The sequence below is a fragment of the Treponema berlinense genome, from assembly GCF_052273165.1.
GTDB lineage: Bacteria > Spirochaetota > Spirochaetia > Treponematales > Treponemataceae > Treponema_D > Treponema_D berlinense_A.
This window is the reverse complement of the sequence record NZ_DAVZIU010000002.1, coordinates 57,672-115,342: the sequence shown is the minus strand read 5'-3', so window position 1 is coordinate 115,342 and position 57,671 is coordinate 57,672. Positions and strand designations below refer to the sequence as shown.

Annotated in this window: 41 protein-coding genes (2 of these 41 cut by a window edge); 28 read left to right on the top strand and 13 right to left on the bottom strand. The window is 38.5% G+C overall.

The window, feature by feature from the left end:
* Positions 1-1,554, bottom strand: the 5' portion of a protein-coding gene (lnt, locus tag ACT6XC_RS01680) for an apolipoprotein N-acyltransferase (RefSeq protein WP_443740587.1). Its footprint begins 135 nt before the window's first position; the window shows 1,554 of its 1,689 coding nt (coding positions 1-1,554); its start codon is at positions 1,552-1,554; its stop codon lies beyond the left edge, outside the window.
* A 113-nt stretch (positions 1,555-1,667) separates the two neighbouring features.
* On the opposite strand from lnt, the gene ACT6XC_RS01675 reads away from it, so the two are divergent.
* The 4 genes from ACT6XC_RS01675 to ACT6XC_RS01660 are packed head-to-tail and all read left to right on the top strand — an operon-like array spanning position 1,668 to position 6,467.
* Positions 1,668-2,855 carry a galactokinase gene (locus tag ACT6XC_RS01675; RefSeq protein WP_443740586.1) on the top strand — a complete coding sequence of 396 codons (1,188 nt, stop codon included), beginning with the start codon at positions 1,668-1,670 and terminating at the stop codon, positions 2,853-2,855.
* Complete coding sequence (gene surE / locus ACT6XC_RS01670; protein ID WP_443740585.1) at positions 2,848-3,627, top strand: 5'/3'-nucleotidase SurE; 780 nt, start codon at positions 2,848-2,850, stop codon at positions 3,625-3,627. Before ACT6XC_RS01675 ends, surE begins: the two co-directional genes overlap by 8 nt.
* Before the next feature lie 46 nt (positions 3,628-3,673).
* Complete coding sequence (locus ACT6XC_RS01665; RefSeq protein ID WP_443740584.1) at positions 3,674-4,360, top strand: tetratricopeptide repeat protein; 687 nt, start codon at positions 3,674-3,676, stop codon at positions 4,358-4,360.
* Position 4,361: 1 nt separating this feature from the next.
* A complete protein-coding gene (locus ACT6XC_RS01660) occupies positions 4,362-6,467 on the top strand; it encodes a hypothetical protein (protein ID WP_443740583.1) in 2,106 nt (701 codons plus the stop codon).
* A gap of 4 nt (positions 6,468-6,471) precedes the next feature.
* Here ACT6XC_RS01660 and dinB read toward each other — a convergent pair whose 3' ends face one another.
* Together dinB and ACT6XC_RS01650 are read right to left on the bottom strand one after the other, a co-directional pair.
* Positions 6,472-12,387 carry a DNA polymerase IV gene (gene dinB / locus ACT6XC_RS01655; RefSeq protein ID WP_443740582.1) on the bottom strand — a complete coding sequence of 1,972 codons (5,916 nt, stop codon included), beginning with the start codon at positions 12,385-12,387 and terminating at the stop codon, positions 6,472-6,474.
* Complete coding sequence (locus ACT6XC_RS01650; protein ID WP_443740581.1) at positions 12,384-14,363, bottom strand: hypothetical protein; 1,980 nt, start codon at positions 14,361-14,363, stop codon at positions 12,384-12,386. The genes dinB and ACT6XC_RS01650 overlap by 4 nt, the downstream gene beginning before the upstream one ends.
* 75 nt (positions 14,364-14,438) lie before the next feature.
* On the opposite strand from ACT6XC_RS01650, the gene ACT6XC_RS01645 reads away from it, so the two are divergent.
* From ACT6XC_RS01645 to ligA, 4 genes are all read left to right on the top strand, one after another.
* The gene (locus ACT6XC_RS01645) at positions 14,439-15,602 is read left to right on the top strand and encodes a hypothetical protein (RefSeq protein ID WP_443737164.1); all 1,164 of its coding nucleotides are present in this window, start codon (positions 14,439-14,441) and stop codon (positions 15,600-15,602) included.
* Positions 15,603-15,607: 5 nt separating this feature from the next.
* Positions 15,608-16,276: a hypothetical protein gene (locus ACT6XC_RS01640; RefSeq protein ID WP_443737163.1), complete on the top strand. Its 669-nt coding sequence runs from the start codon at positions 15,608-15,610 to the stop codon at positions 16,274-16,276.
* Between the two features lie 74 nt (positions 16,277-16,350).
* The gene (trmB, locus tag ACT6XC_RS01635; protein WP_443740630.1) at positions 16,351-17,016 is read left to right on the top strand and encodes a tRNA (guanosine(46)-N7)-methyltransferase TrmB; all 666 of its coding nucleotides are present in this window, start codon (positions 16,351-16,353) and stop codon (positions 17,014-17,016) included.
* Positions 17,017-17,062: 46 nt separating this feature from the next.
* Positions 17,063-19,000, top strand: a complete 1,938-nt coding sequence (gene ligA, locus ACT6XC_RS01630; RefSeq protein ID WP_443740580.1) for an NAD-dependent DNA ligase LigA — start codon at positions 17,063-17,065, stop codon at positions 18,998-19,000.
* Between the two features lie 45 nt (positions 19,001-19,045).
* Here the strand turns inward: ligA and recJ are convergent, their stop codons facing one another.
* Both recJ and recO read right to left on the bottom strand, forming a co-directional pair.
* Positions 19,046-21,187 (bottom strand): single-stranded-DNA-specific exonuclease RecJ, encoded by a 2,142-nt coding sequence (gene recJ, locus ACT6XC_RS01625; protein WP_443740579.1) that lies wholly within the window; start codon positions 21,185-21,187, stop codon positions 19,046-19,048.
* A 31-nt stretch (positions 21,188-21,218) separates the two neighbouring features.
* Positions 21,219-22,004, bottom strand: a complete 786-nt coding sequence (gene recO / locus ACT6XC_RS01620) for a DNA repair protein RecO (RefSeq protein WP_443740578.1) — start codon at positions 22,002-22,004, stop codon at positions 21,219-21,221.
* Positions 22,005-22,103: 99 nt separating this feature from the next.
* Between recO and ACT6XC_RS01615 the strand changes: the two genes are divergently transcribed.
* The 8 genes from ACT6XC_RS01615 to truA all read left to right on the top strand — a co-directional run bounded on the left by ACT6XC_RS01615 (position 22,104) and on the right by truA (position 29,342).
* A complete protein-coding gene (locus ACT6XC_RS01615) occupies positions 22,104-22,301 on the top strand; it encodes a DNA-directed RNA polymerase subunit omega (protein WP_443740577.1) in 198 nt (65 codons plus the stop codon).
* Between the two features lie 301 nt (positions 22,302-22,602).
* Entirely contained in the window at positions 22,603-24,540 is a 1,938-nt protein-coding gene (gene dxs, locus ACT6XC_RS01610; protein ID WP_443740576.1) for a 1-deoxy-D-xylulose-5-phosphate synthase, read from the top strand.
* Positions 24,537-25,355 carry a dihydropteroate synthase gene (gene folP / locus ACT6XC_RS01605; RefSeq protein ID WP_443740575.1) on the top strand — a complete coding sequence of 273 codons (819 nt, stop codon included), beginning with the start codon at positions 24,537-24,539 and terminating at the stop codon, positions 25,353-25,355. The genes dxs and folP overlap by 4 nt, the downstream gene beginning before the upstream one ends.
* A 1-nt stretch (position 25,356) precedes the next feature.
* The gene (gene cdaA, locus ACT6XC_RS01600; RefSeq protein WP_443737157.1) at positions 25,357-26,172 is read left to right on the top strand and encodes a diadenylate cyclase CdaA; all 816 of its coding nucleotides are present in this window, start codon (positions 25,357-25,359) and stop codon (positions 26,170-26,172) included.
* Positions 26,150-27,199 carry a CdaR family protein gene (locus ACT6XC_RS01595; RefSeq protein WP_443740629.1) on the top strand — a complete coding sequence of 350 codons (1,050 nt, stop codon included), beginning with the start codon at positions 26,150-26,152 and terminating at the stop codon, positions 27,197-27,199. Before cdaA ends, ACT6XC_RS01595 begins: the two co-directional genes overlap by 23 nt.
* Positions 27,199-27,588 carry a holo-ACP synthase gene (gene acpS / locus ACT6XC_RS01590; RefSeq protein ID WP_443740574.1) on the top strand — a complete coding sequence of 130 codons (390 nt, stop codon included), beginning with the start codon at positions 27,199-27,201 and terminating at the stop codon, positions 27,586-27,588. Before ACT6XC_RS01595 ends, acpS begins: the two co-directional genes overlap by 1 nt.
* A 33-nt stretch (positions 27,589-27,621) precedes the next feature.
* Entirely contained in the window at positions 27,622-28,527 is a 906-nt protein-coding gene (locus ACT6XC_RS01585) for a DUF2225 domain-containing protein (protein WP_078929798.1), read from the top strand.
* Between the two features lie 41 nt (positions 28,528-28,568).
* Positions 28,569-29,342, top strand: coding sequence for a tRNA pseudouridine(38-40) synthase TruA (gene truA, locus ACT6XC_RS01580; protein WP_443740573.1), 774 nt, complete (start codon positions 28,569-28,571; stop codon positions 29,340-29,342).
* A 107-nt stretch (positions 29,343-29,449) separates the two neighbouring features.
* Here the strand turns inward: truA and priA are convergent, their stop codons facing one another.
* Together priA and ACT6XC_RS01570 are read right to left on the bottom strand one after the other, a co-directional pair.
* Positions 29,450-31,492, bottom strand: coding sequence for a replication restart helicase PriA (gene priA, locus ACT6XC_RS01575; protein WP_443740572.1), 2,043 nt, complete (start codon positions 31,490-31,492; stop codon positions 29,450-29,452).
* 3 nt (positions 31,493-31,495) lie between these two features.
* Entirely contained in the window at positions 31,496-32,290 is a 795-nt protein-coding gene (locus ACT6XC_RS01570; RefSeq protein WP_443740571.1) for a uracil-DNA glycosylase, read from the bottom strand.
* 178 nt (positions 32,291-32,468) lie between these two features.
* On the opposite strand from ACT6XC_RS01570, the gene ACT6XC_RS01565 reads away from it, so the two are divergent.
* The 3 genes from ACT6XC_RS01565 (at position 32,469) to ACT6XC_RS01555 (ending at position 37,334) form a co-directional block, all read left to right on the top strand.
* On the top strand, positions 32,469-33,695 hold the full coding sequence (locus ACT6XC_RS01565) for a glycosyltransferase (RefSeq protein WP_443740570.1): 1,227 nt from the start codon (positions 32,469-32,471) through the stop codon (positions 33,693-33,695).
* 18 nt (positions 33,696-33,713) lie between these two features.
* Positions 33,714-35,417 (top strand): hypothetical protein, encoded by a 1,704-nt coding sequence (locus ACT6XC_RS01560; RefSeq protein ID WP_443740569.1) that lies wholly within the window; start codon positions 33,714-33,716, stop codon positions 35,415-35,417.
* A gap of 90 nt (positions 35,418-35,507) precedes the next feature.
* Positions 35,508-37,334, top strand: coding sequence for a hypothetical protein (locus ACT6XC_RS01555; RefSeq protein ID WP_443740568.1), 1,827 nt, complete (start codon positions 35,508-35,510; stop codon positions 37,332-37,334).
* A gap of 113 nt (positions 37,335-37,447) precedes the next feature.
* Here the strand turns inward: ACT6XC_RS01555 and thiI are convergent, their stop codons facing one another.
* Positions 37,448-38,692 carry a tRNA uracil 4-sulfurtransferase ThiI gene (gene thiI / locus ACT6XC_RS01550; protein ID WP_443740567.1) on the bottom strand — a complete coding sequence of 415 codons (1,245 nt, stop codon included), beginning with the start codon at positions 38,690-38,692 and terminating at the stop codon, positions 37,448-37,450.
* Between the two features lie 243 nt (positions 38,693-38,935).
* On the opposite strand from thiI, the gene ACT6XC_RS01545 reads away from it, so the two are divergent.
* The 7 genes from ACT6XC_RS01545 to ACT6XC_RS01515 all read left to right on the top strand — a co-directional run bounded on the left by ACT6XC_RS01545 (position 38,936) and on the right by ACT6XC_RS01515 (position 48,595).
* Positions 38,936-39,322 carry a C-GCAxxG-C-C family protein gene (locus tag ACT6XC_RS01545; RefSeq protein WP_443740566.1) on the top strand — a complete coding sequence of 129 codons (387 nt, stop codon included), beginning with the start codon at positions 38,936-38,938 and terminating at the stop codon, positions 39,320-39,322.
* 131 nt (positions 39,323-39,453) lie between these two features.
* The gene (locus ACT6XC_RS01540) at positions 39,454-41,433 is read left to right on the top strand and encodes an AMP-dependent synthetase/ligase (RefSeq protein WP_443740565.1); all 1,980 of its coding nucleotides are present in this window, start codon (positions 39,454-39,456) and stop codon (positions 41,431-41,433) included.
* A gap of 239 nt (positions 41,434-41,672) precedes the next feature.
* Complete coding sequence (locus ACT6XC_RS01535; RefSeq protein ID WP_443740564.1) at positions 41,673-42,728, top strand: hypothetical protein; 1,056 nt, start codon at positions 41,673-41,675, stop codon at positions 42,726-42,728.
* Between the two features lie 66 nt (positions 42,729-42,794).
* Positions 42,795-46,013 carry an isoleucine--tRNA ligase gene (gene ileS / locus ACT6XC_RS01530; RefSeq protein WP_443740563.1) on the top strand — a complete coding sequence of 1,073 codons (3,219 nt, stop codon included), beginning with the start codon at positions 42,795-42,797 and terminating at the stop codon, positions 46,011-46,013.
* Positions 46,000-46,899, top strand: a complete 900-nt coding sequence (locus ACT6XC_RS01525) for a lipoprotein (RefSeq protein ID WP_443740562.1) — start codon at positions 46,000-46,002, stop codon at positions 46,897-46,899. The genes ileS and ACT6XC_RS01525 overlap by 14 nt, the downstream gene beginning before the upstream one ends.
* Before the next feature lie 15 nt (positions 46,900-46,914).
* Positions 46,915-47,952, top strand: coding sequence for a uracil phosphoribosyltransferase (locus ACT6XC_RS01520; RefSeq protein ID WP_443740561.1), 1,038 nt, complete (start codon positions 46,915-46,917; stop codon positions 47,950-47,952).
* The gene (locus tag ACT6XC_RS01515; RefSeq protein WP_443740560.1) at positions 47,885-48,595 is read left to right on the top strand and encodes a tetratricopeptide repeat protein; all 711 of its coding nucleotides are present in this window, start codon (positions 47,885-47,887) and stop codon (positions 48,593-48,595) included. Before ACT6XC_RS01520 ends, ACT6XC_RS01515 begins: the two co-directional genes overlap by 68 nt.
* 16 nt (positions 48,596-48,611) lie before the next feature.
* On the opposite strand, the gene ACT6XC_RS01510 is transcribed toward ACT6XC_RS01515, so the two are convergent.
* Genes ACT6XC_RS01510 through ACT6XC_RS01490 form a run of 5 tightly spaced genes read right to left on the bottom strand, consistent with a single transcriptional unit; the run spans position 48,612 to position 56,269 of the window.
* Positions 48,612-49,808, bottom strand: coding sequence for a hypothetical protein (locus ACT6XC_RS01510; RefSeq protein WP_443740559.1), 1,197 nt, complete (start codon positions 49,806-49,808; stop codon positions 48,612-48,614).
* 2 nt (positions 49,809-49,810) lie between these two features.
* On the bottom strand, positions 49,811-51,265 hold the full coding sequence (locus ACT6XC_RS01505) for a motility associated factor glycosyltransferase family protein (protein WP_443740558.1): 1,455 nt from the start codon (positions 51,263-51,265) through the stop codon (positions 49,811-49,813).
* A complete protein-coding gene (locus ACT6XC_RS01500; protein WP_443740557.1) occupies positions 51,258-52,769 on the bottom strand; it encodes a 6-hydroxymethylpterin diphosphokinase MptE-like protein in 1,512 nt (503 codons plus the stop codon). Before ACT6XC_RS01500 ends, ACT6XC_RS01505 begins: the two co-directional genes overlap by 8 nt.
* Before the next feature lie 6 nt (positions 52,770-52,775).
* Positions 52,776-53,669 (bottom strand): hypothetical protein, encoded by an 894-nt coding sequence (locus ACT6XC_RS01495; RefSeq protein ID WP_443740556.1) that lies wholly within the window; start codon positions 53,667-53,669, stop codon positions 52,776-52,778.
* Positions 53,669-56,269 carry a hypothetical protein gene (locus ACT6XC_RS01490; RefSeq protein WP_443740555.1) on the bottom strand — a complete coding sequence of 867 codons (2,601 nt, stop codon included), beginning with the start codon at positions 56,267-56,269 and terminating at the stop codon, positions 53,669-53,671. The genes ACT6XC_RS01495 and ACT6XC_RS01490 overlap by 1 nt, the downstream gene beginning before the upstream one ends.
* Positions 56,270-56,625: 356 nt before the next feature.
* Between ACT6XC_RS01490 and ACT6XC_RS01485 the strand changes: the two genes are divergently transcribed.
* Positions 56,626-57,120, top strand: a complete 495-nt coding sequence (locus ACT6XC_RS01485) for a septum formation initiator family protein (protein ID WP_443737136.1) — start codon at positions 56,626-56,628, stop codon at positions 57,118-57,120.
* Positions 57,101-57,671 carry the 5' portion of an L-threonylcarbamoyladenylate synthase gene (locus ACT6XC_RS01480; protein ID WP_443737135.1) on the top strand. 23 nt of this gene lie beyond the right edge of the window, so 571 of the gene's 594 nt are visible here — the first part of the coding sequence; its start codon is at positions 57,101-57,103; the stop codon falls past the right edge of the window. Before ACT6XC_RS01485 ends, ACT6XC_RS01480 begins: the two co-directional genes overlap by 20 nt.

Genomic DNA, 57,671 nt, shown 5'->3' with positions numbered 1-57,671 from the left:
GTAAACTGGAATTGAGATGCTTAAGTGCGCAGGTTCAAAAAGTGGAAGCGAAGAAATGACTTTTCCAGACGGAGAAATTACTGTTGTAACTCCAGAATTTGTGCATCGGGCGAGGGTTGTTCTGAATTCGATTGCCCTGTAGGCTGCTACTGCAAGATGCTGGTATTCTGCTGACTGTGTTTTTGACCAGGAATCGTTTGTGATATTCATAAAAAGTTCAGTTCCAGCAGAAAAAAGTCCGCGGAAAACGTGTCCAAAAGCGTCGTCAAAGCATATTGGAGCGGAAACGATAACTGTAGTTTTTTCAAGCTGTTTTTTTTCGAGGGAAATTATTTCCGTATCAAGATTTTGTTTTGGTGAAGAAACAGGTATTTCAAAAACTGTGTTTTTTGTTCCAGCTGTCCAACCGTATGAAAAGCCTGCAATTTTTTTTATGAAATTTCGGACAGGTTCGTATTCAACAAATGGAATTGCTTCTGCAAATGGAACGAGATGAAGTTTTGAATATGCGCCTGCAAGTTCACCGTTTTTGTTAAAAAGAAGAGCTGCATTTGAGAATTTGTGATTTTCTCTGTCAAGAATCATCGCTCCGCCGATTATAAATGGAACTTTTTTTTCTTTTATGTATTTTATAAGAGGTTTTTCTTCTGGGTGTGTCAGATAATATCCGTATGAATCTGGCCATTTTCTGTTTAGAACTCCTTCGCTCCAGACAACTAAATCCGTTTTTTTATGGTTTGAAGAAAACTCTTTGATTCCTTCATCTGTAAGAAACTGAGAAACCGTAATTGCATCTTTTTCGTTTGAGCGGTAAGTGTCCATATCCTGCTGAACCATTACCGTATTGATATGTTTGACCGGGAGTCTTGGTTTATTGTATTGGTAAAGTCCGTATATTGCTGTAATCCCGAAGAGAATAAAAAATGTTTTTGCCGCAAGATTGTACGAAAAAACGCAACTTTTAAGGTTGAGGATATTTTTATGTTCGTTTACAAGAAGAATTCCCTGCGCAACGACCGAAGAAAAGAGCGCAAAAATAAAAGTTACGCCGTATTGACCTGTAATGTCTGCGATTTGCATAAAAAACGGCCACGAAAGTGATGTCATGGAAAGAGTTCCCCAGGGATATGCCAAAAAACCTGTTGATTTGCACCATTCGTAAACGACGTAAACTCCTGTAAACCAGAAAATCTTAATCAGAATAAAAATTCCTGGCAAAACCCTGTTTTTTTGGGAAAAAGGAAAGAATAAAAACCAGCCGATTATTCCTTCGATAAAAGCAGTTCCCAAAAGGCTTGCTCCGAGGGTAAAAAACGCCATTCCCTGAAAATTTTTGAGCCAGAAACTTGAAAATAAATGGACAAGACCTCCGTGCAAAAACGAAAGCCAGAATGCTTCTTTGTAACTTTTTGAACGTGAAATTGCTATATATAGAGGAACGAGTGCAAAAAGCGCGAAAGGCGGACACCCGATTTTAAATAATTCATTTGGAATTGCAAGCGAAAGCAGTACGCTGGAAAAAAAAGATAAAAAAACTTGTAAAAAACAGAACATTATAATATCATTTTATAAATATTAGTTTTTTTTAGCAAGGTTTTGAAAATATCCAAGCATATTTAAAAATGTAAATAAAAAGTTAAGCGTTGCACCAAAAGTAGAGAGGCACTATGGAACAGGCAGATTTTACCAGAAATGAGCACTTGCAGGAATATCAGGTAAAACCAGCTGTTATTGCTGTTGCAAACGGTCGATTTCATTTGATTGGCGAACATACCTGGTTTGCAAAGGATAAAACGCTGTCTATGGCAGTTGACCTGCCTGTTTTTGTCGCTGTTTCTAAACGACAGGACGTTTCGCTCAGATTTTATTTTTCCCAATTAAGAGACAGAAAACGCGGAACTTTAACCTCATTGAAATTCAGAAAAGAAGACCGCTGGGCCAATGCCCTTAAAGCGATTGTTTACGGTTTTATTTCAGGAGGTTTTGACCTTTCTGGCATAGATTTTACGGTTTATTCCCAGGTTTTGCCTTCTGCTGGATGTGGAATTACGACTGCAATAAAAGTTGCAACTGCATATGCAATCAGAAAACTTTTTAATCTTCAGTGCTCGGATTCCCAGCTTTTGCAGGTAATTGAGCGTGGAAACAAGATTTTCCTTAATCTTGAAAATTACATGGCGGATTATTTTTCTGCGATTTATTCAAAAGAAAATTCACTCGTTCTTACGGATTACTCAACAGGTTCTTGGGATTTGCTTCCGTTCAACTTTGAAGACAAGGTGATCCTCCTTACTGATACAAAGGTTCCAAGAGTGGAAATTTGGAATGAGGAAACTATTCAACAGCCGGAAAATGTACTTCTTCTCGGCGAATTAAAGGAACGAAAGTCAAATGTTTACGGAGGATGGATTTATGAAGAAAATCCTTCTGAAGTAAATGATGTCCTTTCTGTAGTGTCGGAAGATACTCGAAGACGTTTACAGTGCATTATGCGTGAACACAGATACATTCTCGAAGCCCAGAAGTCTCTTCTTGCAGGAGAATTCGGCGGTTTTGCAAGGGCTGTTAATCACAGTTATAAAAATATGCGCGAAGACTATGAGCTTTCTTGTCCGGAAATTGACTGGATTTTAAAAAGGCTACAGGAGATAAATCCAAATGCGCAGGATTCAAGAAATCCGGTTTCGTGCGGAAGAATTACAGGCAAAGGTTTTGGACGTATGACTTACACGATTATGAACCGTTCAGACGAGCAGACATTTAGAAAAACTCTTGCCGAATATGAGCGGATTTTTGGATTCAGGGCGTCCTGCTACGAAGTCCGGCCTGCTGGCGGGGTACAGGTAATTGAATAATTCAAAAAAACTGAATTTATTGCTCACAAACGACGATGGAATTTCTGCTCCGGGGCTTCAGATTCTTGCAGAGGCTTTAAAAAAAGTTGCAAATGTTTATGTTCTGGCTCCAGCTTCTAACAGGTCTGCTGTTTCTTCTCATATCGTAATGTACGAGTCTCTGACTTTTAAGAGGTTTGCGGAAAACGAATGGTCTTGCTCAGGTTATCCTGCTGACTGTGTAATTTCAGCCTTGCGTTCAAATCTTTTTAACAATGTTGAATTTGATGCTGTTTTGTCAGGAATAAACAAGGGACCGAACATGGGAACCGACTGCATTTATTCAGGAACGGTTGCAGCGGCAAGACAGGCGGTTTTGTACGGTTTGCCAGGAATTGCCGTAAGCCTTAAGGCGGAAAGCGGAGAATATGCTCAGGACGGTTATGAATATGACGCATTGGCGGAATTTGTAAAAAACAACCTTGAAAGATTGATTTCGCTTTATGAGCCTAACTGTATGGTGAGCGTGAATGCAAAATCTCAGGAAAAATACAATTCAGCTTTTTTGACTTCCTTGTGTACAAGAGATTATAAAGATAAAATAGAATTTGAAGAAATCGAAGAAGGTTTGCTAAAAAGTACTCTTTTAAGCGGAGCTTTGACGACAACAGGACCTGAACTATTGAACGAATACGAAGCGGTAGAGTCGGGAAACATTGCAATAACGAGAATTTGTGCCGAACCTGTTGATTTTGAATCAGCTTTGGATCGTAAGGTTGATTTTGTTTTTTAACCGGAAAATATTGTAATTCGGTTTAATGGGTGCGGGAGGTTGATTTATGGCAGAAAAAAGTTCATCGCCTCTTTTTGAGGGAATTTCGCTTTATAAAAAAGGCGATTATACATCTGCTCTTACATTTTTCATTTCTCTTCCTGAAAATTCTGGAATTGATAATATTGAACTTGCATATTACATTGGTCTTTGCTATGCAAAACTTGAAAGATATGACGATGCTCTTTTGTATCTTGAACAGGTTATAACTTCAGAAACTCAGAGTCCGCGCGTTTTGCAGTGCCGCTATCTTTTGGCAGTGATTTATGTGCTGATTGGAAAAAAACGTCTTGCAGATTTTGAATTGAATAAACTTCTCGAAACTGGTTATAAGCCAGCGGACGTTTACGCTTCTCTTGCCTATGTTGCATGGCAGCAGAATGAATTTGAAAAATGCCTCGATTATTACAAAAAATCGCTTGAAATAGATCCTGAAAACGTTACATCTCTTAACGGAATGGGCTATGTTCTTGCCTGCATGGAAAAAGATCTTGCAAAGGCTCTGTCGTATTGCAAAAAAGCGCTCGACAAAGAGCCTCAGTCTGCTGCCTGCCTTGATTCTGTTGGCTGGATTTATTACAAACTTGGCTTAAAAAAAGATGCCGCAAAATACCTTCTTCAGGCTTATGCCCTTCGTCCGGAAAATGCGGAAATCATCGAACATTTAAAAATAGCCCAGGTGGAAGTGAACTGAAATGAAAAATAAAATACTAAAAACCCTGACACTGCTGCCATTTTTTTTTGCAGGTTTTAATTCATTTTCTCAGAATTATGTCTTTACGAGCGAGGAGGCTCGTGTAAAAAATTCAACTGGCGCACGTTCTGCTCAGACAGGGTTTGCCGAAGAGGAATTTAGAAAAGGCGTTCAGGCTTATTACCGCGGAAGTTACAATGACGCAATTTTGGAATTTGAAAAAGCGCTTTCTTATCTTCCGTCAGAAAATATAATTCTCGAATGGCTTGGAAAAGCTTACTATCGTGCAGGTCTTGAAGGAACAGCACTTGAACAGTGGCAGACAGCAAGCGATAATAATTACGGCGGGCTTTTGCTAAAAAACAAAATAGAAATTGTCCGCGAAAGAAGAATTTCAAACAACAGTTACAATGCCCCTGTAAAATATACGGAAAGCGGAAGTTATTCAGGAAATTCTTCGGACGGAGAAAAATTGGTCTTTAGCCAGCCAGTTTCGATTCTTGCAAATCCTGACGGTTCTATGTGGATTGTTTCTTACGGTTCAAACGAACTTTTAAGAATGGACATCAACGGTTTTGTATTTGAACGCTCGAACGGTTCTTTTGAAGGTTTTGACAGACCGATGGACATAATTCGTCTTAATGACGGAAATCTTCTTATAAGCGAATTCGCTGGAGACAGGCTGAGTCTTTTTTCATCAAGCGGAAGGTTTTTAAAGCATTTTGGTAATAAAGGCCTTGGAACTGGAAATTTTGTCGGTCCTCAGTATCTTGCAACTGACGAAATTGGAAATATTTACGTGTCTGATTTTGGAAATGCGCGAATTGATGTTTTTGACAGGGATGGAAACGGACTTTTCTTTTTTGGACAGAAACCTGAAAAATCTTCTGGTTTTGACGGTTTAAAAGCTCCGTCTGGAGTTGCCGTTTCTGGAAATGAAGTTTTTGTTGCCGATGCTGTAACTGGAGCTGTTTATCGTTTTGATACGGCTGGAAATTATCTGGGACTTTTGTGTCTTGAAAAAACTTTTGTTCACCCAGAATCGATGAAAAAATGGGGAAATTATCTTGTCGTTTGTGACGGAAATAAAATTTATTCGGTTGATACTGAAACTGGAACGGTTTTTGAAAATGTTCGCACGGGCAATGCTCCTTCTTATTTGACATGCGCAGTTCCTGACGTAAACGGAAATCTTCTCGCAACGGATTACCGTACAAACGAAATTTATGTAATGTCTAAGATGTCTGAACTTGTCGGCGGACTTTTTGTTCAGATTGAAAAGGTTGACGCTTCTAAATTTCCAGAAGTAAAGGTTGAAGTAAAGGTTGAAAACCGCCACAGACAGGCAGTTGTCGGTCTCAAAGAGCAAAATTTTGTAATTACAGAAAAAAAAGGCGCGGTTCAGAATTATGTTTTTGAAGGCGCCTCTTATGTGAACGATTTTGCGGATATTACGCTTGTAATTGACCGCAGTTTTGAAGCTGCTCAGTATTCGAGGGAAATAGAAACCGCTGTCCGCGAAATTGCTTCTTCAATGAATGAACACGCAAATAAAGGAATACTTAGAATTGTAACTTCCGGGGCTGTTCCTGTACTTGAATATGAAGGTTCTCCAGAAAAAGCCTTGAATTTTAGCCTTCAGTCGATGAAAAATCCTCCGTCAAAAAAATGTACTGTCGATTTGGCAATCAGGCTTGCTGCGAACGGTTTAATTTCTGGCGAAAAAAAGAGAGCGGTTGTTTTAATCGGAGCTGGAAAATTAAGCGAAGCTTCCTTTAATAAATATGGACTTACGGATTTGACCGCGTATTTAAACAACAATTCAATTATTCTTTCTTCAGTACTTGTTGCAAATACCAGCGTGGCTCCTGAACTTGCATATATTTGCGAGCATACAGCAGGAAATGAATATTATGTTTACCGGACGGAAGGTTTAAAAAATGTCGTAAAAGACGTGATTGATACTCCGTGTGGAATTTACGTTTTGTCGTTTACTTCATCGCAATCGACCCAGTTTGGCGAAAAATATCTTCCTGTCGAAGTTGAGGCGTATTTGATGAACCGTTCTGGTCGTGATGACAGCGGATATTTTGCTCCGCTTCAATAAAAATTTAGAATTTTATAGTCGCTCCGATTTGGGCACTTGCCGAAAGACTTGCATTTTTGTTCCAATAGCAGCTGTAACTTAAGCCGAGCGAACTGTTTATGCAGACGAATTTATTCAGTTGAATGTCCAAAGCGTGAAGATATTCAAAAAAATTATGCTCGGAGACCTTTGTTCCTGTTGTTGTAGAAGAGCTTGCTCTCGAAAAAACAACATTCAGACTGTCAGAACGGTTTATTTTTGTTTGATTTTGTGTTTTTTGTGCGGAAAAAAGTTCAAACCGCTTAAAAAAATAAACGAAAAATTTTTCAATCAAAGAAGATTCTCCAGGCCTTTTCCAGACAAGAGTAGACTTTGCAGAAAGATTGTTTTTGTCTTCAAAAGAAAACTCAAATCCAGCCTTTAAGGTTTCGTCTTTTTTTATGTAAAAAATATCCTGCTGGTAAAACGAAATTAGCACTACAGAAGATGAAAAATTCTGGCCAGGAGTTTTTAAGGTAAGCGAAAAAGACGTAAGGTATTCATCCTGTTCAAAAAGGTCTGTAAGGTGAATCGCACTGTTTTTTCCAAAAACATTCAACGCACTAAAACCCAGAATTCCTTTTAGTTGGCATACGTCGGTTATCGAAGAAGAAGTTTTTATGTCGCGCTCAAAAGAAAGCGAAGCGTTTTGTGGTAAAAAAAAGTCTGTTGAATTTCCAAAGAAATTTCTTTTCCAACTGGCAGAATAAAGAGAAGTATAGTAGATGTTTTCGGTCGAGTATTCATCCAGCATCGGATCTTTTAAAACTTTATTTTTTATTGAACTGCTGAAAATGTCGTAAAACGGAATCGTCTTAAAATACCAGATTTTTTTGTTCAACGTGGAGGCAAGCTGTTCAAAATCGTCCGAATAATTTTCGTTTTTGTCCGTTTTTTGTGTTCCGCCAGTGGATTTTTTCCAACTGAAAGAAAAATTATTCTTTTTTATTGAAAAAGGAACGGAAAAAGTCTGGCTTGTCTTGTCTGAATAAGTTATATATGCCGAATTTTTGTAACTTTCTTCGGAATAAAAATTATATTCGGGAGAAAAGTTATTTTTTTCCAGGTTGAATTTTAAATTTGCCTTTGCAAAAACATTTCTTTTTGTAGCTTCTTGTTTTCCTTGGCTAAATTCTAGAGAAGTGATTTTATTCCAGGAATCAAAATAATTTTTTGTGTCGTAATATTTTGTTTCTCTAGAATTTGTGGAAATTATTTTTTGTTTTGCGCCCGACTGCATTTCAAAAACAAAAGGCCGGGTTTTTAAGTGAATTTTTGCAGAAATATTCTGGTTTTGTGCCCAAATGTCTGAATCTGCAGAAGCGTCTGCTGAAAAAACAAATGGAAAATTGAGCGACGAAAAATTTGCTAAAATCGAATTGGATTTTTTGAGGCTTTCATCATCGTGGTTAAAGGAATAATTTTCTTCAATACTTAAAATTTTAAAAAAAGGTTTTGTGTTTTTGACTGTGTGCGAAGCCGAAGAAAGCGGCATTACCGAATCCACCGAGCGTCCTGCGTCAATCGAAAAATAAATTTCCGAAAAAGTAAAACTTGTTTTTGCGCTTCCAGAAAAATAATTTTTGTTTTCTGAATCGCCACTGTTTATCTGAGAACTGGTTTTTCCGTCAGCTTGAAAACCTGCGTCTTTGAGAATTGCATAATCTTTTATTTTTATGATTTCTCCGTTTTTTTGCCAGGAAGTTTTTACAATATCTTGAAGAAGAAAATAAGGCGAAGTGTCCGTAAGCATAAAACTGTCGAAGGCAAGTTCTGTCTGCGAAACTGAATGAAATTCGGCGCAGAATCTGGTTGGAACGACAGAAACGTCGATTTTTTCAACCGAGCCGTAATTTGATTTTTTTTCGGAAAGATTTATTTTTATGTCGGAAAATTTTTGTATCTGCGAAAGTTTTGCAAGGTCTTCTGCGTTCAGTGTTATTTTTACAGCGGTTTTAAAACTTCCGTCGCTTTGAGGTCGGTCAAATGTTAAAATCAAAAAAGTTTCGTCGTTACAAATTAAATTTTTTGAAGAGAATTTTGTATTCAACCTTAAAAACTTGTAGCCTTCGAGGTTGATTTCGCCAAAATATCTTGTAATCGTAAAAATTTCTTCTGAAGAATTGTTGAACTCAAAAAAAGTCATGTAGTTTGAGCTTCCAGCTTTTTCACGTGTTGTAAAAACTTCATAATCTGAACCGTTTTCGGTGCTTAAAAAAAATCCCGATTCCTTTGCTTCGTAAGGTCCAGCAAAAATTCTTCCAGCTTTTTTTGACTTTGAAGTGAGAATGAGCCTTCCTCCGCAGTCTGTCGCAAGAAGAGATTTTTCTTCGTCCAAAATTTTTACTGTAATAGTCTGCCATTCGCCTTTTTTTGCTTTATTGAACGCAATTTTAACGTCTGAGTCGCATTGTCCTTCTGAACTTCCGATTTTCCAGGTGGGAATTTGATTTTTGTCTTCAAAACTCAGTTTTTCGTCGGTATTTACACCGAGCTGAAGGTAAAGTTCAAAATCCGAAAGGTTAAAAAAACTGGAATTTTCATCGATTTTTAAGGCAAGTGAAAATTCGCTGCATGAAGGCAAAATTCCAGAAAGTGCTGGAAATTTAAGCGAGGTTCCTGCCCAAAAAGGTGAGTCTTCTGCCGCATTTTCGGAAAAATTAGAAAAATCCCATTCAAAACTTGCCGAATAACCTGTAATCGAAGAATCAGATTGTCCGTTTTTTGCTTCAATTGAACCGTTTTTAGAGCCTTTTAGTTCAATGTTCCGTTCACTTTCGCCTGGCCGCGAGTTTAAAACCGGCAGAATGTCGTCTGGAATGCTGACGGTGGCGTCTTTTGCAAGATAAAAGGTTTCTGTTTTTTCTTCGTCCATTCCCGAAATCAGGCATTTTCCAGTCGTGTTTGAGCTTTCAAGACTTACGGCTCCTGTGTTCTTGAATTTAAAATTTTCGGTCGAATATTCAAGTCCTGTTGCAAAAACTGCATGTCCTGGAGAAGAAGTTGTTAAGGTCGTGTAATTTTTTTCGTTGTCTGTGTTTGGAAGAGTCCAGCTTCCTGCAAAAGCGAAATCTCCGCTAATATTTTTTGTGAACTGTTTTTTTATTCCGCCTGCCGCCGTAATTGCCCCAGAAGACGAATCTGAACTGTCTTCGTACCATTGAGCCGTGATTTTGTCGGAAGCCGAAACAGAAGTTGAGAGCGTTATGCAGCCGGATTCCTTGTCGTAAGCTGCACCAGCATCCTGAATTCCGTTTTTATAAACAAGGACTGTTCCGCCTCTTGCATTCGTGCCGATCTCAAAACGGTTTATTGGCGTAAAACTTCGTACGCAGACTTTTAAATCTGAAGAAGGCTTTAGTCCAAGATAAATTTCTTCAGCCTCCGAACAAAAAGGAAATCTGTATTCTGAAGAAAGTGAAGAATAGGAATTTTTAAAAAAAACGTCAGCATAAATGTGCGATGAATTAAAAAAATCTGTCAGAACGTCCGAAAAATCGTTTTCGCCTAGAGTAACAAAAAAATTTTCATTTTGAACTGAGGTTGTGCCAGAACAAACTGCTGCTTCTCCGGAAGATAAAAGTCCTGCGTCGTAACGGTAGCAGACAGCGTATGGTGAAAATTTCTTTGGATATTGAATATAAAATACCTCGTTTCCGTCAATTTTTCCAGTTTTTGGAAGCGAATAGTTTTTTAAGTTTTTTGAAAAATTTCCTTGGACTTCACCCAAAAATCCGCTTCCATTTTTTTCTCCTGATTCTCCATAAGTTCCAAGTTCGGAAAGTGCAACTAAAGCCGGGTAGGAAGAGTCGTATTCAATTGCAATAGCTGGCAAAGTTCCAGAAATTTTATATGCTTTTGCTTCTTTTGAAAGAAAAATTGAATAATTTGACGCGCTTAATAGAAATTGAGATGAATTTAATTTTTTGAACGTCCGGCCGTTTTCGTCCTTGTAATTTCCGTCTGAATTTTCTACAAAAACTGATTTTACGGCAAGAACGGCTTGTCTTGAAGGAAGTACGAATTGAAAGCCAGTTTCGTAGTCAGAAAGTTCTATTTTTTGCTCAGAAACGCTGTTTTTTCCGTACCAGGTTTTAGATTTTGATTCGAGGGAATCGTACCTCAAAATTGCATCTGCGCTTAAAGTTGGTGTCTCAAAATGGGCAGAAATTCCTGGAGCAAGGTTTTCGCCACCACCAGGACTACGGTTTAAATCGTCGATTGAATAGCCAGATTCAAAAATAATTCCGCGGTTTGAAATCCTTGCGTTTTTTAAAATTCCGTCTCCGTAGTATCCTGCCGCAACCGTGTTTTTGTCAAAATGGTCTGCAAAATCGGCTTCAAAGTACCAGTGTTTTTCAAGCAAAAAAAACAGGCTAAGGTTGACTTCTGATAAAACAACTGGAGCAATGAGCGAAAGCGCCGGCGTTGAGCCGAATCCAAAACTTGAAGAAAATCCTCCGTTTACGAGGGATTTCCAGTAGCCTTCGGCAAAAAAATCGATATTTTTGTCAAAAATTGAATAGTTAAAGAGGCTTTTTTTTTCTTTAAGCGGAATTTCGTCAGATTCTTCTGTTTGAGGCGGAAGCAAAGTCGAATTAAAAACAATTGAACCTGCTCCGTCCGCATTTCTTTCGGTCTGAGTAGAAGTTAATGGCGAAGAGAATATTTTTTGTGTGGAAAATATAAAAAAAACTGACGGAATGACAAAAAAAACAATGCTTTTTAACGAATCTTTTCCTAAAAGCCTTGCCTTTGTAATTTTTATTCCAGGTATTTTTTTTTCTGCTTTTAAAACCGCTTCTTCAACCTTCCGTTTCTTTTCTTCATCAAAATTAAAAAGCTCCGCCTGATGTGGATTTGAGGCGCTTTCTGTGTTTTGCAGGGCGAGTCCCAAAAGCCTTATTCCTTTTGAAGTGTCCGCTTTTTTGCCGAATAGTTTTTTTGCACGTTCAAAAAGGTCGTCAATGCTGCTGATTTCTCTGGTCGAAGTTTCCTGGATTGTTGTCGTTGTAAAATTTTCGTAGCGGATTTTCAGGCCGATTGTCCAACTTCTTAAATTTTCTTTTCGCATCCGCCATATTACCGTGTAACTTAATTCGAGAAGAGCAGTTTCGATTGCCTCTTTTGAGGTCAGGTCAAAAGGATAAGTGTTTTCTGCGCTGATTGTGTGGGTTTTTGGAGTTTGATTGAATGTTTCTTTTTCCTGGCCGCGGACTGCATCGTATAAAAAAGTTCCTGTCACCTGTCCAAAAAGAGCTGCAAGAAGATTTTTTGGTTTTGAATGAAGGTCTTTTGTCGTGTTTATTCCGTTTTTGTTTAGCAGGGCGAGAGTTTTTTCTCCGATTCCCCAGATTTTTTTTAGCGAAAGCGAAAGCATAAAGTTTTCTTCGTTTCCTTCTTTTACTTCAAAAAATCCATCCGGTTTTTTTATTTCTGAGGCGAGTTTTGCAAGGTATTTTGTCGGCGCAAGTCCGATTGAAACCGTAAGTCCTGTTTCTCTTTTTACATCGTCCTTTATTTTTTTTGCAGTTTCGTTTGGAGGACCGAAAAGTTTTTCTGTTCCTGTAAGGTCGATAAAGGCTTCATCGATTGAAATCTGCTGCACGTCTGGAGAATATCGCGAAAAAATTTCCATAATTTTTCCAGACATCTCAAGATAGCGCTTCATTCTCGGATGAACAAAAATCCCGTTTGGACACAGCCTTGACGCTATTGCGGTTGGCATTGCCGAATGAACTCCGTATTTTCTGGCTTCGTATGAGGCTGTCGAAACAACAGCCCTGCGGTCTTCCGGTTTTCCACCGACAATTACAGGAAGATTTTTCCATTCCGGATGGTCAAGAATTTCAACTGAGGCAAAAAATGCGTCTAAATCTGCATGGATGAAAAAATTTTTCACTTTGCCTTATCCCCGGAAACAAAAATAGAGACGGTTTCTTTTTCAAATTCATTTTGATTTTCTGTTGCGTAAAAAGAAGTTATCGTGACGATTTTTGAAGTGTTTTTTTCCGTTGAAAACTCAATTTCAAAATTCTGCGGCGGAAAGTCGGGAATATTGAAATCCGCAGTTTTTGAATTATTTAAAACCAGATAACTGTAATTTGAATCTAAAACCGGCGTATTTTTCTCGCTCGAAATGTTTACAGAACATCGGACTGCCTGTTTTTTTGATTTTATTTTTAATCTGCTTGAGCGGAGCATTGAAGAATCGTCGTTAAAAATTTTACAAAAAAGATTTTTTTTCGTTGAATCTTCGAGAATTTGAGGTTTTTCAAAGTCGTGCTTTTTGTTGTAGACAAATTCTGTCGTCAAAAAAGCAAAAAGCGTTATGACGGCGACAATTATTGCGGCCGAAATAAAAGTAAATCCTGCGATTTTTTTTAGGCTGAGAGATTTGTCTTTGTTGAGAACGCGAAGACGTACAAGAATTTTTAGCCAGACAATTTGGAACGGAAAAAGAATAAGGCTGAGCATGATATTTACCTGTTTTCCGCTCGAAATTAAAATTTTTATGTCAGGAGCGTTTACGTTTGCAAAATAAACTGCAACATAAGACAAAAAAGGCAGGAGCATAAGAGAGAACGTAATTATAAGTGAAAGCAATTTTGAAGAATTCCGCGTAAAGTAAATTATAAAATATTCAAGGGCAAATACCCAAAAAACCGTTATGTCCGCCATGCTGAAAAGAAAAATATTTGCCGCAGAAACCAAAATAATCATAAAACCGTAGATGAACGATGTGACAGGAAGCTTTAAATGCACCTGAAACAGAAAAAATACGGAAATTACGATTACGGAAATAAAGAGTTTTGCTGCAAATTGAATTACGGGATTCGCCTGAGCGATAAAAGCCAGATTTTTGCAGCAAAATTGTCCGGCATAAAGCGAAAAAACGCTTGCGCACAGCATTGCTGGAATAAAAAGCCAATATCTTGAAAAATCTTTTTTTGACTGAAGCCGATTTTTTCCAGTAAAAGTAAAGCAGACTAAAAAAAGAATTACAAGGATTCCGAAAATCTCGACAGAAAGTATATTTTTAAATTCATTTATCCAGAAAGTGTGGTTTGCCAGAGTGATAAAAGAATAATGAACATCATTTTTTTCGTTTTGAGAAGGAATATGATTTTGAATAAAGTTTTCAAGCGCAGAAATCTGTTCAACCTTAGAAAATTGCAGTTTTATGCAAGGAACTCCTTCTTTAAAAAAAGCCGCCATCTGTTCATCGCCAAAAAGAAGCCCAGCCCTGTAAATTGAAAGAAGTTTTTGCGGAACAGAAAAAGGAATGTTTTTGCTTAAAAAAGAATCTACAGTTTCCTTTGCAAGCCACATTGGAGTTGAGCTTTTTCCGCCAGTTGTAAAAATTTCCGCCTTTGCTTTTGTATTTTTTGAAAAGTTGATCAAGACAGCAAAATATTCTGAACCGTCGTCTAAATTTCCTGCAAAGTTTTCAGTTCCCTGTAAAAAAAACTTATATTCTGGAAAAAGATTATTTCTGTCATCAAGGGCTGTAAAAACGAATTCAACTGGAAATGCCCTTTTTATTTTTTTTGTTTTTTCGACAAGCGATAAAATTTCTTCCAGATATTCAAAAAAATCTTCCTGAGAGACAAGAATCAGCATTGTTTTTGCCGAAACCGCTGGCAACGAAGGTTCAAGGCGAACGTTTATATTGAACGCAAAAATGTCGTTTCCTGTCGGGGCAAGCTCAATCCTTTGAAAAGAAAAATCGGATTTTTCAAGCAGTTGTTCTGTGTAAAGCGAAAGTTCCGCTCCTTTCAGAAGTTTTTTTTCGGCACTTTGCGCCTGCGGATAAAAAACAATGTAATTCAATAGCAGTAAAGAAATTAAAAACTTCCGCAGAACATTAAAACTCATTCTAACAGAATATAATTTGAAGGTTTACAATGCAAGCCCCTTGCAGTATAATTAGAGCCACTAGTTGGAGAAAAGATGTCTGCTGAAAAAAAATTTTCACTTAATCTACCGCTCAAAGTCATTTTGACAGAAGAGGGAGCATCACATTTTATCAGTCATAAAATAAAACTTTTGCGTTTCAGGCTTGCTGACAATATTGAAGAATATGGAATTTCGCTGAATCCATTTTCACCTCAGTCTTTGCAAAATATGATTTTGGTGAATTATATTTCAAAAATTGAAATTTCTATGTCGGAATTTGTTTCTGTTCGTCAGGAAGTTATGGATCTTTCAAAAGTTGTGGTTTATTCACTTCTTTACAAACAATTTGACCGCCAACTTTTTGCGGATTTTATTCAAACCGATGCTGTTCAAAAGCACAACCGTAAAAATCCTACTCAGTTGATTGATGAACGCACAAAAATGTCAGAAAACCAGCTCAGACAGATGCTTGCTTCTCAAAAGGCGAATGTTCAGCTTGCAAAAAAGGAAATTTTGGATCCAGTCTGGAAATCTTTGATGGAAAATAAAGACTATTCTCTCGAAGAAAAAAACATCTATCTTCTTATGACAGAAAAATTTTTGAACCGTCTTTCTTTGATGAACTGGTACATAATTACAAAATTCTACCGTACGGAAGGTTTTTCTCAAATCAATATTGCAATTCGCCATCTTCTTCAGGTTTATATGGAAAAGAGCCGTGTTGCCGAATATATTTCAATTCTTGTAATGGAGCTTGCCCTCAACAGTGAAAATACAAATATGCGTAAGGAAGCAAAGCGTATGTTTGCAGGAATTGAAGATGTTGATACGCTTATTTACGATCCTGAGCAGCGTGAAAAAATTGTTGCCGAATTAAAGCGCAACCACGAGCAGGTTTTTATTTCTTGGAAACTCGGTGGCGGTTCGTCTGCAATCGGAAAGCAAGGAAGGCTTCAGATTACTCTTTATAATAAAGATGATGAATTTCAGGAAGTAAAGGAAAATATCGAATCGAAGGCTTCTGCCGATACTAATAAAAAATCGCTGATTGACTTTTACCGTGAATTGCCAGAAGGTCAGGAAAGCACAGATCTGGGACTTTATTACCTTTCTTACCTTGATGATGCCTGCAAAAAAGTGAACGTAAAATTTGAATCAATCGTAAATCAGTTCTCTTCAAGCGATTTGACGGTCATAAACCTTATTTTTAATTTTTAGGTCAAATGAAAAACCCTCGAAATTTAAAAATAAGCAGTCTGTCTTTTTGTCTCCCATTGTGTCTGATTTTGACAGGTTTTCTTTTTTCGTCGTGTTCCGAATCGTCCGCAAATATTCTTTCTGTAAATGCGAGCGTTGTTTTTGATTACAAAGATGAAAAATCGCTCCCAGAAACAAGTCTTTCCGTCTTTGTTCAGGGCGAATACGAAGCTCAGAGGGCGGATTTTCTAAAAATTACAGAAATTGAGGAAAATTACAGTTGGAATATTTATTCTCCGGTTATTTTTGAAAGCCAGGACAAAAACTGGATTGGTTATCCGTCTTTGCTCGCGCCAGAACGCAAGGTTATAAAAAATGGTGAATATGAAGTTTTATATACAGATGCCGCTGGAAACGAAGCTGAAGAAAAATTTTTTATAAAATATAACGAAGAAATTCTTAAGTCAAAACCAGAAAATGTCCGCAAGGCAGCTGGCATAAATTTAAGTGAAGTTGTCATTCTTTTTGACAAAAACATGAACATGCTTTTTTATGGAACTGCAAAAAGAGCCTGGAAGAAAAATTCTGATATTTTAAAAGAATACAGTCGGGCTTTTTTTAAAAGACGGATTTTGACGGATACTTCCGGAGCTGTCGTTATAAAACTTCCTCTTGAAAATTTAATTGAAAAATAAAAAAAAGGATTTGATTTATGAGTGAAATTGCAGAAACAGAAAATAAAAAATGCTCGCTTTCTGCCGAAGAGTCGATGAAGCGCACAATCCGCACCTTTGCAATTCGTGCTGGTCATTTTACAGCTTGCGAAAAAAAAGATTATGCCCAGCTTTTACCGATTTTTGGAGTTCAATACAAAGAAGACGTTTTGGATTTTGAGAAAATTTTTGGAAATAAAAATCCTGTAGTAATCGAAATCGGCTTTGGAATGGGAAAAGCTACTGCGATAATTGCAGAAAATAATCCTGATATAAACTATCTCGGTCTTGAAGTTCATAAGCCTGGAGTTGGAAAACTTCTTGGAGAAATTAGGACACGGAATTTAAAAAATATCCGCATAATCGAACACGACGCAATGGAAGTTTTGGAAAACATGATTGCTCCTGAAAGCGTCGATGCTTTTCATATCTTCTTTCCAGATCCGTGGCAGAAAAAACGCCATGAAAAAAGACGGTTGATTCAGAGACCGAGAACGGACTTGATTGCTTCACGCTTAAAAAAAGACGGTTATCTGTATTTTGTTACGGACTGGCTTCCTTACGCGGAATTTGGTTTTGAGCAACTTGAAAAAACCCCTGGTCTAAAAAACAAATATGAAGGTTACGCTCCTCATCAGCAGTGGCGACCTGAGACTCGTTTTGAGCAAAAAGGAATCGATGCAAACCGCGTAATCAACGAGATGATGTTTATAAAGCAGTAATTTGCCAAAAATTGTGAGAGCGTCAGCCTTAAAAAGAGAGGTTTTTATGGGAGATCTTTTTGACATAGGTCAAAGCGCAAGAATTTCAGAATTAGTTAGTTTAATAAAAAAATATCAGGCTTCTTATTACAACGGGGAAGCGGAAATTTCGGATTTTGAATTTGATAAACTCTGGGATGAATTAAAACTTTTGGATCCGAAAAATTCTGTTCTGCAAAAAGTTGGAGCGGACAGCGGGAATTTTGCAAAAGTGCGCCATATCATGCCTATGGGAAGTCAGGAAAAAGCCGCCGATCCTCAGCAGTTTTTATCATGGACAAAAAATCATTCTTATTCAGAATATCTTGTTGAATATAAACTTGACGGTGCAAGTCTTGAGCTTCAGTTTGAGCATGGAATTTTAAAAGTTGCAGTAACTCGCGGAGACGGGACTGTCGGCGATGACATTACTCTTAATGCAAAAAAAATGCACGGAGTTCCAGCAGCACTTTGCTCTTTAGATGGAAAAATTCTTGATTATACGGGTGGCGTGCGTGGCGAAGTTATAATGACGCATTCTGTTCATGACAGTTTGTATGCCGATAAAGCGAATTGCCGAAATGCCGCCAACGGTCTTATGAAAAGAAAAGACGGTCTTGGAAGCGAAAATCTAAAACTCATTACTTACGATGCTTGGGCTTCGGACGGAAATCAGCCTTTTAAGGATGAAGAGGAAAAAATCATCTGGCTTAAAAACTGCGGATTTAATGTTGTTCCTTTAAAAATTTGCCATTCAGCAGATGAAGTGATTGAATATCGCGCATCTGTTATGGAAGAAAGAAAAAATCTTGAATACGACATAGACGGACTTGTTGTAAAAGAGCGGACAATAAACCATGCAGACGCAAGTCGAGCGCGCCCAGACAGACAGATTGCATTTAAATTCAGCCTGGAAGAAGCGGTGTCTGTTCTGCGCAAGGTTGAATGGAGTGAATCTGGATCAACTTATACTCCTGTAGCTGTTTTTGATGAAGTTCAGCTGAATGGAACTACAGTGCAGAGGGCGTCTCTTTCAAATCCCGAAACAATGCGAAGGCTCGGTGTAAAAATCGGAAGCAAAATCGTCGTAGTAAAGCGCGGAGAAATAATTCCAAAAATCGAAAGCGTCGTTCCAGAAGAAAAAGGGCAGGTATTTTCAGAAATTCAGATTCCAGAAAAATGTTCCTGTTGCGGTTCAAAACTTACGGACGAAGGAACAAGGCTTTTTTGTCCAAATAAAAACTGCGAAAAAAGAATTTTGCATCAGCTTCTAAAATGGATTAGCGTGATTGACATTCGCGACCTTGGTGAAACTTTGATAAAATCGCTTTTTAATTCTTCCAGGGTGCGTTCGATTAGCGATTTGTATACTCTTACAGTTGAAGAACTGACACCGTATTTTTTGAATGAAGAAAGCCTTCAAAAAGAAAAAGAAAGTCTTGGAGCGCAGAAAGTTTATGATTCAATTCAATCTCACAGAAAAGCAAAATTAGCAACCTTTATTGCGGGTTTTGATATTGAAGACATGGGCGAGACTATGATTCAAAAACTTGTGGACAGCGGATTTAACACTTTGGAAAAAATGCTTGGAGCTAAAGTTGAAGATTTTGCAAAAGTCTATGGATTTGCAGAAATTTCTGCCAGAAATTTTTTTGAAGGTCTTGAAGAAAATAAAGACGAGCTTATTTTTCTCTCTAAAAACTATATTCAAGTTGAAGAAGGCATTTCTTCTGGTGTTTTTGCAGGTAAATCTTTTTGTTTTACTGGTGAACTTGTGACGATGAAAAGGCTGGACGCCGAATCCCTCGTAAAGAAAAACGGCGGAACCTGCAAATCGTCTGTCACAAAAGATCTTTCTTATCTTGTAACAAACGATACTGCAAGCGGTTCTTCAAAAAATGTAAAGGCCGCAAAATTAGGAATTCCAGTAATTACAGAAGAGCAGTTTCTGTCTCTCTTAAAGTAGTTCTGCCTGCGAAGCAATTGCAAATTCTTAAAATCAAGCTGGATTCTACTTGTTTATCAATTGTGTTTCGGACAAAATCATCTGCGGAGTTACATTTCCGTTAAAGACGTTGCGCTGAATCTGATACAAAATATTTATCGAATCTCCCTTGTCAAAGTCTCTATGAAGCCGTTCGCTTTCGCCAAAGAATATTGCTGGCCATTTTGTTTCTCCAGCGTCAAGAATCAATTTCAGGTGAATTGGCTCTGGTTTTCCCATGAGAATTCCGTCTTGAATTTTCATTCCCTGACTCAAAAATGTGAGTTCTGGATTTTCTTCGCCGTAAGGCTCAAAACGGTCGATTATATTTAAAATTTCTGGTTTTAGATATTGAGGAGGGAGTTCGGCATCGATTTCGATATTTTCGCTTTCTTCTTCGTCGTTCAGTTCAATTTCTTTGCAGAGCAGTTCAAGTCGTTTTTTGAATTCTTCCATCTTGGATTCTTCAAAACTGAATCCTGCCGCAAGGTTGTGTCCACCGTGATTTATAAAAATATCGGACATTTTGTCCAAAAATGGCGGAAGCAAAAATCCACGGCAACTGCGCATTGAGCCGATTGCAATTCCATCGACAACCGTGACTGCCATTGACGGAATTTTATATGTTGAAGTAAGTCTTCCTGCAAGAATTCCTGAAACTCCGCGGTTTATGTCTTTGTCGATTATTACGCAGAGTTTTCCATCGTAGTGTTTTATGCTTTCTTCTGCTGTTTTTGAGGCGATTTCCCAGGCTTTTTGACCGAGTTCTTTTCGTTTGCAGTTCATTTCGAGTATTTCGTCAGCAAGCCTGTCTCTTTTGTACGGATCTTTTTCGAGAAAAAGTTTCATTCCAAGTTCTGGCTGTCCGAGGCGTCCTGTGGCATTTAAAACAGGAACTACATTCCAGCTTAATTTTGTGCTTGTCACCGTTGTGCCCAAAAGTTTTAGTTTTGAGAGGAGTTCGATTAAGCCTGGACGCGCATTTCCTGAGTTTATTGATTTTAGCCCCTGTCTGACGATTATGCGGTTTTCGTCTTTGAGAGGCATTATGTCTGCGAGTGCGGCAAGCGCTGCAAGCTGAAAGTCTTTTTCTTCCTGAATGCTGTCTTTTGGAAATTGTTTTGCAGTTACAGTATTGATGTAGGTTACAAAAATATTGAAAAATGTTTCAATCTGTGTTCCGTCAGTTTCGTTGTATTTTGCGAGAATTGACGCTTTTTTTAAATCTAAAAGGCTTTTTTCTGAAAATTGAGGAAATATTTTTGAAACTTCATTTCTGAGGTCGAGAACGTTGAATTCGATTGCAGAACCGAAAGTTTCGCTCAAAACTTTCATGGTTTCGCTTTTGTTCCATACAAAAATCTGTTGTCCTGTCAAAAAGGAAAGAAATTTTGTCTTTGAAAACGGCACGCTCAAGGGAACTATTTTTTGAACTAAAATTTCCTGTTTTACGAGGTTCCGGACTTTTAGGCATTCAATAACGTTCTCTTCGTTTTCTTTGCGCGCTGTAAGCAGGCAGATTTCCTGTTTGTAAAGCTCAGATTTTGTAAAGCGGAGGGCTGCAGCGGTTTTGCAGGCGATTGCTGCTCCAGAAATATCGTGGAAAGGATATTGTGAATTTTCGCATTTTTGGTCAACGATTATTGCCGGACTTGGAAGCTGTTCGGGAGGGTTGTGGTGGTCAAGAACTATCGTGTCGATTCCGAGCTCTGCCGCATGGGCGATTTCTGCGTTGTTTGAAATTCCACAGTCAACCGTAATGATGAGCGTTCCGTTTTTTTTGTAAAATTCGTCTACGGCTTCGATTGAAAGTCCATAACCGTCATTTCCGCCTGGAAGTCTCCAGTCAACTTCGATTCCCATAGACTTGAGCTGTTCGTATAAAATCGTAGTGCTTGAAATTCCGTCTACATCGCGGTCTCCAAAAATCAGGACGATTTCTCCTTCTTCCTGAGCCTGAAGAATTCTATCAACGGCGTCTTCCATCGCTGAAAATTCAAACGGATTGTGCAAAAATCTTTTGTCGTCTTCCAAAAAATAAAGTATGTCGCTACTTTTTGTAATTCCGCGGCGAATTAGAATTGAAGCGGTGATTGCGTCAATTCCGTATTTTTGTGTCATTTCGTTTACTGATTCTTTTAGAACCGGTTTTTTAATCCATTTTTTCATTTTATAATCCTGTTTTTATTTTTTTTGCAACTTAAAGAATAGCAATTCCTGATTCAAGCGAAAGGAATCTTGTTCCGCATACATTTTGAATTAAAAAATAGCAAAAGTCTTTTAATTCAATCATTGTTTTTTCATCAATTATTATTTCGCGGACATCTTTTGGTTTTAGAACCGAAACTGCTTGAAGATATGTTAACGAAGTTTTGGAAAGAAAAAAACTGTTTCGATTTTCTGTTTGTGTGTTTGAAAGACAGTCTCTGCACACAAATCCGTTTTCGCGTTCGCTGTACATTCCGCAGAAAATTTGCGCGTTTTGGTCAATTTTATCTGATAAAAAAGATTTTCCGCATTGGCAGCAGAATTGCGCGTCTGGTCTCATTCCTAAAATTCCTGTGTAACGCCACAAAAAACGGATAAGACCGAGCCTGCTATTGTTTTCTGTGCTCTGTTCCATTCCGTCCAAAAGTCCATTAAAAAGATAGAATGCCTGCTCTGGGCTTCCTGCGCAGCGTGATTTTATTATGATTTCCGAAGCAAAACTTGCCGCATAGGTTTTAAAAAGATTTTCTCTAAACGATGGATGATAGGATTTTACGTCAAAATCGGTTATTTTGCAGGAGTTTTTTGTTTCGTCTTTGTAAAGATATGCAGTTCCGCAGTTAAATGGGCTTACAAGCGAACGAAATTTGCTTTTTGGGCCACCATAAAGAGTTGCGTAAACAATTCCGTCTTGAGGTGTAAGGAGTGTTACAGAACGGTTGTTTTCTCCAGATTGTTTAAGAGCAAGAATTGTTGCAAAAGTAGATGAACTGCGCATAAATTTATTATAATTTGAAAAACTGATTTAATAAATACTAGACAGCATTTTTAGATTATAATATAATCGAGTATTCATATTAACTTGGGGGATAGTGTAATGATTTTTCCTTTGGAACAGCTTGTAAAATTTTCAGGAAACGTTTATGAGATTACTGTCGCAGCAAGTCGCCGTGCTTATCAGCTGGCAATGATGAAAGATGCAGAAATTGACCGCAATGATGGTAAAGTTGTATCTCTTGCAGCAAAACAGGTTTTTAACAACACTATTCAATACAAAAAAATTGAACAAAAGTAATTTACATCGATTTTAATCTCTTGACGAAAGACTTTAAATTGATGATAATTAGTATACTAATTTGATTAAGGAGTGCCCATAATGCCTTGTGGTAAAAAAAGAAAGCGCCAGAAGATGGCTACACATAAGCGCAAGAAGATGCTTAGACGCAATCGGCATAAGAGCAAGTAACATCTTTTTTGGTGTTTTGATATATGCCCGTAGAATAGACCGCGGTAGTTTTTTACTTCGCGGTCTTTTTTTTCTTCAAAATTGTAAAAATCATTTTTTTGTCTTACAATAAAAATAATAGAAGATTGTTATGTTGCTTTCCAAAATAAATTCGCCCGATGATTTAAAAAAACTCCCGGAAGACCAGCTTCCGAAACTTTCAGAAGAAATTAGAAAAAAAATTATTGAAGTAGTAGGAAAAAACGGTGGACATCTTGCTTCAAACCTTGGTGTTGTTGAGCTTACGATTGCGCTTCACAGGGTTTTTAATTCGCCGGAAGATGCGATAATTTTTGACGTAAGCCATCAGTGCTATGTGCACAAAATGCTCACCGGTCGTTTTACGGATTTTTCAACTATAAGGCAAAAAAATGGACTTTCTGGTTTTACCAGAAGGACTGAAAGTAAACATGATTTTTTTGACAACGGTCACGCTTCTACTTCGATTTCTCAGGGGCTTGGGCTTTTGACAGCCTGGAATTTACAGAAAAAAAAAGGAAAAGTTGTTGCTGTAATCGGCGATGGCTCTTTGACTGGCGGACTTGCGCTTGAGGCTATGAACCATGCAGGCCAACTTGGAAAAAATCTTATAGTTGTTTTGAATGACAACAAAATGTCAATCAGCGAGAATACTGGAGCTGTTTCAAAATATCTTTCCAAACTTACGATGTCTGGTTTTTATCAGAATATTCGACACAAAATTGACCTTGCGCTTTCAAAAATTCCAAATTCAAACAGGCATATCGGAAAATTTGTCTACAGATTTAAGCGCTCTCTAAAGGCTCTTTTTTTAAGCAATAATTTTTTTACGGATTTAGGTTTTGAATACGTCGGACCTTTGGATGGACACAATATCGGTGAACTAGAAAATGTTTTTAAGGACGTGAAAAAACTTCAAGGACCAGTCGTAGTTCACGTAGTTACAAAAAAAGGAAAAGGTTATTCTCCTGCGGAAAACGATCCAGCTGCTTTTCATGGAATTGGACCGTTTTTAATTTCTGACGGAAAAGTTGAACATTTTGATACGATGAGCTTTACCGAATGTTTTAGCCAGACTTTGCTTGAGCTTGCGGAAAAAGATAAAAAAATTACTGCAATTACGGCGGCAATGGCAAAAGGAACAGGACTTGATGCTTTTGCAAGGCGTTTTCCGGAAAGATTTTTTGATGTTGGAATTGCCGAAGAGCATGCGGTAACTTTTGCTTCTGGACTTGCGGCTGGCGGACTAAAGCCTGTTGTTGCAATTTATTCAACTTTTATGCAGCGGGCAGTCGACCAGATTATCCACGATATTGCATTGCCGGAATTTCCGGTGGTTTTCTGTTTAGACAGGGCAGGACTTGTTCCGAGTGATGGAGAAACTCACCAGGGCATGTTTGATATTGTGCTTTTGAGGACTATTCCGAATTTAACAATGCTTTCCCCTGCAACTGCTGTTGATTTTAAACTCTGCCTTGAATGGGCGCTTTCTCAAAACAGGCCTGTTGTGCTCCGCTATCCAAAATCGACTTGTCCGACAGAATTGAAATGTTTTTCTCAAAAAATTGAAGAAGGAAAGGGCGTTTACGTAAAATGCGAAGAATTTGCGCCTGCCTTGAGCTTGAAGTTTGATGAAGATGAGCTGGAAGATGTTTCAGTTCAAAAAAAGAAAAAGTCAAAATCCGTTCTTTTTGTTTCTACAGGAAGCATGCTTTCGGAAGTGATTCAGGCGAGCCGCAATCTTATGATTGAAAACATTGAGGCTGATATTTATTCACTGAGATTTTTAAATAATGTTGATGTAAATCATCTTTTTGAATATGCAAAAAATCGGGATGCGGTTATATTTGTTGAAGACGGAATATGCCATGGCGGTGTGAGTGAAGAGCTTGAATATGAATTGTTAAAACGTGGATTTAATAAAACTGCGGTCAATGCTTTGCCGGAAAAATTTTTAAGTCAAGGAACTCGTGGCGAAATCTGCGAAGATGTAAAAATGGATCCGAGGAGCCTTGCAGAATGTGCTTATAAGGTGGTTTATAGAAAATGATTTCACTAAAACTTGCAGATAAGACGATTACGACAGAAAAAAATGCTTTCGTAATGGGAATTGTAAATGCGACTCCAGATTCATTTTGGGAAGGAAGTCGTGGCGGGACTCAGCTGGCTCTTGAACAGATTGAGCAGGGCGCGGATATTATTGACCTTGGCGCAGAATCTACAAGACCTGGCTCTCATTATGTGAGTGAAGATGAGCAGATAAAAAGGCTTATTCCGGTTTTGAGCGAAATCCGCCGTCATTCAGATATTCCCGTTTCGATAGATACGAGAAAATATTCTGTCATGAAAGCCTGCCTTGACGAAGGTGCTGACATTTTGAACGATGTTTCCGCCCTTGAAGATGATGAAAAACTTGCAAGACTGTGCGCGGAATCAAAAATTCCTGTAATTTTAATGCACAAGCGTTCAACTCCAGACGTTATGCAGAACAATACCGAATATCAGGATATTTTTAAGGAAGTTGACCTTTATTTGCGTCAGAGAGTTGAATACGCTTTAAAGCAGGGCATTTCTTCTGATAAGATTATCGTTGATCCAGGAATCGGTTTTGGAAAGAATATGACGGACAACTGCACTTTAATCAGAAGATGCGGACAGCTGTGCGATTCAAAATATCCGGTTTTAATGGCTCTTTCTCGAAAAACTGTAATCGGTCAGCTTTGCAACAGTGAAATTCAGGACAGAATGATTGGAACTGTTGCGGCGGATTTGATTGCCGTTATGAACGGAGCAACTCTTGTCCGCGTGCACGATGTAAAAGAAGCTGTGGATTCTCTGAATGTTTTAAAAGGAATTGGAGTATAGATTGAACGAATTTGAAAATCTTCTTCATATTTATGATTTTATACGGCCGTTTTTAGATATTGGTGTAATGGCCTTTATTTTGTACAAGGCATACGAAATAATTGTAAAAACGAATGCCCTTCAGATAATAAAAGCCGCAATTGTCGTTGCAATGGCCTATGCTGTGGCGCTTTTGCTTCATCTTTCAATGCTGCTATGGGTTCTTCAAAAACTTGCTCCTGGACTTGTTGTCTGTTTTGCGATTGTATTCCAGCCGGAACTTAGAAAGGTTTTCTTAAAGCTTGGACAGAGCCAGTGGTTCACTTTTGGAAACCGCTCAAGGCATACTTATGTCGATACCGTAATCATTGCCGCCGAAATGCTTTCAAAAATGAAGAGAGGCATGCTCGTTGTTTTTACACGCCATACCAAAATTGATGACATCATCGAAACTGGAACACGTCTTGACGCAGACCTTTCAAGCGCTCTTCTTGTGACGATTTTTGGTCATGACACGCCTTTGCATGACGCCGCCTGCGTCGTTCAGAACGGAAAAATAATCGCCGCAGGCTGTTTTTTGCCTTTGAGCGAGCAATATGATATAAAAAAAACATTCGGAACAAGACACCGTGCCGCCCTCGGAATGAGCGAAATAAGCGATGCCGTTGTTCTTGTCGTTTCAGAAGAGTCGGGAGCGGTTTCCCTTGCTTACGACAGCCAGCTTCACTACGATTTGAACCCGAATCAGATTACAAAACAGCTTGAAAAACTGTTGGAAATGACACCTGCGCAAAAAACGATAGAGGACACAATTGATGAAAATAAAGGACTTTATTGAAAAAATTACGGAAAACTGGCCGGTAAAAGCGAGTTGTGTTCTGCTTGCAATATGTATTTACGTTTTTTATACGCTTTCTCTTCAAGATTCCAGGTCTTTTACAGTTCCATTAAAAATAAAAAACGGTTCAGGAATTGTGCCAGTAAGTCCATATCCTGCAAATGTAAAAATCAAGTTAAAAGGGAAGACCGAAGATATTGCTTCTCTTCAAAAAAATAACTTTTCCGCCTATCTTGACCTGAATTATTTGCCAAAAGACGGAGTTTACAAACTTCCTGTTCTTGTTGAGCTTCCTCAGCAGGCCCTTTTGTTGGATACACTTGAAGTTACAGTTTCGCCTCAGGAAGTCAATTTAAAAGTTGAGGAAAAAATTTCAGCCTTTGTGCCGGTTTTGCCTCTAATAAACGGAAGTCCTGCGCCTGGCTATGAGATAAAAAACATTACTGTAAAACCAGATACAGTTGAACTTACAGGCCCGCGTTCAATGGTTCAAAACTGCACGAGACTTCAGACAAAGGCTGTTTCTGTAAAAAATGCGGATAAAAGTTTTGCTTCCCCTGTTTTGCCAGAAAATCCAGGCTCGTATTTAAGATTTAAAAATAGTGAAGAAAAACTTACGGTTACGGTCGAAATTGCGCCTGTCGTTTCGGAAAAAAGTTTTTCTGTTGAGACGATAGAAGTAAAATCTTTGTCGAAAGAATTTGTAGTTTCATCTCAAAAAAATTCTGGAATTTTGAATTTAAGTGGAAATCTGGTCGATTTAGAAAAATTCAGCGTTTCTCAGGGGACGCTTTTTGTAAATGCGTCGGAAATTTCTGAGCCTGGAGTTTATGAGCTTGATGTAAAAGCGTCAGTTCCTGCAAAATTTACAGTTCAGGATTTTTCTCCTAAAAAAATAAAAGTTGCCGTCGAAAAAATTAAGGTAGTAGATGAGCTTGAAGAGAAAGTTGGCGATGTGATTACGTCTCCGGTGAATGAAATTCTTCCAGAAAAAATTGAATTGACAGGCGGACAGTCAGGCGAATAATGGTTTACGGAATTGGAACGGACATTTGCGAAGTAAGAAGGTTTGAAAAATGGCTCAAAAAACCAGATCTGTTTTTGCGTTTTTTTAACGAAAATGAGCAGTTTTCTGGTGATTTTAATCAAAATGAAGGAGCAGCCTGCCGTCACTATGCTGCCCGTTTTGCTGCAAAAGAGGCTTTTTCCAAGGCCATGGGAACAGGTTTTACCGGCCTGAGCTTGAATGATTTTTATGTTGCCAAGGATAAAGCCGGAAAACCGTTTTTTGAATTTGGAGAAAAAACTAAAAAAAATATTGAAGCCAAAATAGGAAAAGACATCAATATTCAGCTTTCTATAAGCCACGAAAAAGAATATGCAGTTGCTTTTGTTATAATCGAAAAATTGAGTTAAAATACTTTTATAAAATAAAAATCTGGAGAATCTATGTTGTACCGCAGTTCAAAAAAAGTTGAAAATCCTGGAAAAAAGCCAAAGATTTCCTATTGGTCAAAAAACAGATGCCATTGCCCGGTCTGCCAGAACAATTTTGAGCGTGAGGAAATGCTTTCTGGTTCTGGACGAATGATTGCCGGAGAACTGACTGACGAACTGCACCGCGTTTTTGAACCTTCTGCAAAATACGGTCAGATTTATCCAGTGATTTATTCAATCGGAGCCTGCCCAAAATGCCATACTGCGCTTTTTTGGAGCGATTTTGAAGAAATTCAGGATAATAATTCTCTCAATGCGCTTTTAGCGGATAGTAAGAACCGCAAAGAAATTGTAAACAATATGTTTCCTTATTATGAATTGACGAGAGAACGAAACCTTCTTGACGGAGCGGCAATGTATTATCTTGCGCTTCTGTCTTACGAAAAAGTGGATCTTTCGTATGCGCCGACAATGAAAAGGGCGATAATTTCGCTTCGTTTGGCATGGATTTGCCGCGATTTGCAGAAAATTGTTCCTGAGCATAATTATGACTATGCGGCCGAAGTTTTTTACAGAAAAGCCCAGTTTTTTTACGAGCAGACTTTGATTAACGAAACTCAGAGAATCGAAACGATTGCAAAAATTACGAATTTTGGACCTGACATAGACAAAAATTACGGTTATGACGGCGTAATCTATCTTAATTCACTTTTGGAATACAAATATGGACAAAAAGAAGACATGCAGATGCGCTATAAAAAGCTTGATGCAAACAAACGTTCTATTGCCCGAATTTTTGGACTTGGAAAATCTTCAAAATCAAAACCAGGACCGCTTTTGGAAAAATCTCGTGACCTTTACGACAAACTGACAGCAACCTTAAACGAAGCCAACGTTATTTCGGTTGACGATGAATAGAGTTTTTTGAAAATTCAATTTGCGAAAAAAAGGCGGTTATTTTGCGTAATATACTTTTGACTATTTCTTATGACGGAACCGATTTTTGTGGCTGGCAGCGGCAAGATTTTGCAGATAAGGGAAAAGCTGTCAGAACTGTCCAGCAGACTGTGGAAGATGCGCTGGAAAAACTTCATAAGCAAAAAATTTCTTTGCAAGGTTCTGGAAGAACTGACAGCGGAGTCCATGCTTTTGCGCAGGCAGCGAATTTTTATTCTCCAGTGGATTCGATTCCAGTAGAAAAATATCCTGTAGCTTTAAACTGTTTTTTGCCAAACGACGTGCGGATTATGGAGGCAAGGGTGGTTGACGAGGATTTTTCTGCCAGAAGAAATGCAACAAGCCGTGTTTACAGGTATTTTATAAATACAGGAAAACCTTTTGCAAGCCAGATGAGATATGTTTGGCCGATTCATTACAGACCAGATATTGAAAAATTGAATAAGATGGCCGAATGTCTGCATGGCGAAATTGACTGTTCGACTTTTGCCGCGGCTGGCGATCAGAGTGTTTCGATGTTCCGTTATATTGATGATGCGCATTTTTTTTACGAAGGTGAAAATCTTGTTTTTCAAATTGAAGCGAATGCCTTTTTATGGAAAATGGTCCGCTCGATTACAGGAAGCCTGATTTATTTTGAGCGGATGGGGAAAGATGCTGAGTTTTTTAAGAAAATTTTGGAAAGCAAAGAACGAAAAAATGCAGGTCCAACGGCTCCGGCAAAGGGACTTTTTTTGCACGAAATAAAATTTGACGGAATTAGGCGTCATATTTGAGTTTTTTTTCGCGCCAGGAATATGGAGGGCAGCGAAGCTGGTGCAAAGCACCGAGGGCACCGAAGCCCGTAATACTCCGACCCGCAAAAGCGGGTGGCGCCCAAAAATTAAAGAAGATTTACAGGATCAACGTCGGTTTCGATATAGACGTCTGTGGGGCGCGAATAGTTATAAAAAAGGTTTGAGGCTGTTTTTTGAAGAATTGTTATGTCCTGTCCTTTTAAGATAAGTTGCCAGCGGAAACTTCCTGAGATTTTTGAAAGCGGACATTCGGCTGGACCGAGAATTTCTGTAGAAGCGACCTTGTTTTTTTGTTCCTGAGTAAAATTAGGCGAGATTTTCTGGTCGTAAAGGGCGTAAAGTTCGTTTCTGAGAATTGATGACGCTCCTTCTGCGGCTTCGACTGCCTGTTTTTCTGTCGGCGCTCTGAAAACCAGACGGACAAGGCGACAAAAAGGCGGAAAATTGAGCATCCGGCGGTTATTTATTTCCATTTCGTAGAACTTTTGCGTTTGATTGTTTACCGAAAAGAGAATCGGCTCGCGTTCTGGCGAATATGTCTGTACAATGACTTTGCCATCTGGAAAAAATCTTCCTGCCCGGCCGGCAACCTGCGTTATGAGTGAAAACGTGCGCTCTGCTGAGCGGAAATCCGGCAGATGAAGGGCTGTGTCTGCAAGAATTACTCCGACCAGTTTTAAGTTTGGAAAGTTGAGTCCTTTTGCGACCATCTGGGTTCCGAGCATAATGTCGTATTCGTTGTTTTTAAAGGCGTTGATTTTTTCCTGCAACTCGCCTTTTCTTGTAAGGTTATCTGTGTCTAAGCGTACGATTCTTGCATTCGGAAATTTTGCCTTTACTTCGGATTCGATAAATTCAGTTCCAAAGCCCGAATAGCCTGCATCAAGAGAGCCACATTGCGGACACTGTTGTGGTGGTGTTGTGTTCCAGCCGCAGTAATGGCAACGAAGACGGTTTTCTGTCTTGTGGTAGGTAAGGCTTACAGAGCAGTTTTTGCATTTTAATTCAAATCCGCAGGAGCGGCAGCGGTAAAAGTGGGTGAATCCGCGGCGGTTTAAAAATAGAATTGTCTGTTTTTTTTCTGCAAGGGTCTGGTTTATTTCGTGCTCAAGCTCGCGGGAAATGCAGAGTGTGTCGGCGGGTTCGTTTTTTAGGTCGACTGTTTTGATTTGAGGCATTTTTCCGCCAGCGAGGCGTTTTGAGAGTGTGTGTCTAGCGATTGTCTTTGTATTCATAAGATACCAGGCTTCAACGCTAGGTGTCGCAGAACCCATTACAAGAGGAATTTTCTGTTTTTTGCAACGGTACATTGCAACCTGTCTTGCATGGTAGCGCGGAGTTGAGCCAGATTTGTAAGAGCCGTCGTGCTCTTCGTCGATTATTATAAGGCCGAGGTCTGGAACTGGAGCAAAGACTGCGCTTCGTGCACCGATTACGACCCGTGCTTCTTGTTTTAATATTCTGTGGTATTCACTTAATTTTTGGCTTGGAGTTAGACCAGAATGAAGAACAGCCACCGTCTGACCAAATCTTTTTACGACAGCTTCGATAACTTGCTGTGTAAGGCCGATTTCCGGTACAAGGTAGATTACGCCTTTTTTTTGGTCAAGGATTTTTTGTGCGCATTGAAGAAAAACTTCCGTCTTGCCAGTGCCTGTCGGCCCGTAAAGATAGTGAAGGTTTGTCTTTGTTTCTGACAAAAGAATTTCTTTTACGACTTTTTCCTGTTCTTCGCTCAAAACAACTGGTTTTTCCGAAGAAATTTCATCTACGAACGAAAATCCGCCGGCATCGGTTTCGCGTTTTGCAGAAGGCAGCATGGCGCTTACTGCTTCACCGATTGCGCAGATGTAATATTTTGAAACCCAGAATGCAAGTTCAATCAATTCTGGAGTTAAAAGTGGCTTTTCGTCAATAATTTTTGTAATTGGACGAATTTTTGATTCTTCGATTGGAAAATCTGGCGGAAGATTTTCCAATTCGCCTACGACGCAGCCTTTTGTTTTTCGTGCTCCGAATTTTATTTCAACCCTGCATCCGATTCTCGAAATTTCGGAAGGTTCTATGTTGAGGTAAGTGAATGTCTGGTTTAAGGGAACGTTTAGCGCAACCTGAAGATATTTTGCCATTTTTTATTGTTTTACGTATGGAATATATTGGCTTTCGTAGCCTGGGTTTAATTCAAGCAGTTTTGTCTTAAAAAACTTCAAGTCTTCCCAGGCAAGTCTTTTAAGTGAAATGTCTCTCAAAAGCGCGCTTGGATGGTAAGTTACGCCGACGGGAATATTTTGATATTCAAAAAACTGTCCGCGAAGTTTTGTAACTCCAAATTCGGTCTTTAAAAGGTTTTTTGCAGCAACTGTTCCTACGCAGAGAATTGCCTTTGGTTTTAAAAGCGCAATCTGCGCCTGCAAAAAAGAAGAACACGCATCTGCTTCTTCAGGGTAAGGATTTCGATTTTGAGGCGGACGACACTTTACGATATTTGCAATGTAAACGTTTGAAATTCGGCTCAAATTGATTGCGGCAAGCATTTTGTCTAAAAGTTGTCCAGCTGGTCCTACAAATGGAAGCCCCTGCATATCTTCTTCAAAACCAGGTCCTTCGCCGATTACAAGAACAAATGGAGAAGAAACTCCCGTTCCCGGAACTGTGTTGTGGCGGTTTTTTGCAAGCGGACAACGTGTACACTGCGCGATTTTTTCGATTACGTTTTGCATTGACTGTGGCAAAATCTGATTTAAGTTTTTTGTATTTTCTTGAGGCTGTTTTTTTTCCTGAGACTGCTGTTTTTCCTGAGGCTGAATTTTTTCATCATCCTTAAATAACGGAGCATTTTCGTTAAAACTGCTGGATTTGTAGCCCAAAATGGAATCTGCTGCGGTTTTTAAAAGCGAATAAATCTGCTGTTTTTGTTCTGAAGTCATATAAATAAGTTTATAGAATTCTCTGGAAAAATTCATCCTAAAAACATTAAATCTGCGGTTTTAAAAATATTTGAAAAAATTGTAAAGAGAGTTGGCTTTATTTCATTTCTGGCACAAAAAACAGTTCGTCATCTGTCATCTTGAAGTTGACGTTTTAATTGAGTAAAATATAAATTCTATGAAAATAGCAATGTTTACAGACGCCTATTTTCCGAGAATCAATGGTGTTTCTGTTTCTGTCAAATCTTTTGCCACTGAGCTTTCAAGAATCGGGCACGAAGTTTGCGTTGTCTGCCTTGAATATTCTCAGGAACAGCAGAGAAGCTCTTTTTTTAACGAAAAAGAAAGCGATGCAACTGCGCCTTTTAAAATCCTCCGTATTCCTTCAACCTCAGTTGTTTTTTCGAAGGAAGACCGCATTGTGCGTCTGAATACCTGGCACTACCTTAAAAAATCTCTTGATAAATTCAAACCAGACGTAGTTCACCTGAATTCTGAATGGACTATCGGCTATTTGGGTTCTATTTACGCGCGTCACCGGAAACTTCCCTGTGTTTTTACCTTTCATACGATGTGGGAAGATTATCTTTCAAATTACGTTAATTTTTTGCCAGATATAAGTCTTCGCAAAATCGGTGCAGGAATCGTAAAATATTATCTTAGGCGCGCTGACGAAATAATTGCTCCAACTCAAAGAATTGCTTCTGTCGTTTCAAGATACGGAATTGATAAGATGCCTGATATTCTTCCGACAGGAATTCCCGAAGAAAAATTAAAGTATTCTATAAAACGAGGAATGGCGGTTCGTTCCAGACTTTATTCAAAATGTCCTGGAATAAAAGGCAAGAAAATCCTTCTTTTTGTCGGCCGCATTGTAAAAGAAAAAAATTGTGCTTTTCTTCTCGATGTTCTGCGTGAAATTCAAAAAAAGAATAAAAAGACTGCTGTTTTGTTTGTTGGAAACGGTCCTTATCTTGAAGAACTCAAGGAGTTGGCAGAAAATCAAAATTTGACGGATTCAGTTTTTTTTACAGGTTACATTCCCGGTGAAGACCTGATATATTTTTACAGAATGGCAAGTGTCTTTACCTTCCCGAGCAAAACAGAAACCCAGGGACTTGTTACTGTAGAAGCCATGCTGAGCGGTCTTCCTGTTGTTGCAATCGGAGAATTGGGAACTGTTGACGTAATGCAGGGCGATAATGGCGGATTTATGGTAAAAGACGATGTGAATGAATTTGCCCAAAAAGTCCAGCTTCTTCTCGAAGACCAGAATCTCAGAAAAGAAAAATCGCTCGAAGCTAAATCTTGGGGGGCTAAATGGAAAATTTCTTCCTTGACGCCAAAACTTGTCGAATGTTACGAAAAGGCTCGTGCTGTAAAATTTCAGAAAAAAACGGATTAAAAAATGAATAAAAATGTTATGAAAAAATTATTTTCAACTGTTCTTTTTTGCGGAATTTCGTTTTTTACTTTTGCCCGCGGAGATCAGGAACTAGTGGAAGCCGGACACTGGATTTACGACTCAATCGAAAACCTGTGCATGGAAAGCGGAATTGTAAATTTTGCAGATTCTGAGCCAGCTTCAATTTCTGAGTTAAAACTTTATTTGCAGGAAATTGATTTTTTTAAGCTGAGCGAAGCCGGCCGTGAAGAACTCAAAAAAATTCAAAACTATTTTGAATATGAGCAGATCGGCTTAAAATCCGATCTTATAAACTTTGGAATCGAGCCTTCTTTTAACCTTTCCATTTTTTCTAAGACGAATGACGATATTGACTGGGTTTATGACCGATATGAGCGCAAGCCATTCATTTTTGTTCCTTTAGAATTTACCGTTTCGGACTTTGTCACAATGAAGATGGATATTCTTCTTGGAATGAATAAAAACAATGCGGTAAAAAATGACGTATACTCAAATGTTCCTTTTTCGGCGGATGCAATCGACATCAATTTTCCTGACACTGCATATTTTTCGATCGGACACAGATTGACACAAAAGACAGGAGTTTCTTTTCAGATTGGAAAAGGAGCCAGAAATATCGGAAAAACGCTTACGGGTTCAATGATTTGGTCTGAATATCTTACTGGAGCTTCTTATGCTCAACTTTCGATTTATTCTCCAGACATAAAATATACAGGAATTGTAAGCCAGTTTAACGTTGACCGCTATATGTACGCGCATCAGTTTGATATAAGGCTTTTTAAGAAACTGACAATTACAGCGCTTGAAGGCATTTTTGTAAATGCTCCTGTTGAACTGCGCTACTTAAATCCTTTTACGATTTTTCATGGAATGGCGCCGTGGCGTGAATATCCCGATGAAGGCGATAAGTCGTCTTATGACAGGGAAAGCCATACCGGCGCATATCTTGGCATAAAGTTTCAGTTTACTCCTGTTTCAAATTTAAAGTTCTACGGACTTTTTGCCATGACACAGTTTCAGACTTCTTACGAAACTTCAAATTATCCAGACGACACGACGCCGAACGCAATGGGCGGCCAACTTGGAGGAAGGTATACACTGCCTGTTTCAAAAGGACGTTTTACGTTTGCTCTTGAGGGAAGTTATGCCCAGCCGTATCTTTACATAAAGGAAAGTCCGAACTGGTCCTTGGTTCGCACATACGCTGAAAACATGGGAAACAAAAAATATCCGTTCTACGAATGGATTGGTTCTCCTTTTGGTCCTGACACAATCAGCGGAGAGCTTAATATGGGATACGAAGTTCCTGAAAAATGGGCTTTGAACTTTATCTATCTTTTTATGGCAAGAGGCGAAATGTCTGGAACAACTGTATTTGACAAAATGGTAAATGAGGGAAAATACTTGTGGGGCGGAGTTCATACAAATGATGATTATCCTAACGGCTGGTGTTATCCTGGAAGTAGTGGGAATAGTTTAGTTTTTCCGTCATTAACTGCAAAAGAACTTCAGTCGCTTGTAACTCCGACCGGAACTCCTGAGTTTGTAAACAGAATTTCAGTCCGCGGAACGTACAATTTTTCGTCAAAAATCGAATGTGTCTTGCAGCCTTCCTTTGTGTTTATATTCAACAAGGGACACGAAGAAGGAAAAAAAGCCGCTGGACTTGAAGTTGCCGGAGCGTGTTCGATTAAATTATAAATTGTTTTAAGTTAGAGATGTTTATTTAAGGAATTCTTGAAAATAAAAAACTGGAATGTCCTGATATAATTTTCCAAAACGAGGATTTTTATGAAAAAAGTTTTGCTTTCTGCAGTTTTACTTGCAGGTTTGTTCTGTTCATTTGCTCAGGTAAGTGTAGATCCGACGGACAGATTTTATTCTCAAGCTCAGGGCTGGGAATTAAAAGGCTATATTTCGGCTCTTCCGCAGATTCGTCCTTATCCTTCAAACCTTATAAAATCTATTCTCGAAGAAGTTATAGACAAGGGCGACAAACATGACCGCGAATTTGCGCTTTATGAATATGAAAGAATTTTCGGAAAATCTTTGAATCTTTATGCTACTGGCGAGGGAGAATACAAGGCTTCACAAAACTTGACGGAAGAAACCGACAAAGGTACAAAAAACGTAAAGGGCGAAGGCGGAATTGCCGGAGAAATAGTTTTTAATCCGTACATTTCTGTTGGCTACGACCTTGGAATGTATGCGGAAGTTACAGATTACGAAGATATTGCTCCTCTTTACAAAAACAAGGCTCCAGATTCAGTGTTTGACTCTTCAAGCATTGGTCCGATTGCTCTTTACCTTGACTGGAATACAAACGTTGCTGTTGGCACAAATGAATACTATGCAATTGCCGGACTTAGCAAAACAGGCTACGGTTCATTTTTGAACGACGGACTTGCCCTTAACGATACTTCTTTTCATTCTGCAAACCTTATTATGAACGTAACTAGAAAAAAGTGGAGTTATTCTTCTGTTTTTGAAATTATTGGTGCAACGACGAACAATCCTTATAAATACAGCGACCACAGCGACGGAAAATACCTTTCGTTTCATTCTATAAATTACCGCTTTAACGATTTTATCAATATTTCATATTACGAAAACATTGTTTTTGGTCCGAATATGAACCTTTCGTATCTTTTTCCTGTTCCGTACATGCCGATTCAGAATATTGGAGGCGCAAATGACAATTTGCAAATGGGACTTGTGCTCAATATAAAACCAGCAAACGGACTTTTGTGGGCGACAGATATTTTTGTTGATGATATTGAAGTGAACGACATTGTAAAACTTAATTTTGACACAAAAATTCGCGTGGCAGGACAGACAGGTCTTGTTTTTGCTCCGTCAAACACATCTTGCAAAAAAATTGGACTTAATTATCAAATTGTTTTGCCTTATGTTTATGCACACTGGGAATACGGAAGCGACGATTCTGGAGAAATTTCCGGGGCTACTGCAAACCGCCAGAATTATACGAACGCAGGAGTGAATATTGGTTCTGTGCTTGATCCTAACTCTGACAAAGTTTCGTTTTATGCAGAATTTTCTCCAAAGCCGTTTATGAGATTTGGTTTTTCAACGAATTTTATCCGTCATGCAAATTCGGCAGAAGCCTTTGACGAGGACGAAGCGGCGGAATATGTTCTTGCAAAAGAGGGCCAGTATGCGACAGACGGCTCTGCTTACATGCATCAGATGTTTTCTGACCCGGACGGAACTTCTGGAACGCACGTCGATCAAGCCTGGGAAAATCTCGGCTTTATGACTTCTGACCACAAAATGGCTGTAATGCAGGCTGGACTTACCGCCGAAATTGACCTTCCAAAGACAAGAGGCGGACAGTTTACTTTCCTTGCAGGCTACACCTTTGAATATGTAAAAAATGCCGGGGTCAACAAAAATATTTATGAGGGCCTTGGATTTGAGACTTGTAAAGATAATGTAGGTAAAGAATATTATAAATTTAATAGAAAAGAGCAACTTACAAAAGACCAGCTTTATGCAGAAGCTAAGGAAGAAGCCGCTAGGCAAAAGAGAGAATGGATTGAAAATTTAACCGACAGGGTAAATCACTATTTTAGGCTAGGTTTTAGATATACGTATTAGAACCGGGGCGTTGCGGGGTGTCCCCGCAGAGAGGGGAGCGGCTTACGAAGTTTGCCGCGAGGGGAGAGACTTCTCCCCTTATAAAACTTAAAAAGTTGGATTTTTGAGGAAAGTTATTTTTCCCTTGGAATCAAAACGGCGTGGTCTTTTGAGAGTTTTTCTGTATTTTCTTTTGTTCCCCAGTTTTGGGCAACAAATCCTGTAGCTTCAAATCTCATAAGTTCCCTGTTGTTGAACGCTTCTTCGATAAGAGAGTCGACTTCGAGGCTTTTAAAAATTTCCTGGGCTTCGTTAAGCGGAGCGCGCAGAACTGGATGTTTTGGACTAAAAAGCACGCAGCAGTCTTCGTAAGGCAGGATTGAAGTTTCGTAAGTGCCGATTTCTCTTGCTGTTGCAATGATTTCTTCTTTGTCCAGACCCACGAGAGGCCTTAAAAGCGGAAGTCCGCAGGCAGATTCTGTCACAGCCATATTTTCGACCGTCTGGCTTGCAACTTGACCGAGGCTTTCGCCGGTGATAAGGCAGTCAGCGCCGATTCTTTTTGCGAGCATAGTTGCAACTTTCATCATGCACATGCGGAGCATAAGAGTTGTATAATTTTCCGGAGATTTTTTCTTAATCTGCATTTGAACCTGCGTAAAAGGAATTGTGTTTAAGTGCAGCCTTATTCCATAGCCGCTTACAATTTCTGCAAGTTTTTCGACTTTTTTCTGTGCTTCTTCGGAAGTGTAAGGATATGAGTGAAAATAAACGCATTCAACCGTCATTCCACGGCGAATCATTCTGTAACCAGCAACTGGACTGTCAAGCCCGCCGCTCAAAAGTAAAAGTCCTTTTCCCGAACAGCCGACAGGAAGTCCGCGGCAGCCTTTTTTTGAATCCGAATAAACGTAAACTTTGTCACGCACTTCCACGGTAAAAATAACGTCTGGCGAATGTACATCTACGTCAAGAAGTTTTTGTTCGTAGACTAGATTTCCAGCTTCACGCATAATTCCGTAACTGTCAAGTTCAAAACTTTTGTCGCTTCTTTTTGCTTCGATTTTAAAAGTTTTAGCACCGCGTTTTTTTTCTGATTCTGCAAGTTCCAGAACTTTTTTTTGAATTGATTCAAGGTTTTTGTCGCAGACTTCGGCCTTCGCCCAGCCTGTAATTCCTGTCAAATGGTTGAGCGTAAATTCAACGGCAGGACAGGCGCTTTCATCACATTCTATATAAAGTCTGCCAAAATTCAAGTGAACTTTTGCTTCTACCGACAGAAGATAAGATTTTGCGTTTTGAACCAAAAGCTTTTCAAATGATTTTAAATTGGAGCCTTTTAAAGTAAGCTCGCCAAGTTTTCCCAAATATGTAACCATAAAAACCAATATAACAGAAAAAAAAATCTTGTTCCATTAAAAATTGTTTCAGTAAGGTTTTGAAGTTTTTTTTTCAATTTTTATATCCGATTTTCAAGCCTTGTGAAATCTTTTTTGTGTGATGTATTTTTTTGAATTTTGTGCTATTATTCCGCAGTTACAGTTTGCTCAAGCGAAGCTTTTACAAATTGTGATTTTCGCCATCCGCACTCACCGCTAACGCGAAGTTTTATAGGAGACATAATGAATTTAGAAGAACGCGCTCAAAAAGCGGCCGAATTAAAGGCGACGGGACAATGCAACTGCACTCAGTCTGTACTGAAAGTCTTTGAAGACAGGCTTCCGGTTTCTTCTGGCGATTTGATGAAAATCGGTGCTGGTTTTGCCGTTGGAATGGGTTGTATGGAAGCAACCTGTGGCGCCTTAATCGGAGCCGTAATGGTTGCAGGTTTTTTGACCGGAGGAAAAGGAACTCCAGTTGCCGCAAAAAAAATACTTTCGGACTTTAAGGAAAAATGCGGCGCAACTCTCTGCCATGAGCTAAAAGGCCTTTCAACAGGAAAAGTTCTTTGCGAATGTCCTGACTGCTGCAAAAACGCGGTTCTCTCGCTTAAAGAGCTTGTTGATTAAAAAAAAAGTGAATTACAAAAATGTGGACAAGGCATCAGTTTGAAAAAATCATCTGATGTCTTTTTTTGTTTTTATATGTCAAAACATTTTACTTGTCAAAATGACATATTTTGTGATAATGTCATATTATTATGATTGAAAAAATTTTCCCTGATACTACATTTGACAAAACACTCGGAAAAAACCTTCCGATTCTTCTTAGAGAAAAAACTAAAAAAAATCCGAACTTGACTTTGCAGGCCGTAAAGAATAAGAGCGGAGTTTTTGTTCGCTACAGTTATTCCCAGGTTTATCAGCACGTTCTGGAAATGGCGCACAGCCTTAAAAAACTCGGAATTAAACGTGGCGAGCATGTTGGACTTATGAGCGACAACCGCCGCGAATGGCTCATTGCCGACTATGCGCTTTTAACTCTCGGCGCAATCGACGTTCCTCGCGGCTGCGATTCAATGGGCGTTGAAATTCGCTTTATCCTGAATTTTACCGAATGTAAAGTGAGTTTTTTTGAAAATGGCAGACAGCTTGAAAAAGTTCTCGAAAAAGTCGAGGAAGTTCCTCTTTTAAAGACAGCGGTTCTTTTTGACTATCCGGATGAAAAGCTGGTCGAAAAGGCAAAATCTTTCGGAATTGAAGTCGTAAACTACCACTTTTTGGAAAGTTCTGGTGTGGAAATTACAAAAGAGGAATGGAAAGAGCTGGAAGATTCAATGGAAACTATTTCTCCAGACGATACGGCAACGATTATTTTTACTTCCGGCACGACAGGCGTTCCAAAAGGAGTTCAGCTTACTCACGACAATTTTATTGCACAGTGCGAAGTTGCGCATCACTGTCTTGGACTTATGCAGAGAGGCGACATGTGGCTTACTGTTCTTCCAATCTGGCACAGTTTTGAGCGCGCATTCTGCTATATGGTTGTTGCAATGGAAGGCGGATTTGCCTATTCAAAGCCGATTGTTTCCGTAATGCTCAGCGACATGGCTCTTATTCAGCCTCAATGGATGAATGCCGTTCCACGCCTTTGGGAGTCGGTTGCACAGGGACTTTTCCGCGAAATCAAAAAACAGAGCGGAATCCGTCAGTGGGAATTTAACACGGCGGTATTTATCGGCAAACAGTTTTACAAGGCAAAAGAACTTGTTTTTGGCTTAAGATGCCGCTATCACTGGTATCCGCGCTTTTTGGACACTTTGCTCGGAATTCTTCCGTATATTATCTTATGGATTCCTCGTTTTGCAGCCGAAAAACTTGTTTTTAAAAAATTGCGTGCAAAATTTGGCGGAAAAATGCGGGCTGCAATTTCTGGCGGAGGCGCGCTTCAGCCTTCTACCGAGAGTTTTTTTCATGCAATCGGATTTAAACTTATGGAAGGCTACGGCATGACAGAAACATCTCCAGTTCTTTCAGTTTGCAATTCAAAAAAGCCGCGATCAAACAATGTTGGTCAGATTTTTCCTAGCAACGAGGTCAAAATCGTAAAAGAAAAAAACGGACAGCCGGTTGATTCAAAACCCCTCAAACCAGGCAAACGCGGTCTTGTAATGGTAAAAGGCCGTCAGGTAATGAAAGGATACTACAAGCGTCCAGATTTGACAGAAAAAATCATCGACAAAGACGGCTGGCTCAACACTGGCGACCTCGGCATGATAAGTTGCGACAAGGAATTAAAAATTGTCGGCCGTGCAAAAGACACGATTGTCCTTCTCGGCGGCGAAAACATCGAACCTGTTGTAATCGAAAATGCAGTAAACGCTTCCCCTCTTGTTGAACGCTGCGTTGTCCTTGGACAGGATCAAAAATACATAGCTGCGCTTATTTGTCCAGACCAGGCAAATGTAATTGCTTACGCAGAGGAAAACTCAATTTTTTACGACAATTACGAGAATCTTCTCGAAACAAACGAAATTCAAAATGTTTTCCGCACCGAAATCGACATGCGCGTAAATGCAAAAACTGGTTTCCGCACCTGTGAACGCATTTTTAAGTTTGGACTTTTGCACCAGAGTTTTCAGCTCGGAAAAGAAATCAACGCAAAGCACGAACTTATGCGCCATTCAATTTCCGAAATCTACAAAAAAGAAATCAAAAAACTGTTTTCCGAAAAAAAATAAGCAAAACAGATTTTGTTTCAGGGCGTTCCCTTGCAAAACTAAAGTTTTGCAAGGGGCAGGCTATTCGCACTTCACCGTCTTCGCGGTTCATTCCTTCACTTCGTTTCGGAACTGCTCCGCAGGTGCTCCTATCCTTAACGCAAAAAAATCAGGCAAAATTTACACAAACCGTTCTGGCAAAAATCTTCCGGCATCAACTTCTTATAGAAAAATTCTTTTTTTTTATTTATAATTTTTATGTGAAGAAAGTTACTTTTCTTTTGTTTTTTTTTGTCGCTGTTTTTTCTTCTTATGGACGCGACTATTCTCATTTTTCAGAATATTCTTCGGAAGTTCCAGCCTTGCTTGAAGGCGTTTGGCAGGGGAGTGACAGACTTTTGCTTTTTTCTGGAAAAACTTCCTCTTTTGCTTGCGTACTTCGTGTCTTTTACCAGTGGTATGACGACCGTGCAGCAGAAAGCGGACAGTTTGCCCAAATTTCAAGCCGGGACAGAAACAATACGAGCGCAATTCATCCAGAAAACATCTCGATAGACTTTAAGACGATTTTTGAAAATTCTTCAAAAACGGCGGCTGCCTTCGAGTTAAGGATAAAATATCCTGCGCTAAAGGATTATGTTTATATTCCTCTTGCAGTCGTTGACGGAAAAATCTTCCTTAATTTTTTTATACGCGAAACCTTTTATGAAAATCCTGTTATTTCCAGTGAAATTTTTAATCAGGAAAATCCACTGTCAAAAAATAATTTTTCTGTTTTAGATACAGAAGTTTTTTTCTTAAAAGATTTTTCCGCTGCTTCTGGAATTACTATTTCACCTCCTGTTATAAAAAATGAACTTTTAAGCTATGTCGTGGACGGCAAGAATTTTTATCCTGTTCGTTACTGGCTTTCTCAAATGGAAGAATCCGAAGACCGTGCCGAACTTTTTGATGAAGAAAAAACCTTCAGCCTTCCAAAATTTATTCAGGCTGCTGGAAATCTTTACACCTGCACAACGGGACGAAGTTCAAAAATCCGCAATGTAAAAAAAATTGAAAATTTTCCAGTTAATTTTATTACCGATGACGACAAAAAAATTTACGCTTATGGAAAAGAATATCTTGTCTATGTTCCTGGAACTGGAAATTATGAACAGATTTTAAATATTGCCGAAAAAAACAATCAGCGCCGTCATCCGCCTTCAGCTCCGCCTTTTCCTGTCAAAGAGCCTGAATTCCGCTGGAAAGAGATTTCCGACATTGAAGTTTATGATGTGCGTACTTGGTCAAAACGGAACCTTGATATTCATAAATAATTGTATAAAATGCTAAAAATCATTATACTCAATAAATAAACTACAACAAAAAGAGGGCAGACGACTGTGTATACTCCAGTAAATCCAAAGCCAGATTTTCCTAAGCAGGAAGAAGAAGTTTTAAATTTTTGGGAAAAAAATGATATTTTTAAAAAATCGATCCGTCAGCGCGACAAAGCAGAAGAATTTGTTTTCTTTGACGGACCTCCGTTTGCAACAGGGCTGCCACATTTTGGACATTTTATTCCATCAACTATAAAAGATATAATTCCACGTTATCAGACTATGAAAGGCAAAAAGGTTGAACGCCGTTTTGGATGGGATTGCCATGGTCTTCCAGTAGAAAACCTTATTGAAAAAGAACTTGGAATCAACTCTAAGCACGAAATCGAAGCTTATGGAGTTGCCAATTTTAACGACAAATGTCGTGCTTCAGTTTTAAAATACACTTCAGAATGGCGCAAAACAATCACTAGAATGGGACGCTGGGTTGATTTTGACAACGACTACAAAACTATGAATCCTGATTACATGGAATCAATTTGGTGGGTTGCAAAATCTTTGTGGGACAAAGGTCTTATCTACGAAGGAAAATATATTCTTCCGTACTGTCCTCGCTGTGCGACTGTTCTTTCTACTCACGAACTTGCCCAGGGATATAAAGATGTAAAAGATACGGCAGTTACAGTTCGTTTTAAGATTACCAAAGCTCCTGAAGCAATTACTGACAAAGATTTGGAAAACGGCAGAACATATTTTATTGCCTGGACAACAACTCCATGGACTTTGCCTTCAAACCTTGGTCTTTGTATGGGCCCGGAAATCGACTATGTAAAGATTCTCGACAAAGAATCTGGAGATTTCTATATTTTTGCAGAAGCAAGACTTGCTTCTTATTACAAAAATCCTGAAGATTATGAAATCATCTATAGACGCAAAGGCAAGGACTTTATCGGTGCGGAATATGAACCGCTTTTCCCTTATTTTGCAAATCTTTCAGATCCTGCTGAGTGCGAAAGAATTTCAGGACAAAAATGTTCTGAAGGCGCTTTCAGAATGTTCAATGCAGCCTATGTTTCTACGGAAGACGGTACAGGTATTGTTCATATTGCTCCTGCTTTTGGTGAAGACGATAATCTGGTATTTAGAGGAAGCGGAGTTCCGAACGTTGAGCCGATTGACGCAGAATGTAAATTTACTTCAGAAGTTTCTGACTATAAGGGAAGATTTGTAAAAGACTGCGACAAAGATATTTGCGACCGCTTAAAGGCAGAAAAAAAACTTGTAAAAAAAGAACAGTATGAGCACTCATATCCGCATTGCTGGAGATGTTCTTCGCCTCTTATTTACCGTGGAATTGGTTCTTGGTTTGTTAAAGTTGCAGACTATCATAAGGAACTTTTAAATTCAAACAGTCAGATAAAATGGCAGCCTGCGCACATAAAAGAAGGTCGCTTTGGAAAATGGCTTGCAGGCAGCCGTGACTGGGCTGTAAGTCGCAACCGTTACTGGGGAAATCCAATTCCAATCTGGAGATGTGATGATCCTGACTGTGGAAATAAAATCTGTGTAGGTTCAAGACAGGAACTTAAAGAACTTTCAGGAACCTATCCTGAAGATTTACACAAGCAGTTTGTAGATAAAATTACTTTTGAATGTCCAAAATGTAAAAAAGGCACGATGCGTCGTATTCCAGAAGTTTTTGACTGCTGGTTTGAATCAGGTTCTATGCCTTATGCCGAACAGCATTATCCGTTTGAAAACAAAGAGTATTTTGAAAAGCATTTTCCGGCAGACTTTATTTCAGAAGGTCTTGACCAGACGCGTGGTTGGTTCTATACACTTACGATTCTTGCAACCCACTTGTTCGGTCGTCCGGCATTTAAAAATTGTATTGTAAACGGCCTTGTGCTTGCAGAAGATGGACGCAAAATGTCTAAATCTCTGCGCAACTACACTGACCCTGTCGAAGCTATCAACAAATTTGGTGCCGATGCACTCCGTCTTTTCTTAACTCATTCTTCTGTAGTCCGGGCGGACGACCTTCGTTATTCTGACAATGGTGTTCGCGAAGTAATCAAAAACATCATAATTCCAATTTGGTCGGGATATAATTTCTTCATCAGTTACTCTAACGTAGAAAACTATAAGGCGACAGGCCATTATTTTGACGGCAAAACTCCTGCAAATCCAATGGACCGCTGGATTATTTCTGTTGCTCAGAAAATGGTAAAAGAAGTTACCGAAGCCTTGGACGATTATGACTTGAGTGCTGCAATCGATCCGATTGTTGACTTTATCGACGAAATCAATAACTGGTATATCCGCCGTTCAAGAAAGCGTTTTTCCCGCAACGAAGACCGCAACGACATGATTGAGGCTTTTGAAACACTTTATACTGCTTTCAGAACTTTCTGTCTTGTTGCTTCTCCTTTTATTCCGTTCCTTGCTGAAGAAATTTGGCAGAATTTAAAACTTGAAGGCGACAAAGAATCAGTTCATCTTATGGACTATCCTGTTTATAACGAAAAATTGCGTGACACAGCCCTTGAATTCAAGATGGCTACAGTACAGAAAGCTGTTTCTATGGGACGCTCTCTTCGCAACCAGTTCAATTTAAAAAACCGCCAGCCGCTTCTTTCTGCGGAACTTGTCACAAGAGATCCAGAAGAACGCAAGGTTCTTGAAAGCATGGTCGATGCAATTGCTGAAGAATTGAATGTTAAAAAAGTAAATTTCCACGAACGAGAAGATGAGCTTGTTCACTATTCTGCAAAGGCAAATTTCCGCGTGCTTGGAAAAGAACTTGGTTCAAAAATGAAGGTTGCAGCAGGAATTATCGCAACACTTAAAAATGAACAGATTTCTGATATTCTTTCTGGAAAAAATGTCGAAATTGACGTTGAAGGTCAGAAAGTTGAACTCAACACTGAAAAAATCATTGTTGAGCGCACCGAAAAAGAAGATTTGAAAGTTCTTAACGACGGAACGATTACAATCGGTCTTGAAACAAAGGTTACCGATGAACTCAAAAAAGAAGGCTATGTAAGAGATCTTATCCGCGGAATTCAGTCAATCCGAAAAGAGCAGGGACTGACAGTTCAGGACAAAATCAATCTTAAACTGAGTGGCGATTCTGAGTTAAAATCGGCTTACGAAATGTTCGCCTCATTGATTTCTACTTCAACACTTACAAACGAGCAGTCTTGGGTAGAAAAAATTGACAGTGCAAACGAAATCGAGGCAGACGATAAAATCTGGAGAATTTGCGTTGCAAAAGCGTAAAAATTTAAAGTGCTTTCAGAAATTTTTATTTTCTGTCTGCACTTTTTTTTCTGTATTTTTAATTTTCTCATGTAAATCTCTAGTTCAGTTGGAGCAGGTTGAGCCTTTAAAACTGGTTGATGGAGATTCGCCAGTTATTGTTTATATTCCTGTTTCCGCCAGCAAAACTTTTGTCGAATATGCGATGACCGATTTTTTTGATTTTTCGCAAAAAAATGTCCAGTCCATAGTTTCCAGAATGGAAAATATTGCCCTTGCTTTGGATTCTGACGAAAAAATTCAGATTGCAGTTGAAGGTTCTTTTCCGAAGGCTGGAATAAAAATGGCTTTTTCTGAAAAAAAAGGCTGGAATACGCAGATTATAAAGGGAACTAATTTTCCTTTTGCTGTTTTTTCTTCTGTTGCTGTTTCTTTTAAAGTTGCTTTTCCTGATTCAAAAACTTTTGTTGCTTCCGAAGATGTTTCAAAAATGCTTGCCCGATACGAAAACGAGCAGAATATTTTTGAATTTGGCGAAAACGGAAAAAAATCTCAAAATTCTCTTCCAGATGAAGTTTACGATTTTTTGACAGACAACAAAGCTTCTCAGATTCGTTTTTATTCACAAAATCCTGGAAACCTTTTCGGAAAAATTGTCGGAAAAACGATAAATCTTGGACTAAAAAGTCTTTCAGGTTCTTTAGAAGAGTCAAAGGCCGATAAAAAGTTTGCACTTGTCCTTAATCTTGAGCTTTCAAATCCGGCTATTGCAAAAGCTGCGGTTAAAATGCTAAAAGTTGTCTTGTTCCCGATTCCTGCAAAAATTGTGCAAAAAGGCTCTTCTCAGATTCAAATTTCAGATATTTCATTATCATATAGCCAGCTTGGAAAAATTTTAAGACAATAGTTTTTAGGAGGATTTATGAAAAGCAGCGAAAAAATTATTCTTAAGGCAGAAGACCTTGACGGCTACTTAAAGGGACAGGATTTTAAGGATATAAAACTTTTGGAAGATATGTACGGACAAACGCTTAAGTCTTTTGAGCCGCTCGATAAACAGAATGTAATTGACAGTTTTGACAAAATAGGACACGAGCTTCAGCGCATTTGTAGCGAACATCCGCGAATTAAGGTTTTTTCCTTTGAAACCGAATCTGGAAGCCATGCGGAGGCAAGTCGTGTAATTTCAAAACTGCGCGATATAAATACCGGGCACCAGGAATTTATCTATTACGTTCAGCGTGCATACGAAATGCTTTTTCGCCTTGCCTTCACTGACCATTCAGAAAATAATAAGGGGCATATTGTCGTAAAAACTCCAGTTACGTTTCCTGTTCAGAATTATGCGGTTCATAAAATTCCTGATATTGATAAAGAAATTGAAAATTCTGTAATGTGCGTAATGCTACGTGGCGCGCTTTTGCCAAGCATCATCATGTCAAAAGAAATCGAAGAATATTCCAGCCACAAATATGTGACTCCGTTTGCACTTTTTAAGATTAACCGTGACGATTCAAAAAACGAAGACAATATGGAATACATTCTCGACTTAAAAAAATCATTCTTTAATCTGGAAGATCTTGATGGAAAAGATTTGATTTTTGCCGATCCGATGAATGCAACAGGCGGTTCCCTTGTAACAGTCGTAAAATATCTTCAGCAAAATGGTGTAAAGCCAAAGTCAATCAAGTTTTTTAATGTAATTTCCGCATTAAAAGGAAGTCTTCGCGTAACGCGCGCCCTCGAAAACTGCACTTGCTATACTTTGTGGCTCGACCCAGTTTTAAACGAAAAAGCATATATTATGCCAGGACTTGGCGATGCTGGAGACCGTCTTAACGGTTGCGATAAAAAAGACAGTCCGCGCAATATTATTCGTCTGATTGCAGATTATGGTTCAAATATTTCGGAACTTTACCGCAATCAGCTTGCAAAAATTGAAGAAACTGTTCTTGACTAGAAAATTGAAAAAGTACAGTTTTTTTTCCGCAGTTTTACTTTTCCCGGCAATCTTTGCATTTTCTTCCTGCCAGAGCGAGTATTCGTTTCGGGTTCCGGGAGAAAGTGAAATTATCACGACGAATATTTCCTCAGAATATTTTGCAATTGCAGATGAATATTTAAATTTAAAAAATTATCAAAAGGCAATTCAGTATTATAAACTTGCCATGAAAAATAAATCGCTCAATGCAGCCGCTTATTACAAGCTTGCAAGAAGTTATGCCCTGGCAAAAGATTATGAATCTGCCGAAAAATGTTATACAAAGCTTCTTGCTGCCGATCCTGAAAATAAGGATTTGCAGATTTCTCTTGCATATATAAATGGAATGAGTGGAAAAACCGAAGAAGCAACGTGGCTTTATAAAGAATTGATAGAAAAATTTCCGAACGATTCTTCTCTTTTGGAAAATTATTTAACCTTGCTTTTGTTTTCGGAAAATCTCGAAGAATCAGAAAAACAGTATCAGATTCTGTCAGAAAAATTTCCTGACAATGCAAACCTTCAATCCCTTTCCGACAAGATTGAAAAACTTCGCGAAAAACTCCAGCCTAAAGAAGAAACAGAAAGTCCTGCCGACACTCCAAAAACTCCTAATCTTTAAGCAGAGTGATAAAAAATTATTTGTTTAAGATGTAGTCGTTGTATTTTTCTGGACTTGCCCTAAAAGCAATTATCGGAGAATCCGGCTCTGTCGCCGCATGTTTTTGAGCTTCTCTTGCTTCTGTCAAAAGCCTTTCGCTGCTTACCGTTCTTCCGTTTTTTGAAGAAAGTCCGATTGTTATTTTTTGTTCGGCATCTGTCGGTTTTTCAGAAAAATCTTCAAAAACCTCTTTTGCAACTGTCATTGCGTCATCAAGACTGGTGTTTTCCAAAAGAACTGTAAAAAGATTGCTTTCGTTTGAAAAAATAAGCGCATTCTGGGCAAAGTCCGAGTCAAAAATATTTTCTATTTTTTCTGATGAAATTTCGTTTTCGGAAGAATTAACTTTTATGATTAAAACTGCAAGGTCTGAACCGTTTTCTGCTGCTTTTACAAGGGCTTCTTCGCATTTTGCTTCAAGATTTTCAATGGGCTGTATTTTTTTGCAAGATTTTTCTTCTTCTGTGTCCGTTTTTTCAGAAAAAACTTCTTCGTCTGTGTCTTCTTTTTGAGAAAAATCCACAGTGTCAAAACCGTCAAAAAGCTGTTTTTTTTCTTCTTCGGTCAAAGTGTATTCATCATTCTGTTTCTCTGAAGAAATTTCATCTGCTTTATTTTGAGAAAAAATTGCTTTGTCAGAACTTTCTGTTTCGTCTTCAAAAGAAATTTCATCAATTCCGTCTTTTTCTGTTTTGGCAAAAATTAAAATCAAAATTGCAGCCAATGTTGCCGCAAAAATAACTATAAAGGCTGTCCTTGCGTGGTAAAAAAGTGAGGACTGAACTGTCGTATAAATTTCTGTGTTTATAAGAATTGAATTTCCGTTTTTTGTCGAAAAATTTTCTGTAAAAGACTTTGCGCCTGATTTTCTTGAAGAGTATGTGTCTTTTGACGGATACGAATAAATCAATTTTCCGTCAACAGAAAGATTTAATTTTTTGTAATTACTGAAATCTCCTGCGGCCCGAATAAAAGAATCTGAAAAATTATATGAATTGATCGGATATGAATTTGCAGCATTTTGAGTTTTTATAACTAAAGAATCGAAAATCTCTTCTGCCTGCAAAGGTCCGTTTTTTTTGTCTGAAACGATGCCTGCAATAAAATAAACTGTCGCAAAAACAAAAATAGCCGCAATGACTACAGAAATCAAGTTAAAAGTTCTTTTTTTCATACTCAATAAGTATATCGTAAGCAATCAGCACGTGCAAGTTTATAACTGTCTTGAATTGAATGAGTTTTTTCGTAAAAAGCCATAAGCGGAAGAAGCGGATAAAAAACTGGGTTCTTTAGTTTGTCGGTAAAATTCTCTGGAAGCGAGAGGAGTTTTTTCTTAAAAAAAGTGTTGAAAAGCTCAAAATCAAAGTCTTTGGTTTCGGCGGGAATTGATTTTCTGGGATTTTTTAAATAAGTTTCCAGAGAAAAACTATAACTTTCCATAACTTCTGTTGTAAATTTTTTTTCTCCAAGAGGAATAAGTTCGGTTCTGTACATTAAAGCGCAAAAAGATTCTTCCGCCGTAAAAAGCCGGTTTTGTTTTTTGTAAAAAATGTCATCGAGATAAGTTCCTTTTGCGTAAGGTTTTCCGTTTAAATATGCAAAATCTGCTCCAAAAAATTCAATTTTTTCAAAACCAAGAAAAAAAGCAAGGTCTGTGGCGGCGATAGTGACTGTTCCAGAACCAGAATTTAAATGAATAAAACTTGTTCCGTTAAAGCGTGAGGCAAGGGCTGAAAGCGGATGTCCAGATTCAAAAAAAAGAATTCTATTTTTTTGAACTGAAATTTTTTTTGCAGGAATTGAATTTGCGCAAAGGTCGAATGCAAAAACTGTCTTGTTTTTTTGTACCTGATGAAAAAAATGCGCATAGCTTATGTTTTGGCCGTCAATGCTTACAACAACGTCTGGAACGATTTTTGAGCGCAAAAGGCTTGAATATGCTGTATCTGTCGAAATTATAAAATACTTGTCAGGATTTTTTTTCAGTTTTTCAATTGTCGTATCGAGAGTCGGACCTGCCGCAATTATCGCTGCGGTTTTTTTATTGTTTTTTTTGAGATTTTCGATTGTTTGCGAGGTGTTTTTTTGTTCAGAAGCAGTTTTTAGGTTTTCAAAGATATTTTTATTCCAGATTTTTCCAAAGTGGCTCTGAACTGCAAAATCTGCTTTTACAGTTTTTATTGCTTTTTCGACGATGGTTTTTATAAGTGGCATTTTGTCTAAAAAGGCGTTCTCCCAGCCGCGTAAAAAACAAAAATTGAGGTTTCCGTAAATTGCAGGAAGATAATTTGATAAAATGTCTGTAAAAAGACTTTGTGGAGTTGAAAAAATAATCCTTTTGTCTTCCGAAAGTTTTTTGCAAAGCGGAATCTGCCTTAAAAACTCAAAATCTTCAGAAGCATTTTCTACGATGATAATTTTTCTGTCAAAGTTTTCATTTAAGAGTTTTTCTATATGCCAGCCTGAACACAAACCTGCAACTACAAAAAATTTTTCTTTTTTTTCAAATTGGGATGCAAAAATTTCAGCTTCGTGAACAGGATCGTATTTTGAACAGACGGAAATCTTATCTTTTACGGGAATTAAAACTCCGTTTTTTGAATTTTCGAGGGTTGTGTAAGAACTATTCATCAAAAAGTCTCCGGATTTTTTCTGCAAGGTCTGCTTTTTTTTGCTGGATTTTTAATTTTAGTCCATCTTTTTTTTCTTCGTCAAATTCTCGCGCTAAAAGTATTGATTCAAGCGGAAAAAGTTCTCCGTCAAAATCTCCGCTTTCAAGAATTTTCAAAAAGCGTGCTTCAAATTCTTTTTTTTCGGCCGATTTTTTTGTTTTGAAAAAAACTTCAGTTTTAGAATCAAAAACAGCATTTTTTTTGTCAAAAACAATTTCTTCCCATGACAAATCTTTTATTTGTCCGAGTTGTTCCGAAAAATTGTAATGATTTGAAAGCCTAAAAAGCCGTTCCCTAAAAATGTTCTCCTGATTTTTAAACCAGTTACGGTAGATTTCCAGCGACCCCCTTGAATTAAATCTCGAAGAAACCTGCCTTTTTTCTTTTGTTTCAAGCCGGAAATCTTTAGTTTGGGAGTTTTTTTCAAGCATATTTGGCTGAGTATGCTGAAATCCGTTGTTTTCTGCCAGATCTAATCCGCAAAAGTAAACATTTTTTTTGGTCAGGTTTAGCGCAAAAGCTGCCGCAGTTCCGCTTACAGTTCCGTTTCTTAAGACTGGCAAAAATTCAATTTTTGAATCAGTAAAAATTTTTTCTCCAATCGAAGATGGATAGGCGAGCGGAAGAATTTTTTGGTTTTGCAAAATATCTTTTGGACAGTTTGCTTCGTCTGTGAGCGCAAAAACTGTTTTTTTAAGGTTTTTTAAATCTTCACTGTTTAATTCAAGATGTTTTTTTGCCCAAAATCCACCGTCGGTGCTAATCACCAAATCTGGAAAAATTTTATTGTAGAGAAGAACCGAAAGTGAAGAAGAAACTGCAATCAAAAAGAAATTTTCGCGGTATTTTTTTATATTTTTTAGCGAGGAGCTCAAGGAAGGACCGGAAGCCGTTATTAAAATGTCTTTTTTTATTCTGCAAAGTGAATAAAAATCCTGTCCGAATTTGCAGAACGCCAGGGAATTTAAAAACCAGCGTTTTGCAAATTTTTCACGCGTATAAAGCACGTCCCTTGCCGTCAAAACTGCAATTTTAATTTCCTTCCAGGCCGAATTTGAAATTTCTGGAAAAATATTTTTGCTTCCCGGCCAGTCTAAAATCAGCGCAGAAAGAATTTTTTCTTCTCCAAGTGCAGAATAAAGTTTTTGGGCAAAATTTTCTGTCTGAAAAAAATAAAAAACTTTATCCCAAAGATTGTCCGTTTTGCAAAAAACATCTGTAAAGCGGATTGCAATCAGTTCGACAGAAGGAAAAATTTTTCTTAAAAAAGCAGTGCAAAAGGAGAGTGCTGGCTCCAAAATAATTACGCAGGACGGTTTAAAAGTGCATTTAATCGAATTGCAGAATGTCTGTGCTTCTTTTGAAGGATCGTAAGCAGAATGAAAATATTTTCCATTCAGTTTACAGGTTTGTTCGCCGTTTTTTGCAGTAAAAAAATCAAAATCCAAATTTTTTTCGTTCAATTTGAATTAGTCCTGGGATAAAAATTTGAGCGTTCCGTGCGGAGTTTTACAGATTCCAGCGCAGAGGACAAGAAGATTTTGCATATTTGAATTCATAAAAAACTTTTTTGTAGAAATGTTCAACTGAAACTGTAAAAATTTTTCATCAATTTCTTCTTTTGAAAAAATTACGGCTTTAATTTCTTCATCTTGCCCCAAAGCGCAACAGTTTGGAAAAGAAAAGAGAGTTTTTGAATATTCAAAAAGCTGTTTTAATGCTGTCTGTTTTAGAAGTTCCTTAAAAGGCGAAGAAAAATTTTCAAATGCCTCTTCAAGTGAAAGTTTTGCAGAAATAATAAAAAGGCTGGCATTTGAAATATCAAAGCCTTCACAGAGTTTTGTTTCGTTCGGCAAATTCTTGTTTTGAAGCGACTTATTTTCTAAAATTTTGCTTAAACTTTCGGCAAAGTCTGACACAGAAAGATTTAATTCTTTCTGAAAATTTAACGTAAAAAAATAGCAGTTTGAATTTTCGTGTGAGAACGGAAATATGGAAATTTTTTTGATTTTGTCTTTGATTTCAGTCGAAAAAAGCTGAAAAAAAGGATTCAGGCTTTCTCCTTCAAAAAAAATCCAGCCTTTTTTGTCGCTTATAAGTCCGTCCCAAAAATCTTTTGTCGAAAGTGACTTTGTTATCGTTGTCAAATCAAGATTTTGGGTTTCTGAAAGATAATAAAAATCATCTTTTAAGGAGAAAATTCCTGAATGAGTAAAGCCGTTTTTACCTGCAAAAGCACAAAAATCAATATTTGCTGATTCCTGTGCTTGAGGTTTGCCGGCGCATTTTTTTAACTCATCGGCACGAGCTAAAAGACCGGCTTTTTCTGTAGTCAAATTTTCTATACGGCTTAAAAGACCCATTATGCAAGTCCCAATTCCTTGAAAAGCTTTTTGTATGTATCAAATTGCTCTGACTGCGCAAATTCTGCGATTTTGTTTTCCGGCAAATTTTCGAGCAGCTGATCCATATAAGAAAGTACAGACTTGATTTCTGTTTTAAGGTCGTCAGAAATATCTTTGCTTTCTTTTGTTTCTGGCTCTTCGCTGGAAAGTTCTTCGGGTTCAGAGATATTTTCCTGTGTTGCTTCTGTTTTTTCAGTTTCAACTTCTTCTGCGGCTTCAACTTCTTCTGAGGCTTCAGGTTCTTCTGATTCTGGAAGTTCCAACACCTCTTCTGAGTTTATGTCTTGTTCCGCTTCTTCAGGAGTTTTTGAGAGATAGTCAAGTTTTTCGTCGGTGAGAGTCTCACTAATTGAAGGTTCAACGACAGAAAGTTCAAACGGATCTTCATCAAAACTGTCAGAATCGTTTTCACTTTCTTTTGCTTCTAAAAGGTCGGTTGGGCTTGATTCAACCAAAATGTCGTCATTTTTTGGAACGGAAATCTCTTCCGGCAAATCATTTTCCTTAGAAATATTCGTATAGTCTACGTCGTCGAGAGCAGGTTCTTCGATATTTTCCGTCTGGGCGTTTTCAAATTCCACTGCAAAATCATCGTCCGAAAGAATGTCTTCGTCAGAAATATCTGCAATGTCATCTGCGCTTCCAAAAAGATTTTCGGTTTCATCTGTAGCTTCCTGCTCTTCGTCTGTAGCTTTCAGCTCTTCTTCAACTTCCGGCTCTTCGTTGGAAAGTTCTTCTGGTTCAGAAATATTTTCCTGTGTTTCTTCCGTTTTTTCAGATTCTGTTTCTTTTTCTTCCGGTTCTTCAGCCTGTGCAATGTCTGCTGTGTTCAAAATATTGTCCATTTCATCTTTTGAAAGGGCAATTGTGTCATCTTCGTCTGAATTTGAGAAAAATCCTTCGTTTCCAGACTCATTGTTTTCCAATTTTAAATTTTCTGGCTGTTTTGCGTTTTTGAGGGTTTCAAATTCATTTTTTAAAGATGCAATCTCGTCTTTTAGCGAAGAAAGTTCTGTAACAATCTGGCTGAAAATTGCCGTCATCTGTGTTGACGGTTTTTCTGTTTCAAGTTCGCCTTCGTCCAAAATTGGCGCAGTAATCGAATCCGCAACTTCCGCGACTTTTTCGTCGTCATTTTCAAGGAAAGATGCCGCTTCTTCGTCGAAGGTGTCTGGAATTTCCGCTTCTTCAACTTCTTTTTCCGTCAAATCGGTGGCATCGGCTTTCGGTTCGTCAATAATTTCACTTTCCGGCGTTATTTCAACTGGCTCTGAAAAAGGCTCGGTTTCAGAAACTGTGTTTTCAGAAACTGCTTCTTTCGGTTCGTCAACGATTTCACTTTCCTGCGTGATTTCAACTGGCTCTGCAAAAGGCTCGGTTTCAGAAACTGTGTTTTCAGAAACTGCCTCTTTCGGTTCGTCAACGATTTCACTTTCCGGCGTGATTTCAACTGGCTCTTCTGAACTTTCGCCAGCGTTCGAAATGCTTACAGTGTCTCCTGTTGTTTCGTCGGTAATATTGTCGAGAATTGAATCAAGGTCAAAATCGTCGTCGTCAGCAATTGCTTCAGAAGTTTCTGTTTTTTGAGGTTCATCTGCCAAACTTTGTTCTGTTTCTGGTTCAAGAGAAATTGTTTCTTCCGTATTTATGGTTTCAATTTCCTGTTTTGGAGTATTTTCTGTTTCCAAGGAAGGTTCTTGTTGTTCGAGACTTTCAGGCACTTCTTCATTTTCTGCGCTTTCCAAAGCTTTTTCTGTTTCCTGGAAATCCGAATCGTCAAAACCGAATTCGCTCAAATCAACGCTTTCCATTCCGTCGTTGCCTGCATTTGTTTCAGAAGAAGAGTCATTTTGGTCAAAGTTCAAGTCATCAAGACCGAATTCACTCAAATCAACGTCCTGAGTTCCTGCCGGCGAGTCTGCACTTGAAGTTTCCTTTGTTTTCTTAGTAGTTTCCTGCAAAACTGGAACCGAATTATCCGATGGCTCGTCAAACGAAAGATCTACGTTAAAAATATCATCGTCCGAATCACTTTCCGAATTGTCAGAATTAAATGCGTCCTCAGAAGTTTCTGTTTCCAAATCCGCTATTACGTTAAAATCGTCCTCAGCGACAGTCTCATTTGAATTTTCCAACTGTGAATCAGAACCTTTTCCCTGTTCAGCTTGAGCCGCCGCTTTTTCTGCTTCTTTTTCCTTTATCTTGTCTTCATCAGGTCCTGTTTCAAAAACTCCGCCATCGATAAATTCGTCGAGAGAAATTTCTTCCTCAACGTTAGAAGCAGGCGAATCAGTAACTTTTTCTTCCGAATGCGAATTATTTTCTGGTTCAAGTCCAGTCAAATCCTCTGTCGAAAGCGCATCGCCTGAATTATCCGAAGCCGAAAAATCCGAAGGTTCATCAATTACATCTAAATCAGAAAAATCTGGCAAATCCGTGTCAAAATTAAAAGCGTCGTCTGAATTAACAGAAGTCTCAGAGGAATCCACCGTCTTTGGAGGGGTTTTTACCCAAACGCCGTAACTGTCAAGTTCATTTGTTTCTTTTGAATCGCTCATAAAATTCCCCTTGCAAAAAGTTTTATCAAAGAAAATATCGGCATAACCGCTCAATATCTTCATCTTAAAACTTAAAAAATAAGACTTACAAATCAATATTCTAACAGAATTTTTTTTCAAAGTCTATTTTTGCAGGTTTAAAATCGCTTAAAACTATTTTTTAATTTGGACCGCATCGCCCGTCAATCCGGCCAATCGGGGTTCGCTAGGCTCTCATTGCCTTTCGGCAACGGCACAGCCGCCCCTTTTGTCCGGGGTAGGTTTTTCTTAAAAAGTTTTGTTTTTTGGTTTTAAATTTCAAAAAAAATAAAAAAATCCCGTTATAAAAATCAAAAAATCCACCGATATTCTAGATTATGAAAAGGTTTAGGATTTTGTCAGCGGCTTTAACAGGAACATTTGTCTATGTTTTTATTTCTGTATTTGCAGGAAGAGACGGCCTTTTGGCAGAACGGCAGCAGCGGGAACAGAAAAGAATCCTTGCAGTCCGGACAGAATCAATTCAAAAAACAAATAATTCTCTCAAACTTGAATGTACGGCTTTGCAAAACGACAAAGAAGTAATCGAAGGTCTTGCAAAAAAACTCGGTTATGTTTCTGACGGCGACAAAATCGTCAAGATAAACGGTCTTTCATTTGAACAGGAAAAGATATATGATGCAGGTACGCCTGTAAAAGCCCGTGAACCTGAATATCTTCCAGAATGGATCAGCAAAGTTCTTGGAATTGCAGCCTTTTTGACGGTCTGTCTGTATTCACTTTATCAAGATATAAAATCCGGACTTTTTAAGCGAAGAAAAAATCCTGTCTTTATGGAGGGTATTCCTGTTTATGATTTGCCGCAAGTCTGATTCAGAATCTATTTTTATTGCCGCCGATTACATTCGCCGCGGAAAAATCGTCATTCTTCCAACCGACACAGTTTACGGTTTTTCTGGAATTGTTGACGGAAGACACTATTCTTATCACACAGAGCAAAAAATCTCAGAAATAAAGGGAAGGGAAGAAGGAAAAAGGTGTATCCAGCTTCTTTCAAAACCAGAGGATTTAAAAAAATATACTCGCGACCTTGTTCCTGATGAGTTGCTTTCTTTTTGGCCAGGTCCGCTTACGATAATCGTTCACACCTTTGAAAAAGATGGAAATTTTGCAACAACTGCATTCCGCTGTCCTGGCGACGAGTGGCTCAGAAAATTGATTGCAGAATGTGGTGCGCCAATTTATTCAACTAGTGTAAATAAAAGCGGTTCTGCTCCTTTAAATAACATTTGCGAAATTAAAAAAGAATTTGGTTCTGCTGTTGACTTGATTATTGATGACGGCGACAAAACTTCTGGTGTTCCTTCGACAATCGTGGCATTGGAAGAAGACGGAACAGTCAAACTTGTACGTCAAGGGCAGA

Excerpts from the sequence above, each read along its gene's own strand:
- ACT6XC_RS01675 (WP_443740586.1), top strand. The coding sequence starts at position 1,668 with ATGGAACAGGCAGATTTTACCAGAAATGAGCACTTGCAGGAATATCAG.
- ACT6XC_RS01665 (WP_443740584.1), top strand. The coding sequence starts at position 3,674 with ATGGCAGAAAAAAGTTCATCGCCTCTTTTTGAGGGAATTTCGCTTTAT.
- ACT6XC_RS01660 (WP_443740583.1), top strand. The coding sequence starts at position 4,362 with ATGAAAAATAAAATACTAAAAACCCTGACACTGCTGCCATTTTTTTTT.
- ACT6XC_RS01650 (WP_443740581.1), bottom strand. The coding sequence starts at position 14,363 with ATGAGTTTTAATGTTCTGCGGAAGTTTTTAATTTCTTTACTGCTATTG.
- ACT6XC_RS01645 (WP_443737164.1), top strand. The coding sequence starts at position 14,439 with ATGTCTGCTGAAAAAAAATTTTCACTTAATCTACCGCTCAAAGTCATT.
- ACT6XC_RS01640 (WP_443737163.1), top strand. The coding sequence starts at position 15,608 with ATGAAAAACCCTCGAAATTTAAAAATAAGCAGTCTGTCTTTTTGTCTC.
- trmB (WP_443740630.1), top strand. The coding sequence starts at position 16,351 with ATGAAGCGCACAATCCGCACCTTTGCAATTCGTGCTGGTCATTTTACA.
- ligA (WP_443740580.1), top strand. The coding sequence starts at position 17,063 with ATGGGAGATCTTTTTGACATAGGTCAAAGCGCAAGAATTTCAGAATTA.
- recJ (WP_443740579.1), bottom strand. The coding sequence starts at position 21,187 with ATGAAAAAATGGATTAAAAAACCGGTTCTAAAAGAATCAGTAAACGAA.
- recO (WP_443740578.1), bottom strand. The coding sequence starts at position 22,004 with ATGCGCAGTTCATCTACTTTTGCAACAATTCTTGCTCTTAAACAATCT.
- ACT6XC_RS01615 (WP_443740577.1), top strand. The coding sequence starts at position 22,104 with ATGATTTTTCCTTTGGAACAGCTTGTAAAATTTTCAGGAAACGTTTAT.
- dxs (WP_443740576.1), top strand. The coding sequence starts at position 22,603 with ATGTTGCTTTCCAAAATAAATTCGCCCGATGATTTAAAAAAACTCCCG.
- folP (WP_443740575.1), top strand. The coding sequence starts at position 24,537 with ATGATTTCACTAAAACTTGCAGATAAGACGATTACGACAGAAAAAAAT.
- ACT6XC_RS01595 (WP_443740629.1), top strand. The coding sequence starts at position 26,150 with ATGAAAATAAAGGACTTTATTGAAAAAATTACGGAAAACTGGCCGGTA.
- acpS (WP_443740574.1), top strand. The coding sequence starts at position 27,199 with ATGGTTTACGGAATTGGAACGGACATTTGCGAAGTAAGAAGGTTTGAA.
- ACT6XC_RS01585 (WP_078929798.1), top strand. The coding sequence starts at position 27,622 with ATGTTGTACCGCAGTTCAAAAAAAGTTGAAAATCCTGGAAAAAAGCCA.
- priA (WP_443740572.1), bottom strand. The coding sequence starts at position 31,492 with ATGGCAAAATATCTTCAGGTTGCGCTAAACGTTCCCTTAAACCAGACA.
- ACT6XC_RS01570 (WP_443740571.1), bottom strand. The coding sequence starts at position 32,290 with ATGACTTCAGAACAAAAACAGCAGATTTATTCGCTTTTAAAAACCGCA.
- ACT6XC_RS01565 (WP_443740570.1), top strand. The coding sequence starts at position 32,469 with ATGAAAATAGCAATGTTTACAGACGCCTATTTTCCGAGAATCAATGGT.
- ACT6XC_RS01560 (WP_443740569.1), top strand. The coding sequence starts at position 33,714 with ATGAAAAAATTATTTTCAACTGTTCTTTTTTGCGGAATTTCGTTTTTT.
- ACT6XC_RS01555 (WP_443740568.1), top strand. The coding sequence starts at position 35,508 with ATGAAAAAAGTTTTGCTTTCTGCAGTTTTACTTGCAGGTTTGTTCTGT.
- thiI (WP_443740567.1), bottom strand. The coding sequence starts at position 38,692 with ATGGTTACATATTTGGGAAAACTTGGCGAGCTTACTTTAAAAGGCTCC.
- ACT6XC_RS01545 (WP_443740566.1), top strand. The coding sequence starts at position 38,936 with ATGAATTTAGAAGAACGCGCTCAAAAAGCGGCCGAATTAAAGGCGACG.
- ACT6XC_RS01540 (WP_443740565.1), top strand. The coding sequence starts at position 39,454 with ATGATTGAAAAAATTTTCCCTGATACTACATTTGACAAAACACTCGGA.
- ACT6XC_RS01520 (WP_443740561.1), top strand. The coding sequence starts at position 46,915 with ATGAAAAGCAGCGAAAAAATTATTCTTAAGGCAGAAGACCTTGACGGC.
- ACT6XC_RS01515 (WP_443740560.1), top strand. The coding sequence starts at position 47,885 with ATGGTTCAAATATTTCGGAACTTTACCGCAATCAGCTTGCAAAAATTG.
- ACT6XC_RS01510 (WP_443740559.1), bottom strand. The coding sequence starts at position 49,808 with ATGAAAAAAAGAACTTTTAACTTGATTTCTGTAGTCATTGCGGCTATT.
- ACT6XC_RS01505 (WP_443740558.1), bottom strand. The coding sequence starts at position 51,265 with ATGAATAGTTCTTACACAACCCTCGAAAATTCAAAAAACGGAGTTTTA.
- ACT6XC_RS01495 (WP_443740556.1), bottom strand. The coding sequence starts at position 53,669 with ATGGGTCTTTTAAGCCGTATAGAAAATTTGACTACAGAAAAAGCCGGT.
- ACT6XC_RS01490 (WP_443740555.1), bottom strand. The coding sequence starts at position 56,269 with ATGAGCGATTCAAAAGAAACAAATGAACTTGACAGTTACGGCGTTTGG.
- ACT6XC_RS01485 (WP_443737136.1), top strand. The coding sequence starts at position 56,626 with ATGAAAAGGTTTAGGATTTTGTCAGCGGCTTTAACAGGAACATTTGTC.